General features: G+C 45.4%; 52 protein-coding genes and 2 tRNA genes (1 of these 54 running past the window's edge). 31 read left to right on the plus strand and 23 right to left on the minus strand.

The window, feature by feature from the left end; translation table 11 throughout:
• The 3 genes from ACJJJB_RS11090 to ACJJJB_RS11100 form a co-directional block, all read left to right on the plus strand.
• Positions 1-1,565, plus strand: the 3' portion of a protein-coding gene (locus ACJJJB_RS11090) for a TonB-dependent receptor plug domain-containing protein (RefSeq protein WP_444946518.1). The gene continues 544 nt to the left of window position 1, outside the view; 1,565 of the gene's 2,109 nt are visible here — the last part of the coding sequence; its start codon lies beyond the left edge, outside the window; it ends in the stop codon at positions 1,563-1,565.
• Positions 1,565-2,068 (plus strand): TlpA family protein disulfide reductase, encoded by a 504-nt coding sequence (locus ACJJJB_RS11095; RefSeq protein ID WP_445366248.1) that lies wholly within the window; start codon positions 1,565-1,567, stop codon positions 2,066-2,068. Before ACJJJB_RS11090 ends, ACJJJB_RS11095 begins: the two co-directional genes overlap by 1 nt.
• A gap of 203 nt (positions 2,069-2,271) precedes the next feature.
• A complete protein-coding gene (locus ACJJJB_RS11100; protein ID WP_444946516.1) occupies positions 2,272-3,669 on the plus strand; it encodes an amidase family protein in 1,398 nt (465 codons plus the stop codon).
• A gap of 133 nt (positions 3,670-3,802) precedes the next feature.
• Here ACJJJB_RS11100 and ACJJJB_RS11105 read toward each other — a convergent pair whose 3' ends face one another.
• A complete protein-coding gene (locus tag ACJJJB_RS11105; RefSeq protein ID WP_444946515.1) occupies positions 3,803-4,954 on the minus strand; it encodes a methyltransferase in 1,152 nt (383 codons plus the stop codon).
• An 82-nt stretch (positions 4,955-5,036) separates the two neighbouring features.
• On the minus strand, positions 5,037-5,630 hold the full coding sequence (locus ACJJJB_RS11110) for a TetR/AcrR family transcriptional regulator (RefSeq protein WP_444946514.1): 594 nt from the start codon (positions 5,628-5,630) through the stop codon (positions 5,037-5,039).
• A gap of 848 nt (positions 5,631-6,478) precedes the next feature.
• On the opposite strand from ACJJJB_RS11110, the gene csrA reads away from it, so the two are divergent.
• Complete coding sequence (gene csrA / locus ACJJJB_RS11115; protein ID WP_444901282.1) at positions 6,479-6,667, plus strand: carbon storage regulator CsrA; 189 nt, start codon at positions 6,479-6,481, stop codon at positions 6,665-6,667.
• A 291-nt stretch (positions 6,668-6,958) separates the two neighbouring features.
• Here csrA and ACJJJB_RS11120 read toward each other — a convergent pair whose 3' ends face one another.
• Together ACJJJB_RS11120 and ACJJJB_RS11125 are read right to left on the minus strand one after the other, a co-directional pair.
• Positions 6,959-8,932 carry an alpha/beta hydrolase family protein gene (locus ACJJJB_RS11120; protein WP_020413234.1) on the minus strand — a complete coding sequence of 658 codons (1,974 nt, stop codon included), beginning with the start codon at positions 8,930-8,932 and terminating at the stop codon, positions 6,959-6,961.
• Positions 8,929-9,591, minus strand: a complete 663-nt coding sequence (locus ACJJJB_RS11125) for a hypothetical protein (protein WP_444946513.1) — start codon at positions 9,589-9,591, stop codon at positions 8,929-8,931. The genes ACJJJB_RS11120 and ACJJJB_RS11125 overlap by 4 nt, the downstream gene beginning before the upstream one ends.
• A 112-nt stretch (positions 9,592-9,703) precedes the next feature.
• Here ACJJJB_RS11125 and ACJJJB_RS11130 point away from each other — a divergent pair, with 112 nt between their 5' ends.
• Positions 9,704-11,446 (plus strand): WD40/YVTN/BNR-like repeat-containing protein, encoded by a 1,743-nt coding sequence (locus tag ACJJJB_RS11130; RefSeq protein WP_445366249.1) that lies wholly within the window; start codon positions 9,704-9,706, stop codon positions 11,444-11,446.
• Between the two features lie 500 nt (positions 11,447-11,946).
• Here the strand turns inward: ACJJJB_RS11130 and ACJJJB_RS11135 are convergent, their stop codons facing one another.
• The 3 genes from ACJJJB_RS11135 to ACJJJB_RS11145 form a co-directional block, all read right to left on the minus strand.
• Positions 11,947-12,822: an SDR family oxidoreductase gene (locus tag ACJJJB_RS11135; RefSeq protein ID WP_444946511.1), complete on the minus strand. Its 876-nt coding sequence runs from the start codon at positions 12,820-12,822 to the stop codon at positions 11,947-11,949.
• Between the two features lie 455 nt (positions 12,823-13,277).
• Positions 13,278-14,105 carry an SDR family oxidoreductase gene (locus ACJJJB_RS11140; protein ID WP_282953075.1) on the minus strand — a complete coding sequence of 276 codons (828 nt, stop codon included), beginning with the start codon at positions 14,103-14,105 and terminating at the stop codon, positions 13,278-13,280.
• A gap of 170 nt (positions 14,106-14,275) precedes the next feature.
• Positions 14,276-15,118, minus strand: coding sequence for a type 1 glutamine amidotransferase domain-containing protein (locus ACJJJB_RS11145; RefSeq protein ID WP_282953074.1), 843 nt, complete (start codon positions 15,116-15,118; stop codon positions 14,276-14,278).
• Positions 15,119-15,244: 126 nt separating this feature from the next.
• Here ACJJJB_RS11145 and ACJJJB_RS11150 point away from each other — a divergent pair, with 126 nt between their 5' ends.
• The 4 genes from ACJJJB_RS11150 (at position 15,245) to ACJJJB_RS11165 (ending at position 22,072) form a co-directional block, all read left to right on the plus strand.
• Positions 15,245-16,156 carry a LysR family transcriptional regulator gene (locus ACJJJB_RS11150; protein ID WP_282953073.1) on the plus strand — a complete coding sequence of 304 codons (912 nt, stop codon included), beginning with the start codon at positions 15,245-15,247 and terminating at the stop codon, positions 16,154-16,156.
• 1,225 nt (positions 16,157-17,381) lie between these two features.
• Positions 17,382-17,699, plus strand: a complete 318-nt coding sequence (locus ACJJJB_RS11155) for a hypothetical protein (RefSeq protein WP_020413241.1) — start codon at positions 17,382-17,384, stop codon at positions 17,697-17,699.
• Between the two features lie 383 nt (positions 17,700-18,082).
• Positions 18,083-19,273, plus strand: a complete 1,191-nt coding sequence (locus tag ACJJJB_RS11160) for a trypsin-like peptidase domain-containing protein (protein WP_445366250.1) — start codon at positions 18,083-18,085, stop codon at positions 19,271-19,273.
• Positions 19,274-19,879: 606 nt separating this feature from the next.
• Complete coding sequence (locus ACJJJB_RS11165; protein WP_445366251.1) at positions 19,880-22,072, plus strand: hypothetical protein; 2,193 nt, start codon at positions 19,880-19,882, stop codon at positions 22,070-22,072.
• 94 nt (positions 22,073-22,166) lie between these two features.
• Here the strand turns inward: ACJJJB_RS11165 and ACJJJB_RS11170 are convergent, their stop codons facing one another.
• From ACJJJB_RS11170 to ACJJJB_RS11180, 3 genes are all read right to left on the minus strand, one after another.
• Positions 22,167-23,888, minus strand: coding sequence for a SulP family inorganic anion transporter (locus tag ACJJJB_RS11170; RefSeq protein ID WP_020413244.1), 1,722 nt, complete (start codon positions 23,886-23,888; stop codon positions 22,167-22,169).
• A gap of 139 nt (positions 23,889-24,027) precedes the next feature.
• Entirely contained in the window at positions 24,028-24,441 is a 414-nt protein-coding gene (locus ACJJJB_RS11175) for a protein tyrosine phosphatase family protein (RefSeq protein ID WP_020413245.1), read from the minus strand.
• Between the two features lie 53 nt (positions 24,442-24,494).
• Positions 24,495-25,373 (minus strand): MBL fold metallo-hydrolase, encoded by an 879-nt coding sequence (locus ACJJJB_RS11180; protein ID WP_444946508.1) that lies wholly within the window; start codon positions 25,371-25,373, stop codon positions 24,495-24,497.
• Between the two features lie 98 nt (positions 25,374-25,471).
• Here ACJJJB_RS11180 and ACJJJB_RS11185 point away from each other — a divergent pair, with 98 nt between their 5' ends.
• The 7 genes from ACJJJB_RS11185 (at position 25,472) to ACJJJB_RS11215 (ending at position 31,832) form a co-directional block, all read left to right on the plus strand.
• Positions 25,472-25,786, plus strand: coding sequence for an ArsR/SmtB family transcription factor (locus tag ACJJJB_RS11185; RefSeq protein ID WP_282953067.1), 315 nt, complete (start codon positions 25,472-25,474; stop codon positions 25,784-25,786).
• A gap of 4 nt (positions 25,787-25,790) precedes the next feature.
• The gene (locus ACJJJB_RS11190; RefSeq protein ID WP_444901277.1) at positions 25,791-26,222 is read left to right on the plus strand and encodes a YeeE/YedE family protein; all 432 of its coding nucleotides are present in this window, start codon (positions 25,791-25,793) and stop codon (positions 26,220-26,222) included.
• 8 nt (positions 26,223-26,230) lie between these two features.
• Entirely contained in the window at positions 26,231-26,668 is a 438-nt protein-coding gene (locus ACJJJB_RS11195) for a YeeE/YedE family protein (RefSeq protein WP_026305078.1), read from the plus strand.
• 75 nt (positions 26,669-26,743) lie between these two features.
• Positions 26,744-28,498: a SulP family inorganic anion transporter gene (locus ACJJJB_RS11200; RefSeq protein WP_353376686.1), complete on the plus strand. Its 1,755-nt coding sequence runs from the start codon at positions 26,744-26,746 to the stop codon at positions 28,496-28,498.
• Positions 28,499-28,572: 74 nt separating this feature from the next.
• Entirely contained in the window at positions 28,573-30,792 is a 2,220-nt protein-coding gene (locus ACJJJB_RS11205) for an ATP-dependent helicase (RefSeq protein ID WP_353376685.1), read from the plus strand.
• 207 nt (positions 30,793-30,999) lie between these two features.
• Positions 31,000-31,488, plus strand: coding sequence for a DUF1993 family protein (locus tag ACJJJB_RS11210; protein ID WP_445364922.1), 489 nt, complete (start codon positions 31,000-31,002; stop codon positions 31,486-31,488).
• A 267-nt stretch (positions 31,489-31,755) separates the two neighbouring features.
• Positions 31,756-31,832, plus strand: a tRNA-Arg gene (locus ACJJJB_RS11215).
• Between the two features lie 181 nt (positions 31,833-32,013).
• Here ACJJJB_RS11215 and ACJJJB_RS11220 read toward each other — a convergent pair.
• The 8 genes from ACJJJB_RS11220 to ACJJJB_RS11255 all read right to left on the minus strand — a co-directional run bounded on the left by ACJJJB_RS11220 (position 32,014) and on the right by ACJJJB_RS11255 (position 37,196).
• Entirely contained in the window at positions 32,014-33,087 is a 1,074-nt protein-coding gene (locus ACJJJB_RS11220; protein WP_353376683.1) for a DUF4113 domain-containing protein, read from the minus strand.
• A gap of 38 nt (positions 33,088-33,125) precedes the next feature.
• Complete coding sequence (locus ACJJJB_RS11225) at positions 33,126-34,007, minus strand: ADP-ribosylglycohydrolase family protein (protein ID WP_353376682.1); 882 nt, start codon at positions 34,005-34,007, stop codon at positions 33,126-33,128.
• 520 nt (positions 34,008-34,527) lie between these two features.
• Positions 34,528-35,052: a hypothetical protein gene (locus ACJJJB_RS11230; protein ID WP_353376681.1), complete on the minus strand. Its 525-nt coding sequence runs from the start codon at positions 35,050-35,052 to the stop codon at positions 34,528-34,530.
• A gap of 89 nt (positions 35,053-35,141) precedes the next feature.
• Complete coding sequence (locus ACJJJB_RS11235; protein WP_444919110.1) at positions 35,142-35,492, minus strand: hypothetical protein; 351 nt, start codon at positions 35,490-35,492, stop codon at positions 35,142-35,144.
• A gap of 81 nt (positions 35,493-35,573) precedes the next feature.
• Positions 35,574-35,894, minus strand: a complete 321-nt coding sequence (locus tag ACJJJB_RS11240; RefSeq protein WP_353376679.1) for an SMI1/KNR4 family protein — start codon at positions 35,892-35,894, stop codon at positions 35,574-35,576.
• Positions 35,895-35,988: 94 nt separating this feature from the next.
• Positions 35,989-36,273, minus strand: a complete 285-nt coding sequence (locus tag ACJJJB_RS11245; protein ID WP_353376678.1) for a hypothetical protein — start codon at positions 36,271-36,273, stop codon at positions 35,989-35,991.
• A gap of 96 nt (positions 36,274-36,369) precedes the next feature.
• Positions 36,370-36,738: a hypothetical protein gene (locus ACJJJB_RS11250; RefSeq protein ID WP_353376677.1), complete on the minus strand. Its 369-nt coding sequence runs from the start codon at positions 36,736-36,738 to the stop codon at positions 36,370-36,372.
• Positions 36,739-36,803: 65 nt separating this feature from the next.
• Positions 36,804-37,196, minus strand: coding sequence for a hypothetical protein (locus tag ACJJJB_RS11255; RefSeq protein ID WP_444946503.1), 393 nt, complete (start codon positions 37,194-37,196; stop codon positions 36,804-36,806).
• Between the two features lie 1,238 nt (positions 37,197-38,434).
• On the opposite strand from ACJJJB_RS11255, the gene ACJJJB_RS11260 reads away from it, so the two are divergent.
• The 6 genes from ACJJJB_RS11260 to ACJJJB_RS11285 all read left to right on the plus strand — a co-directional run bounded on the left by ACJJJB_RS11260 (position 38,435) and on the right by ACJJJB_RS11285 (position 44,178).
• The gene (locus tag ACJJJB_RS11260; RefSeq protein WP_444946502.1) at positions 38,435-39,460 is read left to right on the plus strand and encodes a serine-rich family protein; all 1,026 of its coding nucleotides are present in this window, start codon (positions 38,435-38,437) and stop codon (positions 39,458-39,460) included.
• Between the two features lie 207 nt (positions 39,461-39,667).
• Positions 39,668-39,744 (plus strand) — tRNA-Arg (locus tag ACJJJB_RS11265).
• Between the two features lie 276 nt (positions 39,745-40,020).
• Complete coding sequence (locus ACJJJB_RS11270; RefSeq protein ID WP_353376673.1) at positions 40,021-41,013, plus strand: right-handed parallel beta-helix repeat-containing protein; 993 nt, start codon at positions 40,021-40,023, stop codon at positions 41,011-41,013.
• Positions 41,014-41,115: 102 nt separating this feature from the next.
• Positions 41,116-41,544: a DUF2267 domain-containing protein gene (locus tag ACJJJB_RS11275; RefSeq protein WP_353376672.1), complete on the plus strand. Its 429-nt coding sequence runs from the start codon at positions 41,116-41,118 to the stop codon at positions 41,542-41,544.
• Between the two features lie 147 nt (positions 41,545-41,691).
• Complete coding sequence (locus tag ACJJJB_RS11280) at positions 41,692-42,684, plus strand: right-handed parallel beta-helix repeat-containing protein (RefSeq protein WP_282953055.1); 993 nt, start codon at positions 41,692-41,694, stop codon at positions 42,682-42,684.
• Positions 42,685-43,023: 339 nt separating this feature from the next.
• Positions 43,024-44,178, plus strand: coding sequence for a patatin-like phospholipase family protein (locus ACJJJB_RS11285; protein ID WP_020413271.1), 1,155 nt, complete (start codon positions 43,024-43,026; stop codon positions 44,176-44,178).
• A gap of 411 nt (positions 44,179-44,589) precedes the next feature.
• Here ACJJJB_RS11285 and ACJJJB_RS11290 read toward each other — a convergent pair whose 3' ends face one another.
• The gene (locus ACJJJB_RS11290) at positions 44,590-45,843 is read right to left on the minus strand and encodes a Y-family DNA polymerase (protein ID WP_444946501.1); all 1,254 of its coding nucleotides are present in this window, start codon (positions 45,841-45,843) and stop codon (positions 44,590-44,592) included.
• Positions 45,844-46,233, minus strand: a complete 390-nt coding sequence (locus ACJJJB_RS11295) for a LexA family protein (protein ID WP_353376669.1) — start codon at positions 46,231-46,233, stop codon at positions 45,844-45,846. It lies immediately after the preceding gene.
• 304 nt (positions 46,234-46,537) lie between these two features.
• Between ACJJJB_RS11295 and ACJJJB_RS11300 the strand changes: the two genes are divergently transcribed.
• The 6 genes from ACJJJB_RS11300 to ACJJJB_RS11325 all read left to right on the plus strand — a co-directional run bounded on the left by ACJJJB_RS11300 (position 46,538) and on the right by ACJJJB_RS11325 (position 50,444).
• Positions 46,538-47,071, plus strand: a complete 534-nt coding sequence (locus ACJJJB_RS11300; RefSeq protein WP_445364923.1) for a mechanosensitive ion channel domain-containing protein — start codon at positions 46,538-46,540, stop codon at positions 47,069-47,071.
• A 195-nt stretch (positions 47,072-47,266) separates the two neighbouring features.
• On the plus strand, positions 47,267-47,542 hold the full coding sequence (locus ACJJJB_RS11305; RefSeq protein WP_020413275.1) for a hypothetical protein: 276 nt from the start codon (positions 47,267-47,269) through the stop codon (positions 47,540-47,542).
• On the plus strand, positions 47,542-48,084 hold the full coding sequence (locus ACJJJB_RS11310) for a hypothetical protein (protein ID WP_020413276.1): 543 nt from the start codon (positions 47,542-47,544) through the stop codon (positions 48,082-48,084). Before ACJJJB_RS11305 ends, ACJJJB_RS11310 begins: the two co-directional genes overlap by 1 nt.
• Before the next feature lie 164 nt (positions 48,085-48,248).
• A complete protein-coding gene (locus ACJJJB_RS11315; RefSeq protein ID WP_445364924.1) occupies positions 48,249-49,115 on the plus strand; it encodes an AraC family transcriptional regulator in 867 nt (288 codons plus the stop codon).
• A gap of 453 nt (positions 49,116-49,568) precedes the next feature.
• Complete coding sequence (locus ACJJJB_RS11320; protein ID WP_157533484.1) at positions 49,569-49,853, plus strand: hypothetical protein; 285 nt, start codon at positions 49,569-49,571, stop codon at positions 49,851-49,853.
• 291 nt (positions 49,854-50,144) lie between these two features.
• Positions 50,145-50,444 carry a hypothetical protein gene (locus ACJJJB_RS11325; RefSeq protein ID WP_445364925.1) on the plus strand — a complete coding sequence of 100 codons (300 nt, stop codon included), beginning with the start codon at positions 50,145-50,147 and terminating at the stop codon, positions 50,442-50,444.
• A gap of 214 nt (positions 50,445-50,658) precedes the next feature.
• Here the strand turns inward: ACJJJB_RS11325 and ACJJJB_RS11330 are convergent, their stop codons facing one another.
• Positions 50,659-51,177, minus strand: a complete 519-nt coding sequence (locus ACJJJB_RS11330; RefSeq protein ID WP_445364926.1) for a MaoC/PaaZ C-terminal domain-containing protein — start codon at positions 51,175-51,177, stop codon at positions 50,659-50,661.
• Between the two features lie 577 nt (positions 51,178-51,754).
• Between ACJJJB_RS11330 and ACJJJB_RS11335 the strand changes: the two genes are divergently transcribed.
• The 3 genes from ACJJJB_RS11335 (at position 51,755) to ACJJJB_RS11345 (ending at position 54,466) form a co-directional block, all read left to right on the plus strand.
• Positions 51,755-51,961: a hypothetical protein gene (locus ACJJJB_RS11335; protein ID WP_282953049.1), complete on the plus strand. Its 207-nt coding sequence runs from the start codon at positions 51,755-51,757 to the stop codon at positions 51,959-51,961.
• Between the two features lie 452 nt (positions 51,962-52,413).
• The gene (locus ACJJJB_RS11340; protein WP_445364927.1) at positions 52,414-53,580 is read left to right on the plus strand and encodes a patatin-like phospholipase family protein; all 1,167 of its coding nucleotides are present in this window, start codon (positions 52,414-52,416) and stop codon (positions 53,578-53,580) included.
• A gap of 286 nt (positions 53,581-53,866) precedes the next feature.
• Entirely contained in the window at positions 53,867-54,466 is a 600-nt protein-coding gene (locus ACJJJB_RS11345; RefSeq protein WP_353376667.1) for a hypothetical protein, read from the plus strand.
• 118 nt (positions 54,467-54,584) lie between these two features.
• Here the strand turns inward: ACJJJB_RS11345 and ACJJJB_RS11350 are convergent, their stop codons facing one another.
• Together ACJJJB_RS11350 and ACJJJB_RS11355 are read right to left on the minus strand one after the other, a co-directional pair.
• Positions 54,585-56,078, minus strand: a complete 1,494-nt coding sequence (locus tag ACJJJB_RS11350; RefSeq protein ID WP_445364928.1) for an APC family permease — start codon at positions 56,076-56,078, stop codon at positions 54,585-54,587.
• A gap of 335 nt (positions 56,079-56,413) precedes the next feature.
• Complete coding sequence (locus tag ACJJJB_RS11355; protein ID WP_020413284.1) at positions 56,414-57,541, minus strand: hypothetical protein; 1,128 nt, start codon at positions 57,539-57,541, stop codon at positions 56,414-56,416.
• Positions 57,542-57,671: the final 130 nt, after the last annotated feature.

A 57,671-nucleotide genomic window follows, 5' to 3' on the forward strand; every position in this document is an offset into this window, starting at 1 on the left:
TTGGTTTGATGGCAGGCTATCTAAGCGATGATGAACGTACCCGTACATCGCTGGTCATCCAGGATGACAAACATCACCAGATGGACAACGATGATAACGGCGTCAGCGAAGCACCGTTACAGGAAAATACCAGTTACGTGGTGCGTCTCTCGCAAGACCTGGGCGAAAGGGACAACCTGATCCTTCGCACGGCCTACACCGACTCCAATATTTTTGGTGGCCCCCAGGGAGACAGCATTGGCTCAGTCTTGCACGGTTACGATGGTGTGGAGTCTGACCACTTATTTGTCGACGACGATGTGCGACAGCAATATATCGGTAAACCTTGGGAAACCACCGAATGGATAGCCACCACCCGCAGTGAAATTTCCGGCAGCTGGCTACACGAATTTAACGAGTCCTATAACACTTTGCTGACAGTTGCCTGGTCTGAGCATAAACAGGACTCCTTTTACGAGGGGTTCGACTACAGCGCTACCGACACGCTCAATTACTTCGACCTGCGCAACAACCTGATCCTGAACGACCAGCATATGCTGACGTTTGGTGTCGACCTTCGCGATGAATCCATGCGCTCCGACTCTGCTGCAGGGGCGGAAAGCGACAACTACATCGAAGATAGTTTCGACTACCAAACTACCGGCCTTTACCTGCAGGATACCTGGACAGTCTCACCAGATCTTGAGTTGGCACTAGCCATACGCCTGGATAATGCCAAAGCCGATTTCGTCGCCGAGCAAAAACCCGGTACTGAGATCGATGAAACTGTGGTGGCCCCGCGTATAGACCTGCGCTACCTGCACGACGATCAATGGACCTCCCGCGTAGCGCTGGGGCGAGGCTACCGAGCCCCCCTATCCTTTTTCGAAACGGATCATGGCATCCTGGATGCCGGAGATGGCTTTGCCATCGACATTGAAAGTCTGGAGAAGTCTCTATCTGCAACTTATGCGCTGAGCTTCGAAGGAGAGCGCCTTAACAGTACCCTGTCATTGGCATTTACCGAAGTAGACAACCTCGCGGCATTAAGTGAAACCGAGGACGGGGTACCGCTGCTTACCCAAATGCAGGAAAGTGCCTCTGTAGGCGCTGCCGACATTACTCTCAATTATGCGCTGAACGACAATCTATCTATTGGCGGCACTCTGGAGACCTACGATTACGACGATGTTTTCCGGGAATCCTTTGCCATTGCCCCAGTGGAGCAACGTGCGCTATTCAATCTGGATTACAAAGCCGATTACTGGATGCTATACGCTAGCGCCACCTGGATCGGATCTCGTGACCTGGCTGAATTTGGCTACGAAGGCTTTAACCAGCTGGGCGATTCCACACTTAAGAGCACAAACGCAGACGCCTATTGGACACTGGATATGAAATTGACCTTTGATGTGAGTGAAAACCTCAGTCTGTACCTGGGCGGCAACAATCTCACGGATTACACCCAGGTCGAGGAAGGGGAAACCCCGCTGTTCTGGGATGCCAGTGGTGCCTATGACGTAGCCTATATCTATGGTCCCCTGCGCGGCCGTGAATTCTACCTGGGCTTCGACTGGAACCTGTAATGCGAGCCTGGCTCTTACTCCTCACACTTCTGTTCGCGCCAACTGGCGCGACTGAAGTTCCCACTTCCCTATTCGATTTTGAATTGCGCAGCCTTGCCGGGTCTGAGCGTATCAACTTGCAGCACTTCAAAGACAAGCCAAGCCTGATGGTACTGGTAGAACCCGACTGCCCCTGGTGCTTTCGTCAGGTTCGAGCACTCAACCGGCTTACACACAAGTGTTCACAACAGTTCCAGCCACTTGCCCTGGGTATCAACGGATCGCGCAAAGCACTATTGGCTGAGTATCGAAAATTGCGCCCGGAATTTCCCATGTTCCAGGCGAATCGAAAACTCCAGCAAGTGCTGGGTGAAACTCCCGGCACCCCCTTCAGTTTTCTAATAGCACCCAATGGCAAGCCACTGCGCTGGCTCAGGGGTTATATTCCTGATGAGCAACTGCAGCCAATCCTGGAACAAAGCTTTGGTTTTACCTGTGGTAATACTTCTCAAAAAACGTCATAAATTGAATGATTTAATTTTGTCCTTGGTAAAGCACAGGGGTAGATAGAAAAACAATCGAGCTTTTTCCATTAACTGCCCAACTAGATGCGCGGCGCTGATTTTCGAGAGAAGAAATATTTCCAGTGAAAATGATGCTTACGCTAATACTCCACCGTGAATACTCTAATATCCAGGTTAACTAGTAGCCGCCAGTAAGCCAAACCATGACAACATCTCTACGCCAGCTTTCTGAGATGGTCCGTAAAAGAAAGATCACAGCGACATCCTTAATTGAAGAAGCCTGCGATAATGCGGTTGCCCACTCAGAGCTGGATGCTTTTATCTGCCTGGATAGGCAAGGCGCATTACAGAAAGCACAGCGCATTGATAACGAGCTGAAAGAAGGCAGCAATTACAGACCTCTTGCTGGTACTCCCATCGTCGTCAAAGACAATATGAATGTGAGAGGTATGCAAACGACTGCCGGCACGCCTGGTATGAACTTCCAGGCCAAGGCTTCTGCCCCAATAATTGAGAATCTAGAGAAGGCCGGAGCTATCGTCATTGGAAAAACCAATTTGCACGAACTCGCCTTCGGCGTAACCTCTAATAACGCCGCCTATGGCGCCGTCAGGAATCCTTGGGACAAATGCTGCTTTCCAGGTGGTTCATCCGGGGGAACAGCAGCAGCCATTGCCGCCGGGATCGTATCTACAGGCCTGGGCACGGATACCGCCGGTTCAATCAGGCTGCCAGCAGCCCTCACAGGAATTGTGGGCTTTCGGCCATCCACTGGCTGCCTGAGCACCGAGGGAATAGTGCCCTCTGTGCCAGCGTTTGATACCCCAGGCCCCATGGCTGCCAACGTAGAGGATACCGCCTATCTGTTTGAAATATTAACCGGGTCTGCCCCATCCCAGGCAAAGCCACTCAATCAGCTGCGCCTGGGGCTTGCCCACCCGCTATTTGATAATCTCTCACCAGGTGTATACCAAGCTTTTAAAGCTGCGTTACATTCCCTTAGCTCCGCGGGAGCCACCTTAATAGAAATCGATTTATCCTCGTTAGTGAGCGCAGTCCTTGATGTTGGGTTTCCTATCGGATTTCATCAAATGAAAACCGCTATGACCCAATTCCTGGCGAACTACCAGCCTAATACCCAACTGGCTGAGTTGGTTGCAATGATCAAAAGTAAAGATGTAAAGGCTGTCTATCAGGAGTCAGTAACGGGCCCCAAGGCACCATCAAATGCCGACTATCAGACCGCTTTAAAGAGAATGCCTGGAGTACGCGACAGCTACCTGAAAATCATCCAGCAGCACCAACTAGACGTGATTGTATTCCCAACAGCACCGATCGAGGCTCAACCCATTAGCACGTCATCTAACCAACTGGAACTAAACGGTAAAATGCTTCCGACTCTGGATACACTCATACACAACAATGCCACAGCAGCAGTCACCGGTGCTCCCGGAATAAGCATTCCTATTGGGCGAGGCAATAATGGCTTACCGGTAGGTCTGGAACTGGATGGAGTGCCCGGCGCAGACTTAACACTTCTCGCCATAGCGAAGGAAATTGAGCTTCAGATACCACCACTGGTATCGAATGGCCTGAAGTGAAATTTCAGGCCCCACCTAGCCTATTAATACTTAGTCTTTATAAATCTCTTTATAAATCTCTACAGGCAATTGGTACATACCTGCTGTCGAATAGGGGCCACATTAGAGATGTCTCAATTATTGATAGCTCACTTTAATTACTGACAGCTCGCTTTAACTCCTCTCTTTTCTTTAAAACCATCACCTTAGCAAAAGACCGCACACTGACAGTCTCAGCCAAGTAGAAAGGACTCTGAACAAACAACTTATTCCACTCACTGACCGTTCGTTCACGCCCTCGTGTTCCCATCAGCATCTGCATATCCATTGCCGCTAAATTGAGATCTGTCCCTTTCTCTGGCAGTACAGCATCAACAATAGCTAAAGTCGCATTGTGTTCACCCATCGCCCGGTGAATATTCTTCAAAAGCTCTTTAGCCCTGGTATCATTCAGCAAGTGAAAAATAGCCACACACAAATAGATGTCCTTATCACTTACTGCATTTGGAAGTGGGTCATTTAGGATATCAGCAGGATAAAAGTCTAATTGTTTCCTGACAACATCATTCAGGTGAGTATGCCAATACTCTCGCGCAGTCGATTCTACATTGCTCCTATCAACAATAACTGCCGTTAAGTGTTTGTACGAAGAAAGGATACTCGCACTTTTACTACCCTTTGCGCCGCCCAAATCAATAATTCGACCAAAATTCGCCCAGTTAAAGTCTTGCAAATATTGTAAACCGGTAAGGTGATCAACAGTATCCATTGCATCGGAAAATAGATCACTAACCTTCGGGTGATCATTCATATAATCAAACATCTCCCGCTCATACACACCTTCAAAAGGTACACTGCCCTCCTTGATATGCCCCTCAAAATTGGTAAACCATGGCCTACTGAATTCAGGTGAATTATGCATCAGGATCATACTCTTTACGCTGTTGTCAGCGTTGGTACGAAGCGCCCTTGAATTTCTATTATGGGAGAAATATTTCGATTCCCCTTCTTTAAAAACCCCCATTGCACAGAGCATTCTCATCAATCGATAGAGGTATTGTTTGTCAGCATCGCAAGCATCCGCCAACTTCTCTATTGAAATGGCTTTATCTTCAATATGATCAGCAACATTGAGGCAGGCAGCAGCGTATAAGCAACGAGATTGCCAAAATAAAGATCCTATTTGCATCAAACGAAAGGGAGGCGGGATCAGGCGGTTTGGAATATTACATAAACTGTAAACCGCATTGGAAACCCTCTGAAAGATCCAGTTAGAAACCCTATTCTTTTGCATAGACCTGGGCATAAGAACTCCTCAGAAACAAATATCCGATAAAAATAGCCATTAAAAGAAACATCTCTGTGATTACAAACAGAGACTTAAAAGGTTACATATTTTGTAAACCAGCCTTTAGGATTCGGCCATTAAAATCGGCAAGCTGCTTTAAAAACTCAGGCCCCATTTCCTGGCCCATTTGCTCCTCGAGAACTGGCTTGGCCAGCATGGGTAACATGGCAAGGCTGACAAACGCTATCCTGAGCAAATCATATTCAGTGCCAGTGTCCGAAGGTTCAGCGCCCTGAATTTCCGCCAATCTCCTGGCACCCCGCTGGCGCCCCCGCTCTAAGAGTTGGCGAATAACATTCTTTCCTGGCCCTTCATTAAGTGCCATAACCTTCAAGATTAGGGCTGGAAACCTGGGATTCTTCTGCATTGTGGCATAGTAGAGATCGAAGAAGTCACCGAAATCCCAGTCGCCATCGAGGCTCAGCTGCTCAACCGCATTAATCAGGGGGAGCAAGGTTTGACGAATCATATCTTCGTATAAGCCATCCTTACTGCCAAAGTAATACCGGATCATTGATACCGCCACGCCCGCCTTAGACGCAATCTGGCGAGTGGTTACCCGGTGGTACTCATCGTTTAAAAAGCACTCCCGTGCCGCCTCTATCAACCGATTGGCAACATCCGACTCCCGCATATTCCTTACCGTCCCCGATTCACAATCCAATGGAGGCTAACAGGGTATAGCGCCACCTTCCAGAATGACTATTGTTCAATATAAGGGGTTTGTACGAACACTGAGAGCTTTACTACATAAGAGGACTTTACAGAAAATCAGGAACAATCTGATTCCCCATATACGCCTTCCAATTGAATAACCAGTCTGTCACTAGCGTGCCCATTCATACAGACAAACCCTAAGTCATCCAGATGCTCGTAATTGATAAATCATCGGGAGCTGGTTATCACAGGAATCTATAAAGAACTCGAATTTAATCCGAAATTCTTAAGAGGAAAATCAGATTTATCCAACTGAAAAGAACAAAATATAGGCACGAAAATAGTCTTATTGGATTTTATTAAGTTTGTTTTAGTGTCAAAGCTGCGTAGAATTGGTAGATATTTATCGGTATTTAGGGCCACAACTCAACAGGCTTCTATTGCTAAATAGCTCAGAAGTAAAAGGCCCAAGATCTTTTCAAATAACCCATTTCCCTATAGGAGAACGGTAGCGTGACATAAGAGAAAGTAAAAGGCGCTGACCCAAGGTGCTACCAACACCAGGGGCCAGCTAACCAAATTGATACAGAGACTATCAAAGTGGCTACATGCATAGTACGCTAGAAACCCGCTCGTCTTCAATGAAGTGGAGTACATTCAGCAGCTTGGAGCGATTCCCCAAGCTCTGGGAGCGTATTGCCTGCCTTTTCTTTTTCTACGCCTACCGTTCCCGTGCCCCACCTCAAATTTCCTGCAAACACCGCCCTTCAAGCCTTTCCGTTACGGAATGCCTAATCATAGTATGTGTATCAGTAGGAAAAGAATATGTTGATCTTAAAGCGCCGGACTGGCGAAAACCTCAGAATTGGAACAAATGTCTCTATCACAGTATTAGAGGTTAAGGGGAATCAAGTAAAGATAGGAATACATGCCCCCAAATCCCTACCCGTGCATCGTGAAGAAATTTATAGACGCATTAAACAAGGAAAGGGAATAAGTAATAGCGGTCAGTGAAACCCTACGCCCCCAGCAAGGAAGCCCCAACCTGCTGGGTATCCCCACATTAACCTAAATAGTTAGATTACTACTAGTACTAGCAGAGAATGAAATAACTTAAAAATCAATAGAATTTAGGCAGTAAGGGGAGTTACTGCCATACCGTAGAGTACATTATATCGACAAAGGGACAGCCGTGAATTGGTCAGGTACAGAAATCACTCTTCATCGAAAGAAACTACTCTAGTCTGCTAAAAAGATATTACAGAATAATTAGGACACACCCTAGAAACCCATCAAAATGATAATTCACTTCATATTTTTTTCTATGAATTCGATAATTGAGCTAAAAACAGCTACGTGATGCTCACTATCAGCAGGGCCATGAGCCATATCTGGATAAACTTTCCACTCATAGTCTTTATTAAATTTACTCAACATCATATGCATACGATGCATATGCTCTATATCGACAACCTCATCCTTCTCGCCATGAATAATAAACACTGGGCGACTAAGTTCTTGAGCCAAGTATACTGGAGAGATATCCTTCAAGAGATCGTAATTTTTGACAGTGTCACCAACATTCTCTTGTAACCACTTAGTTTGAGCCTCTGATGTGTAAGGGGAGTTAAGATATAAGTTAACATCTGTAACACCAGCTATACTAACTGCACAGCGAAATAATTGTTGATGTTTAATAGCCATCATCAATGCTGCATAACCACCATAACTCACTCCTGCTGCACAAATTTGTGAAGACGCAATATCCTTACGAGCGCCAACCACCTTTGTAGCCTGATAAATATCCTCAAGCATCAAGTTACCCCACTGCTGAATACCGGCCTCTTCCAGTTCAGCTGAATAGCCACTCGATCCTCGATAATTCACTCTAAGAACAGCATATTTATTCGCCACAAAGAACTGCGTGTAATAATCAAAATACTGATGATCAAAAATACCCAATGGGCCACCATGTGGCATCACTATAAGAGGGTATGGCCCGTTTCCCTTCGGCATATTCAAAACATAAGGAATATCTATTCCCTCTACTTGAATCCAGTCATGAAATTGACGACTCTCAAGCCGACCATCTAAATGAGGAAACTTAGAAGCAACAAGCTGATCAGATTTCTGCCCTTGTTTTCGGATGAAATAGCGTCCAGGCTGATCGTGGGTCTCACTAAAGTAAAGCTTTACAGTATTATCGATACTTGCTCCCACCGTTGTTTCCAGCAAACTGGTCATGCCATCGTTTACTTGTATGCTTTCATCTATATATTGATACTCAAGCTTTCCATCCCTGACAACTTTTACACCAATTAATGCACCCGTTGATTCATCTATAATCAGATCAACAATATCATAGCTATCTGATCGGTAAACTACACTTTCTTCCCCAGTGGAAAAATTACACTGGTAAACAGTGCGATCTTTCTCAGCAGTTGTATCCAGACAAAAGTAAGCACCATCCTCAGGGCTAATAGACACCGGAATAAGAACACCATACTTTTCACCTGCAGATGGCTTCTCCTCTAACTCTTCTTTCGTCCAACTCTTTATTGGAGTTGAAGAAATACCATCAGCAATCCTACTTAGGTGAAGCTTCCCTTCATCGAAATACAGAGCAGATTCTGGCTGACCTGACAGGTCAAAGAACCATCGTGCGGCAAAGCCCTTAACCGAGGCTACTTCATTCTGAGCTGTAAATTGACCGCCATCTTTTCGTACAAGCTTACTCGCTTTCTGGTTAAGCAAGTTCAGTTTTGATACGTCTATCTTGTATACCTTGGAGTAAATCCCACTCTTGGCGTATAGAAAATACCCAGGCTCATCCGGTAAGGCATGAACTAACCATCCTGATGTTTTCACCTCAAATACTTTTGGCGGTAAACTTTTAGAACCTAAAACATCGAGCACCAATAAACGATAAGCAGGCTTGGTATCGAGTAAATTTTTAACACCTTTTTTTAACTCCATAAATTGCGCAACAATATATCTAGGACCGATCCAGCGAATGAATCGGATTGACGCATCCCTAGGTGTTAAGGCTTTCAGATCAATCAATGTTCTCTTAGATCCATCCACACTATTCCAAATAACCAACTTCTGGCTTTCATCACCCTGAGCTACAGAGGCTACAAACTTCCCATCAGGACTAATCTGAGCCGTCATAGTTTCAACGGGCTTAAAGTAAGTTTCAGCAGGCATCGCAACTGCCGACCCAACATTTACTATGAAACTCAACAAAGCTAATTGAATTAGCTGACAAACAATCTTCACTGCTCTACCTCCAGCGGACCCTGCCAACTATTAAAGAACACATCTTGTACTCCCGTGCCAGACACTAGAGGATATAACTCAGTTAACGATCCAAGTGATGCTTGGATTTCATTAAAATCTGTTGCTATACGATTTTTTAAATAAACTTCAATCGAATCTGATTTTCTCTGCTTACCTATGAACAAGCTGCCAATGTAATTGGTCTTTTCTGCTTCCACATGAAAACGCCAAGTACGTCGACTAGACGTATCTAGCTTGTATGGAAGATTAAAATAAGGTGCATTAATTTGAGTAATTTGGTAAAGGCCTGAGGGGATAGCCATTAAGTAATAGCCTGAGGGCTTACCCTTTAGGCTGATATGGTAACGGTTATTTTTTCGCAGCCTGGTTTTTTTTCCACTTTCTAAGTAGGTGCTTCCGTTCGAATACAATTTAAAAAATTCAATCGAAGGCGCCGTTCCACCCACATCAAGCTTCACCAGTACATATCCCTGCCTACTTCCCAAATCAGGTGGATTTTCATAAGATACCAGTGATAGAGTTCGTGCAATTACTGACTCCGATAAAAAAAGCGCAGTAAAAATGGCACTCTTTAAAAAGAGGGCCATTCGGCCTGAGTTACACTCTATCAGCCTTTTATTCTCCAGATTTTGCGTCAAGATACCGCTTCCATAAGTTCAGGTTTGCAAATGAATGATACGGCTGAGAATATTATCTTAGAGCTAGTTGCAATACAATTAGCAGGCATCGACCAAAATTATGGAGAGTAATATGCCCGGGATAAAACCCTTCAGATGTATAAAGTTTTACCCACTTATACTTTTGACCTGTATAATAATTATACAGGGCTGTGCGGGGCAGGTTAATATACTGCCTGCTCTGGAAGAGAGCGCTCCTATTAATGATCAAGAGGGTATCGTAGTCGCTCGGATCATCAATGCCTCAGGTAACCCCCTACCCTTTAATCAGCTTACAATCAACCCTGAAAACCTGAATGAGTCAAAGTCAATAAAGCCGGAGCGCCTCCTAGCCGCAAAGCCAAAATTAAATGGCACGACCGTATTTGCCTCCTATGTCAAACCTGGAAACTACTCTCTGAGTAGCATTCGAGCGTTTTACGCCAATGGTAATGGATGGTATAGCCGCTTCGTCAGTGCAAATGAAAAACTGGGAACCTTCTCCGTAAACCAGGGAGAGGTAACAGACCTCGGCACACTAATCTATTATCCGAAACCTCAAGGTGATAGGTATCTTGACCTCTTGATTCGAGCCCCAGAATCAGAGAAAGGTGAAGTGCTTACGAAATACTTCCCATTCCTTAAGTACAACCCCGAGGTACTTAATGGATGGCATGTTGATGAAAATGATGAGGAACGTGAATCAACGTATATATCTATTGCACAGAATCCTGTGACATACAATGAGCAGTATGTTTCGCCGGCCAATTCTATCTATTTTCTAGGCAAGATTGGTGTATTTATCAAGCGGACCTCTGAAGGAGAGTGGGAGCTTGATGCTGTTGACACTAATCATGAATTAACCGCCATTGCTCAAAATAAAAATGGTGACCTGGTGGTAGGGGGTAGTGAAGGAGCTCTTTTCTGGCGTCCAGCTTTTGGGGACTGGCTAGATATATCACTAGAGCACAACTCTCATGTAGAGCATTTAAGAATGCTTGATACAGGAGAAATCGAGATTTTGGTTGCTCGTGACTTTGAGCTAGATATTCTAAGAGGCGCCGTATCTGGTTCAGATGTACAATGGAGACTAATTAACCGCTATTCCACTAATTCGAGTAAAAGATGGGATCATAGATTAGAAGCTGAAATAAAAAACAAACAGGCTCACTCAAAAAAAATAGATCGCCACATATACAACACAACACTATTTGAACTCAATGGGCAGAACTATATAAATATCCGTAACCACTCAATCTACGAAAATACCATATTTGCGACAATCAATAGCGAAATTTTCATTTATAACCCCGACAATTGGATGATCGAAAGATCTGTTAATGACTTTGAATTTTCAGCAATTATTGATGCTGGTGCTGTTCAGCTAGGTATTGAAAAAGCTGGCTTTTGGTCATTGAGTGGAAAGCCAACCTATCATAAAATCGACCAAAATGGCGCTCAGAATAAAATAACAACCTATATCCGAAGCTGCCCGGATAATAAATCTCCAAAAAACTCATGTCGTAAAAAGAGCTTTACATTCCGATCCGTTCCCTGGTTCTCCAATAAAAATGATGCTATTGCTATTGTAAGCTTTGCGTTAAATAGCTTTTCTGATGGAACTCGTGATACTGAAGTCAAAATCCTAACCACCACCGATGGTGGGGAGAGCTGGGTGGCAACCGAAAATGAACCGCCGACAGACTATTGTACCTCTATAGTCCCTCAGATTGCCGACCGCCTGTTGGTATCCTGTGATGGTGCCAATGGGGACTTCTATGAGTCAACTGACTTTGGAGCCAATTGGCATCAGGTAAGACAACAGGATAATTTCTAGCAAAATATGGGTGAGCATTGGTATTTTATATGCTCACCCATATTAAGTTAAAAATAGCCTATATCGTGCATCACCCCTAAATACTATTGAATTAGTAATTTTTTATTTACACACTTCAATGGCTAGCCTGATTTGCACAAGGTTTCACTTTACCAGATGCCAAACTCCGCCCAAACTCCCACAGCAAATGATATGCTTAGCTCTAGAAAAGGAATACCGGCTGCAGGCCAATGCACTTCTATCCATAGTAATTCTGAATACCCATTGAAATCAGATTGCTTACTATTCCGCCCCTCTATCTCAGGAAATCTAATAGCGTACAGCGCCTCTTTAATAGTATTTTCCGTTCAGTACTAATGGCTGTATGAATAATTGGGCTTTTACTATCTGCGATAAAAATCCAAGGCACATTTAAGAGCATGTGAAATCTAAATATATAAAATATAAGGTACCTTTATATCTGTACAAGCACATAAGATTGCTACTACACCTTGAACAGATTAGTACTTTTTAAGCTGGAATAAATTACCCATTTCGTATGCTGAATAAATTTCCTGCATTGCTTCTTCGGTCACTTGATTGATCTTTTCGATCGTAGGGTTCAATCCAGTACCGTCCACAGTTGTTCGAAATGGCCGACTTGAAGGCTCCGTCTTCAGTAAGTTCAGAACCGCATCTGCAACTAATTGCGGACTGGGGGCATCCTCTGATTCATGGCCCTTCTCAGTACCGGCCCACATTTGCTCAGGGGCATCTGCATATTCACCATAACTCGCAGCCACTTCTTTATCACTTGCTCTTAACAGGTTTGAGCCAAAACCGGTTCCAAATCCGCCTGGTTGAACAATCAAAGATTGAATACCAAATTGCGCCAGCTCTACGCGATAATTCTCTGCCATTCCTTCTACCGCATGTTTGGTGGCATTATAAGAACCAAGAAAAGGTAATACGAACTTGCCTAAAATGCTTGATATTTGAATGAGAGTTCCACTGCGGCGTTGTTTCATCTGCGGCAACACTGCACGTATTAAACGCTGAACGCCAAAAACATTGATATCAAAAACCTTTTTAAAGTCCTCGATGGTAAAGCTCTCCTGCCACCCGAGCGTACCGACTCCCGCGTTATTAATTAATATATCAATTGGACCGACTTCTTTAGTTGCTTGAGCAATACCATTGGCGACGCTCTCATCATCGGTTACATCAATATCGACGACAACGATACCTTTAGCAATAAGCTCATTGGCTACAGAAGCATTGCGGCCACTTGGATCTCGCATGGTGCCGATTACTTTATAGCCATTATTTGCAAGTGTATTGGCAATGAGATAACCGAAACCACTATTTGAACCAGTAATAAGCGCTGTTTGAGTCATGATTGTCTCCTTAAATTTTTCATCACATCAGCTGCCGCAAAGATTAAAACTTGTACGCGCATCAATGGAATTAATTTTATGTATATAGTACTGAACAAAAACAATAGCTAAAAAACCAGTACGCAAAAGGCTTTATAAGCCACCCCTATTGATCAGATATTCAATCAGGGAGTTTTTAAAAAAATAAGAAAAAAGGACTTCAGCACAAAGAGCCGGATTGGTTATCTATCAGCTCTTTTGTCTAGTTTTTAGTAAGCAAATAGACAGACATATCGTGCCGAATAAGAGAAACATACGAAATTTTTGAAAAACCAGCCTAAGGAATGAAAACCTTAAAAGCAGTTATCTAGTACCATACAGGTATAGGACTTAAACAATTACAAAATTGAATTAAATCCTACCTGCATTCCATTTAGATAATTCTGATTATATTTCCTACTAGGAAAATAGTATTCTCACTGTTTACCCATCTCCGCCTCAAATGCCTCGCGGTAATCGGGATGCCAACGAGAGAGTGGTGGGCGATTGTTAATGATATCCCCCATAGCCCATCTCATACGTTTAACATCAGTTTCACGATCTACGTCATTATCTGGGCAAAGAATGTAAAAATCACCACGCTCGACGCTCTCCAACATAAAACTAACCACTTGATCTGCAGTCCATGCGCCATCAGGTTTACTAGAGCTACCAGTCATACCCGTGTAAGTGAAACCGGGAATTAATAAGTGGGATGAGACCTGACTTCCAGGTGTATTTCGAATAGAGTGCTGTAACGCCTCCGCAGTGGCTTTTACCGCAGCTTTACTGACGTTGTAAGCCGGATTTCCTGGTGGAGTGGTAATTCCCTGCTTAGATCCGGTTGTAACGATAACCGATGGGCTGCTTTGACTTATCATTTCGGGAGCAAATGCATGAATACAATGAATGACCCCCCAAAGGTTGGTATTGATGATCTTATTCCAACCATCTAAGTTCTCCCAGCTTCCATTTTTAACAGCAGTGCCTGCATTGTTAAAAAGAAAATCAATACGGCCGTATTCTTTTTTAACTTTATCTTTGAGTGCCAGTACCGAGCTAAAATCACTTACATCGGTTTCTACTATTAAAGTGTCACTTGGTAAAACGCGCTTGGCTTCTTCCAATTTTTCTTTGTTAACATCAGCTAAACAAATCTTCATCCCTATTTTTGATAGGGCCTTTGCGGCTGCAAAACCTATTCCACTGGCACCACCAGTAATAACTGCGACATTATTCGGCTGAAAGATAGTAGATGTGCTCATAGGGATTCCTGGATTATCGTCAACGGTACTCAAAGGTATAAAATAGAGTTTGTAAAATACGGCATTTATACCGCCCCTTCAGGCATAGGCTATTTACCGAAATCATTCTTTATAGCCTTGAGATTCTTATTGAAGCTTTGCCTGAAGAAGCCTGTTACTAAAATAGACTACTATTTCATCAATTTTAGAAGTTCTTGAGCAACAGCAATGGAGGATTTGTTGTTCTGGCCTGTTACCAGTTCACGATCAACAACTACATGCGGCTGCCAATCTTCTTTGCTACGGGAATAATTACCGCCCGCATTGGTGAGTGCATTTTGAGGCCAGTAGAACAGCTCATCACCACCCAGGTAGTATTGAGTAGCCACAGCTTCTTCTGAGTTACTAAAAGAGGTCATTTTGTAGCCGTCATACACCCACCCTTTGGCAGCTTTAGCTTTCTTACCGGCTTTCATTTGGGCTTCAAATTCAGAGCTGTTAGGCAATGCGGACAGCAGCGCAACTGGGCCGTGACACACTAAACCGGTAGGCTTGGACTCGGCGTTAAAATGTCGTAAGAAGCTACCCAGTTGATCATTGGATACCAAGTCACCTAAAGGTGCATGACCTCCCGGCACAAACAGCGCATCAAAATTCTCTATCCCGATTTGCTCTATACGCGCAAAGCTGACTACTGGACTGTGATCTTTGTCAGTCAGCATAAGCTGGTTGAATAAAGCTCTATGGGCATTGTAGTTTTCTTGACTGGTATCCAAGAAATGGTCAGGCGCATCCGAAACCGGATCCAGTGTCGGCGCCAGCCCCATCGGGGTGGCAAATGTTATTGTGTGACCAGCTTCCATCATCAATTTGACCGGTTCCATAAGCTCATTCAAATAGAAGCCCGTTTTGTAGTCACTGCCACCCTTCAGCTTCATTTTCGATACGTCTGACATCACAACCAGAACGTTGTCTGCCATCGCCAGTGGGCTCACCAGCAATGCTGCCATCGCAAGCAGTTTCTTCAAGCTCATAATCACTTCCTCGAAATTGGGGTTGAAACAATTGAAGTGGCGGCAGAATAGGACCTTAGGGTTTATTACTGAAATTAATTAATTTAATATAGCTATGAACATAACTAATAGCCGAGACCGGTTAGAATGAGCAATATTTCGGACATTGAGCTAAGCCAACTTAGGCTCCTGCAGATTATTTTTGAGACCCGAAATCTAACCCGAGCAGGCGAGCGTGCAGGGCTAACGCAATCTGCGGTAAGCCATACGCTGAAGAAACTCCGCCATAGCTTTAATGACTCACTGGTCATAAGACAGGGTAATCAACTGGTGCTGACTCCAAGAGCTGAGTCCCTACAAACACCGCTAAATCGCTGGTTAAATGACTTTGAGCGGAATATTTTAAATCAAGAAGAATTCAACCCTGCAAGTACCCAGCACACTTTTTATATCGCAACGAGCGACCTGGTGGAGCAGAGTATCGCTCCCCCTCTAATAGCATCACTTCAAAAAGACGCCCCGAGAATCCAGATTATTTTTATAAAGTTAGATAAGCACAGGATCGCCAACCAAATTGAGAGCGGTGAAGCGGATCTCTCTATCAGTGTTATGGAATCAAATCATCCAAGCCTGGTGGTAAAAACTTTGTATAAAGATGATTTCGTCTCCGCGGTACGAGATGAGCATCCATTTTTGAGAGACAAAAAAAATATTCATAATTTTTGTCGATATCCGCATATTATGGCAGGCACAGGGAGAGATAATCGCGGAACGGTTGACAAGGCACTAGAAGAAATTGGCTTGTCCAGAAATGTTCAATTTAAAGTAGCAAATTTTTCCAGTGCGCCCTACATTGTAGAATGTAGTGATGGAATCCTCACCGCGCCAAGAAAATTTATCCAGTCTATTGCCGGAAAATTCAATATTGTGCATTTTACTCCACCGGTCAGCCTTCCCCAATACTCTATGAAAGCCTATTGGAGCTTAAAAAATAAGGATGATCCGGCAAATAAATGGCTAAGGGAAAAGATTGCGAAAGTTGCTCGTATTGAGTACTAGTTTTAAATGAGTTTGGTTTGAACTACTTTATTAAATACATCAGGTATCGAAATTTATCACGTATGGCTACAATCAGTGAAACCTCTAAAATATTTATTTATAAATTAATATCGTTATCAAGAGCCCGCCGAGAACCTTTTGGCGGCCCCCACCTTACGCACACATCATCTTTCTCCAGGGTACCTTTCAGAACATCACACCTGATTTTAGGGGTCCTTATTTGCTGTCTACACTTCTCTAATGACATATCCGGATAGGAACCTCGACAGTATTCAGCAAGTAACTCACTTGCTTTTTCCGGTCTAGTAAAATAGGTGATACTGATTATCAGTAACACTACTACCACCACAATTTTCATTAATTTGACCTTGTGCATAGATTCGGAGCACCCACAAAACTCGTAGCTATAAGCGTCATAAATATTGACACAGCATAGACTGCAAAATCAAATGCTGCACAAATATACACATTTATATAATTAATGCCTTTGCCTCGTAGCGCTCAGATCTCTTTGAGCACGATACCCTATTATCATTGCACCTCTCGCTATGCAAAATGGGAATTCCTGTGTGATACAGATATGGAATTTAGCATTGACGATGAGTATCGTCGCGAGTAAATTGAGTCCAGGATACATAATCCGACTTCAATTACCCAAAACCACGAGGTTCGAACCCCAAGTATACCTTTCAGTTTTTCACTGCCGATTAGCCCTAAATTGATAATAAATATCTGCCGATACTGTACTGGTACCAATAACCTTATTAGTACCTATCTCCAATTTTTAGGTGTCCTGAATTCACCGCCAACAAATTACGCTAAAAATATACACCACTTATCCCTCTATTAATTCAACTCACCTTAAAACTAACGACCAGATTCAAATTATACAAATAGAAACTCAACACCATTAATCATCTAAAAACTACTATCACCAATAAAACGGCAAATTACATCAAATTACAAAAACCACAAAACGTACACTCCGCAAAAAATAGCATTAAACCTATTGACGCATTGATATTTACAAATATACCATCAGTGGCGCTACCAATACTGAAATAAAAATTAATTTCCTTACGTTGAGTTGTGCAGATAACTTCACACCCAACTCAATAAGCTCACACAGGCTTTCCTGTTGTAGAGGCAAAAGGATATCAAGGTATTTGGTACAATTTATCTTGAAGGACACTCACACAAAACCTTGGCTAGGAGCCACTTAAAAATGAAAAAATTCCTATTATTGGGTCTTGCAGCTTTAGCTGCGAATGTTCAAGCTGATGCTGTAGTTGGTCCAGTAGCTAGAATCTATGTTCATGACAACATCGTCAACTTCCGATTAAAAGATGATGCCTGTAAATTAGAGAGTACCGTAGGAAATACCTATTGGCGTTTCAGCTTGGACTCTCAACCGGAAACGGCGAAAGCTTGGTATGCCATGCTATTAAATGCGGCCACTACTGGAAAGAGCGTTAAGCTTGGGGTTCCATCATGTGACCCGGAAAACCATCAGTATATTAGATATGTGTACCAGGACTATTAGGGAGCACCTTAATTTTGGTACCACCAACTGCCAGAACAGCTTTAGTAAGTAACCAAGATGCTTCTGGAACTTTAGGGTTTGGTGAGGAATGCTTCACCAAACTCTTGCTGAATATTGAAATCAGCAGAACCATTGTGAAGCATCAATCACTAAATTAGATTGGTGCAAACCACAAAATTCTATCCAAAAGTTGCCTTTCATATTGGCGCATTTACAGAAAAGGGGAAGGTATCCTTGATTATAGGATATGCATTGCCAATAGTTACCTGGAATCTTCCGGCACAATGCCCGGGTTAAATTGTAAATATATCTACTCAGTGGAACCAATGTTGGGCGGCGACTAGCTTCGCATTTGCGAATACATAAACGATAGGGAAGCAATAATGAATATAAATGCAATACTAGGGATAGTCTCTTTCGGTGCGCTGGTCACCGCGGGATCATTCTCATTTGCCGAAGACAGCCATTCATCAATGATGAATGAAATCCCCCCTCCTCCAGATGCAGTTATCACTGAATCTATTTGTGGACCCACTACTGACTGGCAAGATGTTGAGAGCTATAACGGAACGCTTGGGCCAACCATAGACTTCGTTAACACGCATCAAGGTGCTGTCGGACATATTCGATGGAACAATAACCTTAATGCGCTATATAACAACCCAGGAAATGTCAATGACGTTAGGTGGTGTACGGGTACATTACTAACCAACAATTTGTTTTTAACCGCCGGGCACTGTTTCGACCAGCAAACCAATGACGGGCGCGGATGGGATGCTCCTATTGACAATACCACAGGGCGGACAATTACATCCGCACAACATGCTACAAATATGCATGTTGAATTTAATTATCAATATGATGCAAATGGCACATTGAGATCCATAGTATCGTTTGACATTGTTGACTTGGTAGAATATAGACACGGTGGTTTAGACTATGCAGTAGTCCAGCTAGCAGGCAACCCTAACTCTCAATTTCCATCTGCCTCGTTATCTGCCGACATTCCAAATCTGAATGACCAATTAACAATTATCCAACATCCCGCAGGAATTCCAAAGGTAGTTGACGCCGGCCAATATGACGGCGTAGAGTCGAGTGGCGGCTTGGTCGGCTATATGCGCTACGCAAACTTGGACACAACAGGAGGGAGCTCCGGCTCCGGCGTGTTAGATGATTCCGGTCACCTGATTGGTGTACATACCAATGCAGGTTGTACGTCAACGGGCGGTGCCAATCACGGCGTTTTAAATTCCGATATTGAATTGGTCTCTACAGAGGTAGCTATTCGTATTGATAACGATAATGATGGCTTGTCCAATTGGCATGAGCGTCAAATCGGTACGAATGTAAACCTGACTGATACAGACGGTGATGGAATTGATGATAAATGGGAATATGACAATGGCCTTAATCCATTATCTGTAAATGACGCATGGTATGATCCAGATAATGATGGATATACCAACCTTCAGGAGTATGAAGAGGGTACTGATCCAAATGATCCATCATCCAATCCGCAAACCAAATTTGCAGCTATTTTAATACCAATAGTCAGTTTTCTATTAAATTAAAAAAAGAGCCTGCCAATGCCAGTAATTAGCCCACTGGCATTGGTGAGCAAAAGCTGTCTAGCAAAAAATCCAAAACTTGCTGTCAGTTATGAAGTGTAATACCCAAACCTTGTAAGACACTTGAATCATAAATCATTGAAGCATTTGACAAATAAATTTGTGGGCATCAAGCACACATCGTCTATTCATAAACAGGCAGATTTTACCTGACATACATATATTCCTTTTGCCAATCGCAATCGAAGTTACTCTAACATGAACTAAGATACCGACCTTTTCCACTGTGAGACCTCGTCAAAAAATTAGTCGCACTTATTGATAAAAATTAGACACTGGCATTGATCCATAGGTACTCTTACTCTCCTATTCAGTCTTCGACAAAACTTCTAGTGATTCCATTTAAAACTTCTCCAACTGGTCAAGAAGAGGGCCTATACCAGATTTCCTTTCAATATAGTGACCCAGTAGAAGATATATTAAGTACTGCACAGAAAAGTAAATAAAGGGAACTAGAATGGTCCCCCAATTTTGCCTTTTCAACATTGTGAAGTGGTCCACAAGTTCCCACATTGCATTCGATTTAAATAATGTATCTTTGAGCAGACTATGGATAAGCTATTTAGCAAGAAAATTTTGGCACTGACACTTACTGTCGTATTGGCTTCATGCGGTGGCGGTGGGGGCTCCTCTTCGGATTCCGATCCATCCCCATCCACAGGGGGAGATGGTAGTGGCCAGGGCTCCGGAGGTAGCACAGGTGGCAGTGGTACGGGCGGCAGCGGATCAGGTAGCACTACACCACTTCCAGACAATGAACCCGGCACAGTGACTGTTGGCGATATTGAAACTGCAGACTTGGGATTTGCCCGAATTACTTCTCGGGATATCACCCTACCGAATGGCCAACCCAATGCTCAAGAGGTTCACGGGCTCCCACACTATATTGCCAGGACAGACAGCACCCAGGACGACACCCTAAAGTCGGTCCCCATGCGAACTTACACGGCTGCCTGCGCAACTGACACTGATAAACCTCGGATATTTGTTTCCAAGACCCTAAGCGAGGGTAGTGGAGATGATGAAGTCACTTATGGCACTGTTTATGAGCTGCAATATAACCCAGAGACTTCAAGCTTCGATCAAACCGGTAACACAACGTTGCTAAAACAATGCTACGAGTCGCATGGAATTGCGGCCAGCTCAGATTGCTCCCGGGTTGCGGTCTTGTGCAACACTGAATACCAGGCAAACAAGCGTTATGAGGTTCAGGGTGACTTGGTAGAGCAATACGGCAGCGATTGGATGAAAATGGAGGACAATATCAGCCCTATTGATGCCCGTATTGAAAGGGACATCGGCCTGATGATATCAACCAATCATAGTCAGTACATCGGCTACTTTACTGATCATCCAACCCTAACATTTGAGGACTTCCTCCCCGGGCTTAAAGCCAGTTTCCCTGAGACCGATTTTGGTGATTCTCCATCCTTTAAGACAATTAAAGGAAATGAGATGCAAGAGGAGATGGCTTATATCGTCGATCAGCTCTCTGAAGCCGACTATAACGCGATGGTCGAGTACATTCGTGAGAGAGGCTATAAATATAACGACCAGATCTGGCTAATGGAGTGGGACAATCAACCGCTCAGTGAAAAGCCCGCAGCCTATGTTGTAAACAAGATGCACGGTGGTGGCCATGCCGGAGCCCAGGAGCTTATCTATGTGGATAATGATAGCCAAGGCCGTACCAGCTATGCGTTCTCCGTGACAGCGCGAGTTTTTGACGGCAGCTATGGCGGCTCCCACTATTCTGCAGGAATGACCGTCATTGATCGGGATAACTGGTCCCTAAACATGAGTGGCAGCAATAATAGGGGTTGGTATTGGCTTTGTGGCTATGGCCATGTATTAAATATCCGGGCTTTCTATAACCCAGACAATGAAAAATATGGAGCAATTTGTACCAGCGATGGCGGCAAATATAATCAGTCTCGCGGGTTAAACACTATTGCTATCAAAATGGAGGATACTTCCTCAACCAGTAGATTTGAAGGAAATTACAATTACCTGGTCCCGTCCGACAATGCATTCTTCTCCAATGGAGGTGGGCACACGGTAGTTCCGGTTGATGAAGATACAAATCTATCGCTTATCGTCTCCCCCAAGTATATCGATGACGAGGAAATGAATAGCTTCCTTCAAAGCAAATACGGCATTGATACAAGTAGTGGAGGCCCCTTTGATGAGCAATGTTCAGATAGTACAAATTGCTTCTTCTCATATATGTCAAGCAGCGCCAACCCAACCATCTCCAGACAGGGCCTACGCGGAGGCGATGCCTTGGACGCCTCTTCTTTAACCCGTATTGGCATCGCCAAAGTCGATGGTAACGGCAGTATCGAGGGGCAAGGCTTCAAATGGCTGGTAGAGGAGCCCGACTGTCAAATCAGTGACCCTCAACTTATCAATTTGAAAAATGGTCGCTACCTGTTTGGCTACGCACAATTTCAGTGTATCTCCGACAACCTGTCATATAACCGAAGTTCAGCTAAGAATGGCGCAATGCGTATGCTGGTCCCTAAAGCCTATTATGTTATGGAGATTGACGCAGACCTGAATGTGTTAGAAGGGCCAGTAAAACTGACTAAATATGGTTGGGGTGGCCTAGATGAACCCATTTTCCTTGGTAACGGTAAAGTAGCCTGGTCATACATCAAGAACCCTACCTATGACAACTACGGTGGCGGCAAGCAAAATGTTTGGCAAGCGATGATTTACCACTCAAACAGCATTAATTAATTCAGCCATAGAGAAATCACTAATAACTTAAAAATGGAGAGCCTCGCTCTCCATTTTTAATAAAAACATTTAAGTGGATTACGAATAGTTAAGGTTAATATTCTACAACAGAAGAAAATGCTTGGTACTGACTCAAGAATACATCTCCAGATAACTTCTGCAGAAAACTACTCCTCTCCAGGCAATCCATCACTGGCCCCTTAACTTCCGACAGATGCAGTTGAATGTCTCTATCCAGTAGATTGCCATTGATAGACTCCAATACCTCCAAGGCACTCCAATCTATTTCATTCACCGCACTACACATCAATATCACATGCTTCACTTGAGGATTACTGGCGAGGCCTGCATAGATACGCTCTTCTAAAACGCCAATATTAGAGAAGATCAACCGCCCATCTACACGGAAGCTAAGAATCTCAGGAACAGTTTTTACCTGATGCCTATGAATATTGCGGAAGTGTTCCGTACCCTCCACCAGTCCAACTTCCGCAATATGCGGCTTGGAGGCTCGATAAATAAATAGCAGCAGCGAAGCACCTACCCCGCAGGCAACGCCGGGCTCTACTCCAAACAGCAGCGTAACGGCGATGGTCAGGGTTACTGCTAGAAAGTCCGCCTTAGCAAAATGCCAGGTTTTACGCAGGATAGAAAAATCCACCAGCGAGAGAACTGCAACAATAATCGTAGCAGCCAGAGTGGTTTTGGGGAGATAGTAAAGAAACGGAGTTAAGAAGAGTGCGGCCAGGGCAATACCCACCGCGGTAAAGATGCTGGCGAATTGCGTTTGCGCACCGGCTGCGTCATTCACCACAGAGCGGGAGAAGCCTCCACTCACAGGAAATCCGCCAGAGAGACCAGCCCCCACATTGGCCATACCCAGGGCAACCAATTCCTGATTGGTATCAATTCTCTGCCTGCGCTTAGCCGCTAGGGTTTTGGCAACAGATACAGACTCTACATAGCCAATAATGGCGATCATTAATGCCGGCACCAGTAAAGTCTCAAGTAACGGCAACGATATTTTGGGCACGGTCAGCGATGGTAAACCTGCAGGAATAAGGCCCACCAAGGCTACTTGCCGCACTTCAAAGTCCATCCAAAATGACAAACCAATCGTTGCCAACACCCCCAATACTGGAGCAGCTTTAGATAGGAGTTCGGCAGTGCCCGATGATAAACCAAAGGTTTTCAGCAGTGTTGCCCCATAAGCTCGAGCCCAATATAGAAACAGCACGACTCCCAAGCCGGTTATTAAAGCCAGGTTATTAACTGCACTTAAATTTTCCCATAGGGAGACAAGCAATTCGGGCGCAGTATCACCACTGGCAGATATACCCAGCAGATGCCGCAACTGGCTAAGTGCTATCAATAAGGCAGAGGCAGTGATAAAACCAGATATCACTGGGTGGGAGAGAAAGTTAGCGAGCATGCCAAGACGCAAAGCACCCAGTACTGCGAGGATAGCCCCAGATAAAAGCGCAAGAGCGGCAGCGGCACTCAGGTAGTCCACAGCACCTGACGCTGTAACTTCTCCTAATGCGGCAGCACTCATCAGGGAAACCACAGCAACCGGCCCCACCGACAGAGTATTGCTAGTGCCAAAAACACCGTAGACGATAAGGGGCACCATACTGGCATAAAGCCCTACTTCAGCTGGCAGACCGGCGAGTAGAGCGTAAGCAAGAGACTGTGGAATCAACAGTACTGTAACAATTGCTGCAGCCAAAAGATCCCGAATGAGGGTGTCCCGATCATAAAAAGTAAGGGTGTTGAGAATAGGAAACCATCTGGAAAACTGCTGCTTGGCCATCATTTACTGCTCACATTTTTCTCTATCCACGGCCCCCTTATACGCAGGACTCAAGAAAGATTAGAGACGGCACCAGGTTGTACCGCCATAGAGAATAGTTAATCACCAGCAGCCAGAATTGACTGCTGAAAAATATATGAGATTAAGGTTCGATTGTGACCAGTACTGCACTAATATCAAAACCCGCCCCTTGAGCCTGGGAGTGCAGTTGCTTTTTATCTGCACCCATCAGGATTTTGGCCCCCGCCCAAACCTGGCTGGAGCGGTTTCCGGTTCGGCAAAATGCATGCACTTTACTTCCCTCTTGCAGCACATTGCGAAAGGCCTCGCAGTGCTCTCGCATCATACGCCCACGGGTAAAGGGAATTGCCACAAACTTAATTCCAGCTTCTTCCGCTGCAAGCTTCATATCGGCATAGCTGGGATGCGCTTCACTCTCCCCTTCCGGGCAGTTACAAACCACAACCTGTATACCATTCTGCGCCAAGGGTGCCAAAGCGTCACAGGTAATATGTTCGGAAACGCTGACCTGGTCATCCAGTTTTTTAATGTTCATGTTCGCCTCAAAATTGATTTAATCCAATCCTCTGGGGACACTTTAACAAATAGCTAAAGCTGATTTAGCGGAACCTTTAAATAGACAGTACCATTGGATTCTGCCGGAGGCATTTGTCCCGCGCGGATATTTACCTGCACAGAGGGGATAATCAGCTTCGGCATATTCAGGCTGGCATCGCGCTTTTTGCGAATTTCTACAAACTCTTCTTCGCTGACACCATCGCGCAAGTGGATATTTTCCCGGCGCTGAATCCCTACGCTGGTTTCAAACTGGTAATCCCGCTTGCCTTTAGGTGGATAGTCATGGCACATAAACATGCGGGTTTCTTCTGGCAGGGACAATATCTTGCGTGCAGACTGATATAACTGTGTGGCATCACCGCCGGGAAAATCGCAGCGGGCGCTGCCCACATCCGGCATAAACAGGGTATCTCCCACAAACAGGGCGTCCCCGATTAACCAAACCATATCTGCCGGGGTATGCCCAGGGCTGTACATCACTCGCGCTTCCAGCGCTCCCACCTTAAAGGTGTCATCATCTTTAAAGAGATGATCAAACTGGCTGCCGTCTGCGAGGAACTCCCGTTCCAGGTTAAAGACATCGCGAAAGATTTTCTGCACCTGGCAAATCTGGTCACCGATAGCGATACGCCCACCCAGCTGCTCCCGCAGAAAGGGGGCCGCTGAAAGGTGATCCGCATGGGCGTGGGTTTCCAATATCCATTCCAGGGTCAGCTGCTTGTCGCGAATAAACGACACTATCTCTTCTGCCCCCTGGCTACCGGTTCGCCCGGAGGCAACATCAAAGTTGAGCACAGCATCCACCACTGCGGCGGAGCCCCCCTCCTTGTCGTATACCACATAGCTCCAGGTTTCTGTGTCCCGATCAAGGAACGGCTTTACCTGAGCGACTTGCTTCTCTTGGTGCATTTCATGCCCTCCAGCACTCACTATGCTATCAATATACATTCTGATAATATATAAAACAATATATTGTTATTTTGTAAATTGTTCACAGGCTCAGCGCTATGCCAGACCCCAATAATCTCGACTTCGACAAGATGCGCGAATCCGCCGGCCAGGCTGCGGCCATGCTGCGTTCGCTGGCCAATCAGGACCGCCTGATCCTGCTCTGCCAGCTGAGCCAGGAAGAACTAAATGTAGGCGAACTTGAAGAAAGGCTGGGAATTCGCCAACCCAGCCTGTCCCAACAGCTGGGTATTTTGCGCCGCGAAGGGCTGGTGGCCACCCGCCGCGAGGGCAAACACGTGTATTACCGGGTAGCTGACCAGCGAGTTCTCACCCTACTGCAAACCCTATACCAACTTTATTGCGCGGAGTAGACCCATGACTATCGATTGGACGGCCTTTACCCCCACTACCGCTTTCGCTGGCGGTGCACTCATTGGGCTCGCAAGCGCCCTTTTACTGCTTTTCAATGGTCGCATTGCCGGTATTTCTGGAATTATTGGCGGCCTATTGGAAAGGGGGACAGGTATTGGTTGGCGTTTGGCATTTATTGCCGGGATGCTAATCGCCCCCCTCTCCTGGCAACTTTTTTCTGCCCTACCCCCAATAAAAATTGATGCGGGTTACTCAACCCTGATTGTCGCCGGACTGTTAGTGGGGTTTGGCACCCGCTATGGCTCCGGCTGCACCAGCGGCCACGGTGTTTGCGGGCTGTCCCGCCTGTCTCTTCGCTCACTGGTTGCCACGCTGGTGTTTATGGGTGCGGGCTTTGCCACCGTATATGTTTTGCGCCACTTACTGGCAGCCTGATGGAGGGAATGACAGTGAAATCCAGAATAATCGCACTAATGGCCGGATTGACTTTTGGACTGGGCCTGATGCTCTCAGGCATGGCAAACCCGGAGAAAGTACTGGGATTCTTAGACCTGGCCGGTGCCTGGGACCCATCCCTGGCGCTGGTGATGATCGGTGCAATTACCGTTGGGCTGCCAGCCTTTCAGCTAGTAAAGGGACGCAGCCGTTCTCTCCTTAAAGAGCCCCTGCAGCTACCTACCAGTGCCGATATTGATCGCCCCCTGATAATCGGCGGCCTGCTGTTTGGCGTGGGCTGGGGGTTGGCGGGCTTTTGCCCTGGCCCAGCGATTGTGGCCACAGGTGCCGGCCAGGAAAAGGCCCTGGTTTTTACGCTGGCAATGCTCACCGGCATGGGTATTTTCCAGTTCGGCGCCCGTAAAACTGTCGCAGCCCAGAGCTAACCCCGCGCTTTAACCACTAGCGCGGCACAAGCCAACTATCTTGTTGAAGCAGGCCAATCTTCAGCAGGCAAGGGAATGCGAGCTCACCACCTTATCCCACCCTGGTTAAAGCGCTACCAGCCCAAGTGGCTGGTAGGCGATGCCGTGGGCGCGCTCCTGGCCAGCATGATGCTGATACCCCAGGCACTGGCCTATGCAGCACTTGCCGGCCTGCCGCCTTACCTGGGCCTTTATGCTGGGCTACTCCCCCTGGTTGGCTACGCAATATTTGGCTCAAGCTCTGTACTGTCCGTCGGTCCGGTAGCCGTTCTGGCTCTGATGACTGCCTCAGCCCTCACCCCCATCGCCACCCCAGGTAGCGAGGAATATATAAACGGCGCCATCCTCCTGGCCCTGCTGAGCGGGATCATTTTGCTAATAATGGGATTACTGGGCCTTGGCAGCCTGTCCAATTTATTGAGCCTGCCGGTGGTGGATGGCTTTGTCTCCGGCGCAGCAATATTGATTATGGTGGGGCAGATTGCACCGCTGCTGGGTATTCAGGGTGAGGGGCACACCGCTCTGGAGATTCTGGTAAGCACTCTCAGTAATTCCCCTATGACAGATCCGGAAGCCGCCTTGCTGGGAATTGTGGCCCTGGCCAGCCTGATTGCAGCGCGCCTGGGATTGCCATTTCTGTTGCGCAAAATGGGGGCCAGCCCACCGCGGGCAAAACTGCTCTCGCGACTGGCACCTATGCTGATCGTCCTGATATCGGTCCTGCTCACCACCATCTTTCATTGGGAAAAAGAGCTGCCGGTGGTTGGCGTGATTCCCGCGGGCTTACCGGCCCTAAAGGTGCCCTCTTTTAATCTGGGCATGGTTTACGAGCTACTGTTGCCGGCATTGATTATTGCCCTGCTCGGTTTTGTCGAGAGCCTCTCAGTAGCCCACAGTATCGCCCTGCGCCGGGGAGAAAAACTCAACCCCAACGCCGAGTTGCGCGGCCTGGGCACTTCGAATCTTTTCAGCGCTTTTTCCGGGGGCTTTGCAGTAACCGGCAGTTTTGCACGTACTGCCGTTAATGATGAAGCCGGCGCGAAAACCCCGCTCAGCGGGATTATTGCAGCGATAGTGATCGCACTGGTATTGCTGTATGCCACCAAGGTTTTTACCGAACTGCCGATCTGCGTACTGGCCGCCACAATAATAGTGGCTGCGGCAAACCTGATAGATGTCCGCGCAATGGCCCACCACTGGCGCTACGACCGCACCGACGGCCTTGCCATGGGCGGTACTTTCTTGGGGGTACTCTTGTTTGGGGTGGAGGCCGGGATTGGCCTGGGTGTAGGACTCTCTTTCGCTACCCTGATCTGGCGCACAAGCCGGCCTCATATTGCCGTGGTGGGACGGGTACCCGGCACTGAGCAGTTTCGCAATGTGCTACGCCACACAGTGAAAACCCTGCCGGATATCCTCTTCCTGCGCATCGATGAGAACCTGTTCTTCAGCAATATCAGTGCAGTCGAAGAGCGTCTGTTGGTGGAGGTCAAGCGCCACCCCAACCTGCACGACCTGGTGCTGATTCTCTCTTCGGTCAACCGTATTGACAGCACTGCCATCGAGCGTCTGCAACAAATCAATCGCGACCTGCAGGAGCGTAATATCTGCCTGCACCTGGCAGAAGTGAAAGGGCCAGTACTGGACCGACTGGGGCGCTCCAAGCTATTGCAGGAGTTGAGCGGCAGGGTGTTCCTGTCCTCTTATATTGCTGAATTGGCCCTGCGCCACCATAAGATCGATGACGACAATCAAGCTGCCAGGCCCAACCCTCCCGCTGATCCTGCCTGAACCGAAATCCCCCATAAACTTGTAAGCGCCGGCCCTACACTGGCAAAATATCCAGTATTTGGGCGAAGCACACGATGGGCGGCAATACTCTCACCACTGAGCAACAGGCAATTGCAGATCACGCCGGTGGTCATGCCAAAATTATTGCCGTTGCCGGCTCTGGCAAAACCACTGCCCTGCTGCACTATGTGAAAAACCGTCTGGATGCCGGTATTTCTCCTGAGCGACTGCTGGTATTGATGTATAACCGTAGTGCGCGGGAAGATTTCGATCGCCGTATGCGGCACCTTGCGGATGGACCTATTCCCTCGGTACACACTTTCCATAGTATGGGCTACCGCTTATACCAACGCATGATCGCCAATGATCATATTGCTGCGGCCAATCTCACCCCTCTCCCCCAATCCACTGTTCAACTGCAGATCTGGAAGGCGATTGAGGAATGTGCCCCCACCCACGAGCTGGAGGAAATCCGTGCGCGTAAGCAATCGGAGATCGAAGCTGCAGAATTTTTTATTGACTACACCAAGACCATTCTATCCGGGGACCTCAGCGCATTTCAGGAGCTGAAACTCGGCGATGAGTACATGTATTTCCTGCAGGTGTTTCGTACCTTCGAGACCTGGCGCCGTAGCCAAAATGCTGTTACTTACGCCGACCTGATTTACGATCCCGCCATGCTGCTCAGCCTCGATGAGCAGATGGCCGAACAATACGGTAGCTATTACGAAGATATCCTGGTGGATGAGTACCAGGATATCAACGAAATACAGCACTTTTTATTGCGCGTACTCTACGGAAAATCCGGCAACGTAATTGCCATTGGCGACCCGGACCAGACTATTTATGAATGGCGCGGCTCCAAGCCAGATTTCCTGCTCACATTTTTTGATGGCGATTTTCCGCCCTCAAATATTTATCACCTGAGCCGCACCTTCCGTTACGGCCACCAGCTATCCCTGGCGGCCAATCACTTTATCGAAAATAATCGCGACCGCGCCGATATATTCTGTGTTTCCGCAGATGAAGACCGGCATACAGAAATCGAACTGGTAAGAACCGATAAAGAAGGCCGCTGGCTGGTAGAGCATTTGCGCCGCTGCCAAAAGCATGGGCAGCCACTCAATGATATCGCCGTGCTAGTTCGCCTCTGGTCTATTGCGGCCCCCATTGAACTGGCATTGTTGGCCAACAATATTCCGTACAAATCTGCCAGCCGCAATACGGTGCTATCACGCCGCGAATTAAGGCCACTTTTTTGGAGTTTGAATATTGCCTCAGGCCGATTTGCCGAGCTGCCCGTCAAACGGCGTCAACAGGGGCTTTACGAGTGGCTAACTGCGCCCCATGTGCGTATTCCTCGCAAAGTACTGGAGCCCATTTGCTCCTCCCTCGCCGCCCTGGATAAGGGCTGGGGCAAGCAGCTGGTTCACCTGCTGCCGGAAGACCTGAGCAAGCCACAAACCAAACGCCTGCGCCAGCGCGCAGATCTGCTAACCCAAATTGAAAACTGGCGTGGCCATGCCGGTGAGCTGCTGCGAAGGCATATCGGCGAACTGGAACTCCTCAGCGGAATTGCTGACGACGCCTTCACCCGCCAGCAGGGAGAAGAGCGGCAGCAAACCATCCTCGCCTTCTGCCAATATTTGGACACACTCAAACAGCCGCCCATAGAAGCCCTTGCCCACCTTCAGGAGCTGCAGCGACAACACCGCGAAGGAGAGCAAACTGAGGCAGATGCCATCCAGATAACAACCATGCATCAGGCCAAGGGACTGGAGTGGGATCAGGTAATTATTCCCACTCTCACCCAGCACAATATGCCCTACCAGCCCCAACGGGATTTCAGCACCCCCGCCTCCCTGGAGAGTGAGCGCCGCCTGATGTATGTCGCCATAACCCGGGCAAAGTCAAAACTATTTCTGCTGGCACCGACAGAGGCAGCCAATAAAAAAGACCCCGAAGCCTCCCAGCCTTCACTGTTTATCAGTGAAATGCAACTTCCCCTGAGCAAGTTGATGGCGGATTCACTGCGTCAACGCCCTGAACAGATAGATACTGATATCCCTGTCTCCCGCCAGGCCCTCCACTACCTGGAAGCCTGTGATTACAACCCCAATATCAGCGCCCCACGTGCGCCCATACGCAAACCGGAACCCGGCGAGGGCCTACGCCACCGCAAACTCGGCCATGGGCGGGTGCTGAAATGGGAAGACCAGCGAATTGAAATACTGTTTAGTGACGGCAAACCGCGGCGCTTTGACTGGGAGACTTTGGCTCAGTATTTAATGTAGTAAATGCGATAAAGAAAAATCTTTATATCTGGGGCTGGGATATAGTTTTGCATCGATACTTAATGGTTTGGCGGTGAAATGCCTATCACTGGTGAAAACCCATCAGTATCTTATTCAGATAACGAAAATGGATTTTTTTGGCATCGGTGCCAGTTACGCATTTACTGAGCGTGAACTACTTCCGGACCAATTAACAGACAGATTTCTATGCAACCTCCCATTAAAAGCCTTCTTTGTCATCACCTCTCCCAGTTACTTTTAATTACTAATAAAATTCCACAATCATTGTTCGGCAAGCAGCTTTCCCCGGATATGTTTTCCATGGGGGACAATGCAAAAATTGCAGCCAATTTTGCTTTGCGCGGATACTGCCCATTGGTTGACCGGAAAGTTGTTTCATTCGATAAGAAAGGGGTTATAAAAGAGGATATTCAAGATACTATCGAGAGAACACTGGAGCACCTGGAAACCTTACCCAAAGTAACGCAACTTGATACCAGCAGGATAATCACTGACAAAGCCGGTTTTATTGAAGTGCAGCTGCCCCAAATTGAGTTTATCTACCAATACATACTGCCAAACCTCCTATTCCATATCAGCCTGGTCTATGGGACCGCACGCGCCCATGGTGTTGCACTCAGTAAAGGGGACTTTGATGGTTACCATAGCTATCCGGCTGGCTTCAGCTTTGTCTGAACTGAGGACACGCCTCCCGGCCTAGCACAACACCCCACCACTGAATCCACCCTACCCTCTATACAGAAATACCGGTATTGACATGATCCGACCTACCCTTCTGAGCCAGACTCATTTCCTTGAAGTTGTGGCCGCTATCTCCCACCCAGCCTCCAACATCCCTCGGATACCGGGCTTATAGAAGGTAAGGCAATGATTTATAACGACTTTTCTGTAAAAAAGTAGTTGACTTCGGCGAACACCCTCTATACTATCCGCACCCGTAACGCGCTCGTAGCTCAGCTGGATAGAGTACCTGGCTACGAACCAGGCGGTCGGAGGTTCGAATCCTCCCGAGCGCGCCATACAAATCAAAGGCTTACGTCTCACGGCGTAAGCCTTTTTTTGTTGTGGTGCAAATTAAATAGGATAATCACTCAAAAACTGTACATTTAGACAGCCCCTTCCGACTTACAACCGAAGCCTTAACGGCCCCCACAAGTCAAGCTATGCCCCCAAAAATAAGGGACAACAACCTCAGTTAAATCAAGTCACCACTCTCGGCAAATCCCCCCACCGAGTGGTATAGGCAGGCGATGTAAAAGCCTGTCGCATCTTCCACTTCTTCTGGATGCCCTCGGCCCCTAAAAATAAAGTCCCACGACCATACTTTTTATTGATCCGATCCATCGCCTGCATGGTCACCCCTGCTTTGATCGATTGCCCTGGAGTGAATAAATCACCCTGCCCTAGCGCACGCGGGATAATCTCGGCAAGCCCCACTCCTGCTTTCATAAAGCGGCAGCCGGGGCGGTATAAATCGGCAATGGCTTCTCTCACCAGCCGCACGATTATTCGCGTATCATCGGTGGGGTATGGAGTCTGCACAACGGTGCTGCGACTGTAGTGGTTGGGCTCATGGGGCGAGATATGCAGAAATACATGAATCGACTTTACGAGCGATTTTTGCGCTCGCAGTTTCTCCGCTGCCCTGCTCGCATATAAGCTGGCAGCCTGCAGTATCGGCTGTAAGTCTGTGAGTTTTTCACCAAAGGAGCGGGTGCAATAGATCTGTTTCTTAGCTGGGGGCTCTTCCTCCAAGCCAAGGCAGGGAACCCCATTCAACTCCTCTATCGTTCGCTCAATGTTCACATTGATATGACGGCGCAATATTTTCGGGTTGGCCTGCGCCAGGTCATGGGCTGTCTGTATGCCAAAATCGGCCAGGCGCCTGGTGAGGCGCCGGCCTATGCCCCAGACATCATTGACGGCGGTACGGCGCTGCATCCACTGCCACTTCCCTGGCGTATCAAGTGCGCAGACGCCTTCACATTTAGGGATCTTCTTTGCTGCACGGTTAGCTAGCTTGGCCAGGGTTTTACTGGGCGCAATACCCACACCCACAGGCATACGGATATCCCGCCAGAGTGTGCAGCGGATCTTGCGGCCATAATCCAGCCACTCCTCATGCAGCCCGTGAAGGTCCATAAACATTTCATCAATGCTGTATACCTCCACATTGGGGCTAAACTCTCGTAGGGTTGTCATTACCCGGTGGGAGATATCGCCATACAACGGATAATTACTAGAGAAGATCGCCACCCTATGCACGCGCAACAAGTGCTCAATCTTAAAGAATGGCTCAAGGTCGCCGATGCCTAATAGCTTCGCTTCTTTTTGGCGTCTTCGTTCATAGCTTTGTTAGCATCCCCGAATTCACTTAGCTGGCGACCTATTTCCTCGAGGTACACTTTCCCATACTTCCCACTTTCCAGCTCCTCGATCAAGAAACTCGGCAATCCAGTACAATACTCTTTACTACGGCTCGCAATACCCAAGCCAACGGCAGCAACCGTATCAACATCCCCGCTGAAAGCAACGCTATTTACAAGAACGTCTTTAAGAGATTCGGAGGTTCTCAAAACCGTTAGTAGCGCATGGACCGTTTCCTCAGCACAGCACGCCACTGGAGCAGACCAATTTTCTCGCCAATTATATTTGGTATGTTGTGACACAAACTCCGTCAAATTTTCCTTTGCTCCCAAGTTATAAACGGCGTAGTGTGATGCCAAAGCGACCGCCTGCGAAGATTTACGGCCAATTTCTGTATCGTGAGTGAGTGACGCTTGCAGCTCAGCCATTTCTAACAGTTTAGTAATATTGTCGACATACCCCAACGGTGCTGATCTCATAGCCGCACCATTTCTAGTGCTTTGTGGTTTCATTTTTCTAAGAAATTCTTCACCACTACTAATTGAGTGCAAAAATGAGTAAAAACCTTTTGAATATCCTAAGCGCTCATCACGCTTGAAGCATTCAACGAACTTATTAGCCAAATTCTCTTTTGTCCAAGCTTCGTCGCTAATAATCAATTCTGCTATCGCGAGCGACATTTGAGTATCATCTGTATAGCAACCAGGAGCAATCCCTAGTTCATGCTCACAGTACTGAGATAAGTTATTGTATGCTTCAACTTTTTCTCTAGGGGAAAATTCAAACCCTGCTCCATAAGCATCGCCTATTCCGATTTCTAACAACATTTAAATCTCTCCCCATTAACCCAGTATCGACTATTGATTGCTAACGCCGCTATATACGGCAAATTTTTTGGTGATTGATTTGTGCTAGCGTAAGCGTCCAGCACAAATTCGATCGCAGGAAAGTTTGTCCAGCCCAACAACGTTGGGCGTGTAGATAGCTTTGTTACAAGGCACTACAGTGATCTACGCAAGTTTGAAATAAATTGAGATATGGCTGCAGCTAGAAATGCCCAGAAGCATAAGAATAGCTTGCCGCTCCCTCCGTCTAAATAAGTTGAGAATACCACGTACGGGGAATGATTAGTTTTTACAGCGATGAAGAGCATGATTGATCCAAAAACCAATGTACTAACAAGGTAAATCCAAAAAGCCATTACCGGCTCACTACTATCTTTATAGTTCTGAATTAGCCACATAATGGTTCCTGCAAATAGAGCCACCCAAATCAATTGTATATTCCTTGCTAGGGCTTGTAACGCTCAAAGCAGCCGCGCATTTATGCGTCGGCTGCCTTTGCTTGTTAACCCCAATTGTCTGCTAGTATCCACGCAGCTTTGAACTCGCAGGTACTTGCATTAAAAGTGAATTCACAGCCTTCGTCAGTAAGGTCGTTAAGAACCCCTTTTACAATCGGGCCAGACTGCCCGGTAAAGCTAATACCATCAGCCGATACTCGCTCACCGGACCAATGTAGATTAGACCCTTTGAACAAGGTGAGACAAAGGCCGTCTGTAGCTACCAAGAATCCAGTTTCTTCGTTGTAGATAATATTATCAATACCATCCCATTCTGTGGCTGAAACAATCTCTCTAGAATTGGGATCGACAAAGTAGCCTTGCCCACCTGCAACAACAAGAAACAATTTCTCTCCTGGAACCCGAAGAACGGTATTAAAGGAACTCCAGCCTGATTGACTGAAAACCCCAACCCATTCTAGATACTCTTCATCGAAGAATTTAACCCACACAGTATTTCCAGACTTTGAGAAATTATGCTCTTCAAAATCTCCTGATAATGGTGGTCGATCTAGTATCTCTGCTTCCATGAAAATAGCTCAATGCGTGGATAGGGTTAACGCCCATATTTGCGGCTGGTTGGAGCGCAGCAGAAAACCAGTCCGACAACATGCAATTGTTAAGGCTTTTTCTGCCATAACGGAGATAACTTAGCTCCCCAGTGGTCTACGGCAACAAGCTGTTCATTTTCATCAAAATAGAACACTATCTGATTTTGAAGCCGGATCTGTGTCTCGTAATTTTTATCCATAGACTTTGAATCTTCAAAATTGATGTCAGGTAGATCACTTTCTAATATAGCGGCTACTGATTCCTTGGTGCTGTTTTGGCTAATAAACTTCCCTAGGATGCGGACATCGGCACTCAATTTAGGTACCGCCTCTATCGTATAACTTTTATCAACAAACCAATTAATCAAGTACAAATTCAAAACAACGGATAGCACCAAGGCTGTAGCAAGAGTTCTCATTTCGTATTTCTTCCCGTCTGCATATGCCTTAACGCCCGCATCATTTGCCGCAGCGCAGCGGAGGTCAAATGCATGCGTTTGTTATGCACTTTGCGCAATATGTGTTTCAAATTCAGACCACGATGAGGCAAGTTTAACAGCGGCTCCCGGCTCCATACCAATTAGCGGCAATATAAATATTTGGCCAGACTCATCGAAAACAAAAACCTCACCACCACCATCACATGCAAAGGCAATGAATCCTGGAGCTGCTTGAACTATGCCTATGTCCTTATTCATTTTCTCAATTGTATCTAGTGGCTCCAACTCAAAATACTCACCAAGTTCATAATCCGTCTCACCCCACAGCTGATCAGATGACTTTAAAAACTCTATGTATTCTTGAGGTAACGTAACATTCATTTTATTTGGATGCCTGATCTAACCTTTTGCATAACGCTTTGCGAAGGGGTGAAATGCGCAGCATTTTGTCCCACTTACGCAACTTGTTATGTGTTTACTCATACTTTTGCCAGTGCGCTTCGATTTTCTTATACTGCTCAGGAAGATTTTCTTTTGCCTCAGCAATAGAACCGTAATCTGAATCTTGTTCTTTTTCCCAGCTGGAATCGCAGCTGAATCGGTAAATAACATCAGATTCATCGTACTGGCAAATTGCTAGCCCAAATATTTCGGACGCAATTTCCCCAGACTCGTAACGAAGCTCGCCAAATGGCTTGTCACCTGACCAAGCCCATTCCAGAACCTGAGCACCATCGATTTCTTTTGGCGGTTTACTCATACTTCACGCGACACATAACGCCCCGTACAGGGGCAGACAAATAAGCGTAGCGTTTTGGCTGTCCCAGCGACCAACGGGAGCGATTGCTGCGGCTTGTTACATACTGACACTGACTGCAATTTTGGGATCACAGATTCCTTCCCCATAATAAGCAACAATTTCAACCCTTTCCCAGTTTCCAGAGATATCAAACTCTCCTTCAGCCTTCCCTCCTTGAACAGTGAATTTCATCGGGATCGAAGCACCAGGATTTTTATTGCCTGCATCAAGGAAAATAACCACTTCCTTTATTTTAAAGCCCTTGTATTGGCTTACGGCATAGAACTTATGGCCAAGGCCTCCATATAACTCCCATGAATGTAGAGTTTCTTTACTTCCATGAATGGGATCTGGACACCTTACAGAACCAAGCGCTATCTGCGTAAAAGCTAGAAAAATAATAAATAGCAATAACTTCATAGACATGTAACGCTCAAAGCAGCGGCGCGCGTCAGCGCGTCCAGCCCGCAGGGCGATGCTGCCTTTGCTTGTTATGAGCTTGGTGCAATTGGGAAACCCTCTGGCTGTGCTTCAAATTCAGATTGTGGCCTTTTATCTTTTTCTCTAGTAGCAAAGACTTGGCCACTTTTATTGATTTGCAAATATACAGTGCCGTCGAAGTATTCACCATCTTCGCCCCCATACGTAATCAAATTTCGGCCGTATTTCCATTCTCCGATTTCGGAACTGACAACCAAACTGCTTGAGGTAAATACAATAACTTTTACTTCGCCAGGGGAAATATGAGTGATACTTCCCCCGCTATTTAAAGATATTGATACACCAGTATTGTTATAGATATCTATCTCTGCGATTCGAGGGCAACCACTCAACACTATTGCGAGTAGTGTCATTAGCGCTGAAAGTTTTATTCGTCTTGCCATGCTAGTGCTCATAACGCCGCCAACACGGGCCGAAATGTAGCAGCGAAGCTGCGGAATGTAGGTCCAACCAGCTCTGCTGGCAGATCGTGCTTGGCTTTGTTATGTTTTTTCATACTAATGTAGCAAAAATACACCTGATAATGAGAACAGCATAAACATAGCAAGCCAAAATAGAAAAGGCTCACCGTCTTTGGTTACTACATCAGAGCTCCAGTTAATGGTGAGGAAATTCTCTCGGCCGAGCTTGATGCATTTAATACAGTAGAACGGAAGATATATGCCCGCCAAGCGAAATATAAACTCTGCCCCATCATCTGTGCCACTCTCTCCACCAATATAGAAACCTACAGGAATCATAAGTAAGCAGAAGCAAGCGACTATATTATGTAATTTCTCGATATTCATTCTTGTGAAACATAACAGTTTATTAATGAGCCAGTGGCTCACTATCTATTTGGCCACTATTTCTAGGAGGGAGCCTCCAAGCTCCGCAAAAAAGCTTTTATTTACAGCAGGTTACAAACTATTGTCTAAATAGTAACCAGAGATAGTGAGCCATTAGCTCAAGTCGTCTGGTTCGACCTCCCACTCTTGAACACATTTTACCCACAATTAAATCAATAAGTTAGGGGGGAATTTCTGTAGATGTAAGCCATGGCTCTATAATTCGGGCTTTCGCACCGGCAATACGCCCACTTCAATACTGAACACCACAGCCAGTATCACCCACTCGGTATCGCCATAGCCGCAAAAGAACTATGCACAGCCAGGCGGTCGAAGGTTCGAATCCTCCCGAGCGCGCCATACACGAAAGCCCGCACCGAAAGGTTCGGGCTTTTTTGTTATCTGCCCTTAAGAGCCCTCGCCGACGCCCTCTCCCAAGCTGCACAAAACGTAAACTTTTGTCCTAGTGATTTGGCACTTACCTCCCATGGCAACCTTGCCCCATATCAACAACACTTTCCCTGCACCGATTGACCTCATCAGGATGTCGCGATAAGGATGGCTGCAACGGGATTACCCGTAAGATAATTGACAGAGTAATCGTGGATTACGGCCATTTGCAGTCTATTCGTGCCGGCGCCCAACCTGCTTGGTGAGAAGTCCCGAAACACCCAGCCTCAGTTCTGAAATTATCCTCACACAGAGTCCTTCACCTGCCCAAATTACTAGCCAAACACGCGCCCTGCTGATACCTGTCAAATTACTGTTGCCACTTACACCCAAAGGATCGCCTTATGAATCCACAGCTTTTAGTCACAGCATTTGCACTTGTTATTGCCAGTGTCCATGTGTTAGCAGACAACAATACGTCTATTGTTGAACAGATCGGTACAGGCAACATGGCCATGGCTGATCAAGCTGACCTCAGTACTCACAGCAGCACCATTTCACAAATACAAAATGGTAGTAATAATTTCTCAGACGCAACTCAATTTGGAACCACTTTAAATAGCACTATCAGTCACACACAAATAGGCAGCGGAAATAGCTCTCTCAATTTGGAACAGGAGAATGCCGTATCCTCCAATATGACTATTTTGCAGAGTGGCGATGGAAACATACTGTCAAATTTTCAGATTAATACCACCGGAACTACGGTGTCACAAACACTCTTCGGGGCCAATAATGGCACAAGCGCCACCCAAATTAATTCATCTAATGATACAGCCATTTCTTTGCAGCAGGGTGACTCCAACAATACAGCGCTCACCCAAATAGACAGTACTAATAACTTTATGAGTATGACCCAGGACGGCAGCAACAATAACGGGGTATCGATACAGATTCAAAGCTCCTTTGGTACCGTACTGATTTTACAAATCGGGGATCAAAATGAGAGTGGAATATCTCACAGTCTAAGCACTTCTGACTTTGCCAGCTCCACGCAATTTGGCACAGGGAATATGATAAGCCTTGGCCAAGGTGGAGGCAGCAACAATTTTGCTACTGTTGACCAGATTGGCGAGCAGAATTCAGTACAGGCTAATCAATTCAGTAGCTCCTTAAGTCAATTAAATATTAACCAGCAAGGTATGCTAAATACGCAAAATATTTTTCAGGCAGGTTCGCTAATTCGCTCATGGACCACCCAGAGTGGTATGGAAAATTCTGTTGTATCTAATCAGGGTGGTATGAGCCATACTTTAACCTCCCTGCAAAGCGGAAGCCTGAACAGCCTTACAGCCAACCAAAATGGTGTCTCACAACTTGCTAACGTGACCCAGCTGGGAGCAAACAATAGCGGTACGATCAATCAGTAATCACCAAACAACCTGGCAAGTCTCGCATGAGCTTCAGGAAGCCCTACAGGGGGGCTTCCTGCCTACCCTTCTTAGATAAGCTCCTTACAGTTTCCAAAGAAGACCGCATAAACAGGCCTCCAGGTCACTAAATGTCAAAATATGCATCTAGAATGAAGAAAATGCTTGACTCTATCTTTGCCTATCTATATTGTGCGCCTCCTCGACGCGCTCGTAGCTCAGCTGGATAGAGTACCTGGCTACGAACCAGGCGGTCGGAGGTTCGAATCCTCCCGAGCGCGCCATATTGAAAAGGCTTACGCTACTTGCGTAGGCCTTTTTTATTTCTTGCTTGTTAAATGTCCAGCGCTTCCGCTCCCGAGCGACGAAGTAATATCCACCATTAATATTCTTGGCTTAACACCAATCTAAACTACTGCTTTTAAAAGCCCCATCTACATTTCTGATATAACCTCACCATTAACTCTTCCAAAAAAGTCTAACCTACCAAAGCACGTATCAGGCGATCCTCTTTTATAGTGACATCCGGAAAATCATAACCATCTGAAAGGGAACTCAACATGAAGATCAACATACTTAACCTGCCGAGAGAAATTCTAACTTTTTCATTAATTCTCTTAGCATCATTTAGCTCATCACAAGTATTTGCAGTAGAGTGCGGCGCCACCATTATAAAACCAAGAGTTCTCACACAGGACCTCAACTGCGAGCTAACTGCAGAGAACCCTGTAGCCTTAACTGTAATTGGGCCCTTCGGCAGCCTTACATTAGAAGATGCTGAAATTTCCTGTTCGATTCAGATTCCATTTGAGATGCAGTCTTTTGGCATAGTTCTGAAGGGGGCAAGTGCTAGTGTATCAGGAGGAAAGATCTCCGGCTGCGAGAATGGGATTTCTGCTGAAGACCACGGAACTCACTCTATTTCCAACATTGAAATTATTGATTTTGACCGGGATGGTATTCGCTTAGCCAGCGGAACCAATACTGTGACAAATGTAATGCTTACAGGGCTTGCAGGCTCCACCAATGCAGATGGCATTATGATAGCGGGAAGTAACAATAATATTAATAACTGCATGATTAGCGGTAGTGGAGATGAGGGTATAGAAGTAGGTGGAAACTACAATAGTGTTACCTTCTGCCATATCTCTGGATTTAATGAAGAGGGTATTGAAATAATTGGGGACTATTCCAATATCGCCCAAAATGTTATCGAACACAACCTTGAAAATGGCATCAGGGTAAATGGCGATTTCGCCACAGTCGGGCAAAATGTTGTTAGGTCTAATGCCGAAATCGGAATTGAGATTGATAACACTGTGGGTAGCAGGATTACCCAGAATACCGTAATCGAAAATGGCTCTAATCTCTCAGAGGGGTTTGGTGGAATTGTGGTTACTGATGAGGCAGCAGCCGGAAATCAAATCATTGGGAATATTGTTTTTGACAATGAGCCATATGACTTGTCTGACCTCTTTGACCCAGACTGCACCGGAACCAACATTTGGGAAGGAAATCGGTTTGGAAGCGCCAATCCAGGCTGCTTGAATTAACGGCGTCACCGCTTGATTCTTACCGGGAAAAGGGATTCAATTCCTTTTTCCCGGTACAACCCTCATATTAAGTTAACGATTCATACTTCTGGGTATAAGAATTTGCCTGTTCCTGCAGAATATCAGCGCTCCCGAGATAAATTTTATGAATATCTTATCGATGCACGAAATCAAGCCAACTTATGGAGCACTCATGTTACTTTCACAATGACCCAGGGTGTCTTTCAGGTGTTCCGTCGCCGCCTTTCCCTGGAGGATGCCATCAGGTTCTCCCAAGCACTCCCCCCATGCCTGCGAGCCCTTTTTGTTGAACAATGGGATGTCACAGAAAAGCAAAAGCCATTTGAAGATTTACAAACTATGACACAGGAAGTCAGGAACCTTCGCCCGGATCATAACTTTTCTACCGACAACGCAATCAAGGACGTTGCCTGGGCATTGAGAAAACATGTTGATGAAACAGTCTTTGATCGAGTACTGGATACTTTGCCCCCAGAGGCAAAAGCATTTTGGTCGATCGACAATAGATAAAATACCTTCCGCTAATATAACTATTCCAAATAACCCAAACTTCATACACCTTACCAAAGGTCAATATACTGCTACTCACGCAAATAGGTCACTAATGGCTATGCTTTAAATATTTAAATCACTTGCCCTTTTGGAAAGGAGTTCCAGATGAAAGGTTATGGCTTCAACTTAGGAAACGCCATAAAAAGTGTCGCGGTACTCATTGCTGGATCGCTATTTTCCCTCCACGTATTCGCGGTTAGCTGTGGCGACACTATAACTTCGCCAACTACATTAACAGGTAATCTAAATTGCGAACTCAGCCAGGCAACTCCAGTTGCACTTACCGTGCAGGGCCCTGCCGGCATTCTTAATATGAATGGGTTCGCAATTAACTGCTCCACACTAGATCCCGTCGCCACAGAGTTTACAGCTGTCGAATTACAAGGTACCGCTGCAAGAGTCAGCAATGGCACACTTAATAATTGCCTCAATGGCGTCGTAGCCATGGGCGATGGCTTCCATCAGATCAGCAATATGACGATGACAGATGTTATTAGGAATGGAGTCCTATTATTTAGCGACGGTAATATTTTGCTTGACACTTCCATCACCGGAGTCGCCGGTTCCACTGTTTCAGATGGTGTAGAGGTGTTGGGAAATGACAATATAGTCTCCGGGTGCACCATCTTAGGCGATGGTGACGAAGGCGTTGAAATACTTGGCCTGCGCAATACGCTGACATTTAGTTATGTGGCGGGGTTTAGTGAAGACGGTTTAGAGCTGGACGGAGATCATATCATTGTTGCGCAAAATACCTTTGAAAATAATGGTCAAACCGGAGTAATCATCAATGGTAACTTTGCCACAGTTACCCAAAATACTGTGACCGGTAATGGCCAGATTGGTATTAATATCAGCGGCGGGAATGGTGGTAAAATTAGCACGAACTTCGTAACAAACAACGGCTCTAATGCCTCCCCCAACTATGGTGGTATCGTCCTGACTGACCCAAATAGCTCCAACTACCAGATTCTTGGCAACATTTTATCTGGCAATCAGCAATTTGACCTGATTGATCTGTTTGATCCAAACTGCACCGGAAGTAATCGTTGGCTGGGAAATCAGTTTGAATCCGCCAACCCCATGTGTCTACGCTAAAGACTGAATCCTCTTCGTTTGTTATAGTGGGGAAAGTCCGCTTTCCCCTTTTCTTTGCTCTCTCTAACCTCTTACAAACTACCGCTCCCCGGCTATTTAGCGCCATTCTTACCAATACCCACATTATCACTATCCACTTTTAGAGCGTAAAGAATAACCTCCGCACTCCACATAAAATACTTAACTGCTACCGCACAGCTGGCTTATATTTATCATCTATCATTGTTTAGCGTCACTACTCGAGAATACTATTTAAGCACTGGTAGGAACCCGATGAAATGACTCTGAATTGCAACCTCCACGGCTGGAGCTTTTATCCTTAGCTGCAATGAAAAAATCATGGCCAAAAAAGTACTCATCAGTCTATTAATTTTAGTCGCCCTCTATATCACGATTGCATATATCTACAATACCCGATTCACTCAGACGGCTATATTTGAAAGAACCTCCGTGACTGAAGAGTTCATAAAAAGCACGGCAGATATCGAAAAAAAAGACACTATCAATATTCTCATTATTGAAGGTGGCGGAGTTCGCGGCCTCATTCCACTTTATATAATCCAGTACTTGGAGTCCCGCCTTGGTAAACCTGTTAGTGAGCTATTCGATGTTTTTAGCGGGGTTTCTACCGGAGCGGCAATTGCCACCGGGGTTAATGTTCCATTTAAATCTCTCCTTGAATACCGTGGCGGAGACCTGTCAGCCACTGAATACATGATAAAGGTCTATCGGGAGGATACCGATTATGTATTTTCCTCTCCGTGGTATCATAAGATACTCACTGCAGGAGGACTTTTTTCCCCTTCTTTTCTCGGGGACCGTTTACACGAGACCTTGGCGAAGCACTACTCAAAACACCTTCCATTTACTGATTTAAAAAACTACGTCATTATTCCCGCCCTGGATGTACACAGTGGAAAAATCCACCTTTTTAAAAACCGAGGAACTTCTGTCACCGACCTACCAACCAATACCACTTACCAATTGGTTACAGCTTCTGTCAGTGCAGAGACGGCCTTCCCACCAGTAATTTTCAGGGCTCCGGATGGGGAGACAAAACACCGTTTTTTCGCCGATGCGGGTATGGCTATCAACAACCCAACCAGCCTGATTTTGTTGGATATCATTAACGAATTCCCCGGGAAAAATTACTATTTACTGATCCTGGGTGCTGGCAATCCACCTCTTGCGGGGGCGAAAATCAGTTATGACCAAATAAAAAACTGGGGGCGTTTACGCTGGCTGAGAGATGCCTTCTCTAATATTCAATTGTCCATGGATCACCAGCAGGTTTTTACACTGGAAATTGCCAAGTCTCTCTCATCCAAGGGGCGCATCGAATATGATTTTCTGGATATAGATATTGCAGAACCTTTTGTAGGCATCTTTGACGCCGGCTCCAAAGGGCACCTGAGAGCCTATGCCGACCAGCTAATTGAAGAAAATCGCCCGGCTTTAGAGAGAATTATTAAGCATTTGGAACAGCAAAATTAGTGCACCGGTCTCGTAATACCTTTCTGCTATCGTTCTTCCAGATGCTAAAGGCAGGGTTAAACTAAAGATTGAGTTAGCGGCACGAGCTTAGCGTTAATTCTACCTGCTGCCGTCTTCTACTCGCTGTCAACCTTAATCATGAAGGCGTTAATATTTTGTACTAATGGAATTGGAAGCTTTCCCTCGGGCCTTTTCCAACAATAGGGTTAGTGCAAACTTTATCACCGCATTAACTTGCCCAGCATGATTTCTGCCAAACAATTGGCAAACCATAAGGTCCTCAGACCCGCCTTCTGTTTTCACTGAAACGCCCCACTAAATACCACCCCCACAGCAATCAAGAACTGCAATATGAATGGAACACCCGATATACATACCGCAAATACAGACCTTAATGCTGCTGCCTGCCCTTTAAATATTAACTACCGGCAGAGCTTCGAAACGCGTTGTGTAGGCCGGTGAGCGATAGGCCTGCCGCATCTTCCACTGCTTTTGCATACCCTCAGCACCTAAAAACAAAGTGCCACTGCCAAAGCGCTGATTAACCCGGTCCAGTGTCTGCATCATCATACCAGCACGGGCCGGCTGCCCGATGGCGAATAGATCACCCTGCCCCAAAGTCTTGGGTACCAACTCAACCAGCCCCACCCCAGCTTTCATAAAACGGTGTCCCGGACGATAGAGTTCCCTTATGGCCCCCTTCGCCAAACTGGCAATTAAGCGGGTGTCATCCGTAGGGTAAGGACATCGCACCACGGTGCTGCGGCTGTAGTAGTTGGGCTCATGCGGGGATGTATGCAGAAACAGGTGAATCGCTGTTACCAGGTATTCCTGCGCACGCAATTTCTCTGCCGCCCGACTCGCATAGAGTGTAATAGCCTGTAACAGGGGCGGCAGCTCGGTGAGCTTTTCCCCAAATGAGCGGGTGCAATAAATCTGCTTCTTGGGCGCGGGCTGCTCTTCCAGGCTGAAACAGGGAGAGCCATTCAACTCCTCGATAGTTCGCTCAATATTAATATTGGTACGCCTGCGTAAAATTTTGGGGTTGGCCTGCCCCAGGTCATAGGCAGTTACAATGCCAAATTCCCCTAACCGTTTGGCCAAGCGCCGACCAACTCCCCACACCTTGTCAACTGGTATGCGTCTCTGCAGCCATTGCCAACGTTGCGGGCCATCCAAGACACAGACCCCATCGCATTTGGGAATCTTCTTCGCCGCTCTGTTCGCCAACTTGGCCAGGGTTTTGCTGGGGGCAATTCCAACTCCCACCGGCATACGTACATCCCGCCACAGGGTTCGACGTATTCCCTGCCCGTACTCGACCCAGTCCTCCCGCAGGCCCTGCAGATTGAGGAACATCTCATCAATACTGTACACCTCCACCTCTGGGCTAAAGTCCCGCAGGGTTGTCATGACTCTGTGAGAGATATCACCATAGAGAGGGTAGTTACTGGAAAAAATGGCAACATCATGATGCCGCAGCAAATGTTCAATCTTGAAGAAAGGTTCCAAATCACCGATACCCAGCAATTTGGCCTCTTTGGAACGCGCTACCACAAAGCCATCGTTATTTGATAACACCACCACTGGCCTACCCCGCAGGTCCGGCCGAAAAATCTGTTCACAGCTGGCGTAGCAACTGTTGCAATCCACCAATGCCAGCATTCAGCAAGATCGATGGTAGCGAATGGATGCCTTTACCACCCCTTCCACAACGAGCTCCTGCCCCTCCCTGATAGGTATCGGAGGGTAGCGATCATTGGCGGAGAGCAGGCGCCCCCGGTAGCGGTCCAGGACCTTGCAGGCGAGCTGTCCATCCAGGGCAACTACCACAACATCCCCCTGAGCCGGCTCCAGTGAGCGGTCTACTATCAGGAGATCCCGGTCAAAGATGCCCAGGCCCTGCATTGAGTCCCCATTGGCACGCGCCATAAAAGTGGCAGCGGGCCGGGTAATAAGGTGTTGGTCGAGGCTTAGTGAATCCTCCCTGTGGTCATCCGCGGGAGAGGGGAAGCCTGCTGCAACACCATGGCTGTATAAAGGGGTCAGTTTCATTAGGGAACACCAATACTGTATATAAATACAGTTTAGAGGCTGAAAAGTGACACCGGCAAGAGAATTAAGTGACCACAGGGCCGGGAAGTGCTCACTAACATCCAATGGTGGCCAAGGAGAGGTAGAGTCTGACACCAAAGGCCAGCCCACCAGTTACCCTCAAGCCGCTTGGCAGCGTGACACTCTGGGACTATGATCCGGCCCCATAGGCAAAACCCAGATAACAGGGCCTGTTATTACTCGATCAATAGCCCACTGGAACCCCTCGATAAGCCTGCCCCAGCACAAAGAGAGAGACACAAATATGAATTTATTGGTCGCTGCACTGATTGTGGCTTCTTATTTTATCTGCATGAGATTGAGCTCTTCCGCCATCAAAAAGTTAGGCGGCGCCAAGGCAGTGAAACCCTACCGCCTGAAATACATCTCCAAAACTGTGGGCATTGCGCTACTGGGATTTCACTTGGCACTGCTGATCAGTGCTTTGGGATTTGAATATACCCAGGTTTCCATCTTCCTCTCTTCGGTATTTGCTGTAATTGGCGTGGCGCTCTTTGCCCAGTGGTCAATTCTGAGCAATATCACCGCCAGCCTGATTATTTTCTTCGATTTTCCTTATCGTGTGGGTGACAAAATCCAGGTAATGGATAAGGACGACGACATTTCCGGGATTATTGAGGAAATCACGCTCTTCCATGTATTAATCAGGAGAAGGGAAGAGTTGATCACCTATCCGAACACATTAATACTCCAGAAAGGCGTAATAAAAAATCCCGAAAAGAGTAAGGCTGAGGATAACAAAGAGCCAGCGGAGTCACGCCCGGCAGAAGTACAGTAATACCCAGGTCCCCGCTTTTTACCATACCCAGCTCAATAACAGAGGGCCGAGACGTAGCTCCCCCGGCTCTCCCATATCCCAGTAATTTGCACACGAGTCCCCATTATCGGCAACAGTGGTTCGTATCAAGTTGATTCAATAGTCTCAATAGTTAAAAATGCGCATGAATCTGTAAAATTGGCTTTAAGGGACTACATGACCGATACCCTCAAGGATATACTCCACTTTATCCAAGAAATGGGCCTGAAAAATGGTCTGTTTGTCGTATTTTTCATCTTTGCACATTATTTACTTTTCTGGATGTACAGCGGGCGACTGAAAGATCGTCAAGTTGAAATTGATCGACTAGCGGCAGATAATAGGGAGTATCGAGACAGGTTCCTGAAGCTGATGGATAATGCCTTCTCCTATTCCCCGCCCACCAGAAAAGTGGCACCGAGAAAGCCAATTAATGAAAAGGAGTTTGAGTAGTGCTCTACATATTGTTAGCCCTTGCTCTTTTCTTCATTTCAATCCAGATATATCGGCTTTGGGAAATGAGAAAACACGACCAGCACTTGTTCGAGTTTTGTCAGTTGCGGAGAGATACCATTACGTATCTCTCTAACTCCTATGAGAGTCTCTCCAGAACAGATTATATCGCCCTCAGAAAAATTAACGATGCCCTGAGTACTATCATTGCGGAGTACAAGGAGCATAGAACCGTTGTATTCAACTTCCGTTTATTTGTGGAGTACCTGGATGAGCTGAAGGCTTTCGAAAAAAAGGCTGAAAAGATCTCTACCAGCAACAAAGAAATACAGAACCTGCTAAACAGAATACATTGTTCTATCTTCAAGGCATTCCTGGCATTCACGCCCTATCTCAAATCAGAGCTCGCCCTCTCACTGGTTATGAAGTTGAGCTCACTCGGGGTTAAAGCCGGAGTAAATTCCCTCAAGGGTTATCTCAGTAGCCTCAAAGAGGCAAAAATGATGGTCAACACCTTTAAGCGATCATCCACCCCCTGCTAACTGGCATCCGCTAGTACTCAAATGGGGGCTAAGCCCCCACCACTTTCCCATTTACCCCCATTCAAGTTAGACAAACCAACCCTCAACTCTAGTCAGCAAGATTGATCAAGCCTTAGTAACCCTGTCGTTATAGTATTCCATTACCAAAGGGGAGGAAGGCAAGTATGGCCAGTTATCGGGAACAATTTCTGCAAGTACTAGCTTATATCGAAGCCAACCTTGATACCGAGCTGGATATCGACCAGCTATGCGGGCTCACCCAGTTATCCAGGTATCACTTTCATCGCCAATGCTCAGCATATTTTGGCATGCCCTTAATGGCCGTTGTCAGGCTGTTAAGGCTTAAGCGTAGCGCTTACCAGCTGGCTTATCGCACAGACAGAAGGATTCTGGATATAGCTTTGGAAAATGGCTATGACAGCCATGAAGCTTTCTCTCGGGCATTCAAAAAGCACTTTGGTCAGAGCCCATCAAAGTTCCGGCTGTCACCAAACTGGGACCATTGGCTTTCCCGCTACCAGCCTATTCTGACATTGAGAACACAGATAATGAGAAGCCAGGACAAAATCCAAGTGACCATCATAGACTTTCCCGAAACTTTGGTAGCGGCCCTGGAGCACAAGGGGCCACCAAATCTACTTAGCACAACCATTAGAAAATTTATTGAGTGGAGGAAATCACAGGGGCTAACACCGGCTACAAGCAGGACATTCAATCTTCTCTATAATGATCCGGCAACAACAGAACCGGGTGAGTACCAGTATGATGTCTGCTGTTCAGTATCATATCCAGTGAAGAAGGATAACCATGGCATCAAGAGCAAGACTATTCCCGCTGGTAAGTGTGCGGTTATCAGGCATATCGGCAGTGATGACACAATAGGTATCACCGTAAGCTATCTATATTCAGACTGGCTGGAAGTGTCTAATTTCACACTGCGAAACTTCCCGATTTTTCTGGAGAGGGTGAAATTCTTTCCAGAGGTGAAAGAGAGTGAAATGATTACGGATATTTTTTTGCCAATAGAATAAGCGCACCCTCAATCACTAGGCGCAAACTGACTTCGGCCTACACCTTTTTCCCATAGTAAGGGAAACTCAGCCAGCGAAATGCAAAACTCTTTGAGGCTCGCTCACCCCGGAGAGTGACCAAGGTAAAATTACCAATCTTTCCTCAAACAGCCTCTATCAACTGGCAACAGCTGCAGCTAGTGCTGAAACTGTATTTCCTTCAATAGTGTTTTAAACAGCAGGCAGGGATACTCTTTAACGATACTAAGCCGACATAGGGATAAGTGAATAGCCAGTCTCCTAACAGAACAATCACGTTATGTAATATGTTTACCAGGATACTTATAGAAACAGGCATACAAAATACGTGCTAATCACAAAATAATCTTAGAGTTTTTTGTCCCCTGGTCAGATAAACATTATCTTTAGCGTGTTAGTCCACCCAGAGTGGACATAGCAGGGGCTAACACAGTTATGAAGAGAGTGCTTCCGATTCTACTTACAGGGTTCGCTATTACACTGGCACCCCAAGTCACCCGGGGCGAAACTCTTTACGAACGTGAGATCGTCAGTCGCTGTCAGCATACCTGTAGAGATATCTACCGCAAGTGCATTCGTGATAATGAAAGACCACAAAATATCTGTGTTGAAAATCAAAGCCACTGCGATGTTATCTGCCGTGAAGGCAACAGGGTAGATTTCTATTATGATAAATTTGATTCAAAATATCGATCTGGATACGACAATTACGATTACTAACTTCCACAAGGTAAAATTCCCCCTAGATAGTTAGCACTCAATTATCGTTTTACAAACCTCTATTTATTAAACCTCAATAAAACTCTGCGCAAACAACAGACTTCTAAGTTCACGCTGATTCATCCTGCAATATCAGACTACGTAAAACAAGATAGGCTCGATGTAATAAGACGTATTAGAAACGACTTGCAAGCATGATACCCTAAGTGAGTTGTTACTAGGAAATTTTTTCCAGGAACCCTATTAAATATGCGCCGTACCAATTAGAAACAACCAAATGGATAAAATTCTATGAATAAAAATGCTTCCTCAGCATCAATATCAAATAGTGATACTCTTGATGGTACTAAAACCAACAAGGCCGGGGCTACTCTAGTTCTATTTCTATTACTTTCTATAGCACTCGCCTTTACCGCAGCCTTTCTCGGCCAATTCTTGCGCACAGGAAACATTGCCGCTGGCATAGGGGGAGGCTTAGCGCCAATTATCATGGGGCTTATAGTTGTTGTTTTTTTCAAATTGGGAAGCCCTTCAGAAACTCACGATCTCGCTGCAAGATACTCCTGTGGAGCCAGATTGTGCTTATATTAGGCAGTATTTCAAACTTGCTATCCTATTTTTCCCGTGGGTATTGATCACTCAATGACTAAACTTAAAACTGTCAAAAATAGATAATTAAGTATTTAGTGTCAGGGTGCTCATATAGGCCCACCTTAAGTAGGCACTTCAGTTCATCGGCGCTAACTGCAGTAAAATCACATTTTTTATGTAACAATATTTTATACAACCTTACAATCAAAGGCTGCTAAAGAATAGCATAATCCGGTGTGTGCCCTCTTCTGTAAACCAGCACAGTTCTTAAGAACGTCATAAATATATCACCATTCTGCTTGATACCTCTAGTCTCAACGGTAACTATACCTTGAGCGGGCCGCGACTTCGATTCACGCTTAGAGATAATTTCACTTTCAGCATAAATAGTATCCCCTTCAAAGACTGGTTTTAACAACTTTACTTTATCCCATTCCAAATTGGCCACAACCTTTTTACTAATCGTATTAACAGTCATGCCAGTTATGATTGCCAAGGTTAAAGTACTATCTACCAGTGGCAATTTCCACTCTGTACGCTCAGCATAGTGCGCATCAAAGTGCAACTGAGCAGTATTCATAGTAAGTAGTGTCATCCAGACATTGTCAGCTCGTGTCAAGGTTCTACCAGGGCGATGCTCTATCACCAGTCCAACTTCGAAGTCTTCAAAATAGAAGCCAAAATCCTCTCGAAATCGGTTTTCTTCAATTTCTTTATATGGTTTAAAATTCACGATATTCTCCTGTAATTCTTCCCCTTAAAAAATCTCCAAGGTTCCTACTTCACGCACACCTCATAAAAAATGGCATAAAATCACACACACCAAAAATAATCTAACAACTTAGATTAATCATCTGGCACACAACCAATCTATTCACACACCACGCACTGCACGATTTCACCCTAAACAGATACTTTAATCCCGCTCAGGAGAATAGCTAAGGCTATAAACTCTTGTTGCTTTAAATTAATCAAGGAAAGCACCTTTTCAATCTATTGGCAGAAAAATCATTACAAAGTGCCCCCGGCTATTTCTTGAAACCACCCTACACCCACACTCATAAGCCACTGAAAAATACAAACGTAAAATAACGACAATACGTAACTTACCAGACAAACTGAGCCAGAAACTAACTAATTGTGCACCAAAGTTCCACCATGTAAGAAGATGTGATAACCAGAAGTAGAACAGCAACAACGTGGACATATAGAATTGACTCGCTTACTAAAAAGTAAGCAGTATCTTTTGTTGAATCTGCCTGGTCAGCATCATCGATCAGTACTTTTAAATATATAAATGGGTAATCAATATGGAAGTTGAACTTAGCACTAAAGACGGGACTTTAGACCCCCAAAATCCAAACCCTGCTCCAGTAGAAGCCAAGTACACACCTGACAACCCTCCCACTGGATGGAGCTACATTAATTACAAGAATCAACCGGGCGGAGGATTCCAATGCCCTAACTGCAATAGGGTTGAAGACGGTGCAGATGTAGATGGGCATAGCTGCAACTGAGTGGAAGTTATTTAGGGCAAAATACTATTTTTGCCCTAAATATACATTAATATTTCACATGCCAGCTATAGAACTAAAGCGATTATATTTGAGACCACTTATTAATATAAGACCTCAGACAGTGAGGCTAAAACGAATAATTCAATAGCCCTTTAGCTCCAATACATTCAGATAAAATATAAGCCAAAAATCACCTCGATAGATAGAAACACGAGAAGCAACAAGAAAAAGGATAAAATATAAATCTTCCCCACCATAAAAAAAACAAATAATTTCCCAGTGAAACAGCCACAAGCCCTCCCCAATTAAATATCTTTACGACTGCCTGGTAATCGATATATAAAATGTAAAAAATATTTATATATTCACAGTCACCAAAAGGTATTTTTAATGCAAAACTAATACGCCACTTAGTACTCTTCTTAATAAAGAGGGTACAGGTTGAATTTGGCATGAGGACCAGATACTTACTACTTACTATTACTTTGTTAGCTTTTGCTTTCATTGGGACTGTTTATTTCTACAACAATCAACTTGCTGAAAGCATCAAGTTTAATGCGACTCCTGTTTCTGATGAACCAATAGTCAGCAACAAGGGGCTTGAAGACAAAGATACTATCAAAATCCTTATCATCGATGGTGGTGGTATTCGCGGTCTTATCCCTCTTTATGTCCTTCAATATATTGAGGAAAAATTAGGTAAGCCTACCAGTGAAATTTTTGATGTGTTTAGTGGGGTATCAACCGGTGCCATCATCGCAACCGGGTTAAATATGCCTCATCAGAAAGACTACATGTTCAAGGATGAAGAAGCAGAGCTTCATTCAAAAAGTGAGAAAATTATTGATATCTATAAAAGCGAAAGCGAATATTTGTTCTCTTCGCCATGGTATCACAAAATCTTAACAGTAAATGGCTTTTTATCTCCTAGATTTCTGGGAGATCGACTACATGAAGTCATGCAAAAGCACTATAGTAGCGAACTGAATTTTAGAGAACTAAATAATTACGTCATTATTCCATCACTCGATATCCATACCGGTAAGCTACATCTATTTAAGAACCGCGGCGAAGATAGTAGCGAATTGCCGACAGACACTCTTTACCAACTGGTAACAGCTGCCGCCGCCGCAGAGACCCTTTTTCCGCCCGTAGACTTTATGAGCCACAATGATGATGTTAAACATCGTTATTATTCAGATGCAGGAATATCAGCAAACAACCCTGCAAGCATTATTCTGCGTGAAATCATCAAAGAGTTCCCTGGAAAAAAATACTATGTACTTGTTTTAGGCGCAGGTACTTCTCCACTAGAAACTATGGAGAAAAATTACCGAGAACTCAAAAATTGGGGAAGATTGAATTGGATGCAGGATGCCATATCCAATGTACAGAGATCAATGGATGACCAACAAATATACACACTTGACATAGCAAAATCACTTGCTCCTGAAGGCCAAATAGAATTCAACTATTTGAATGTTGAAATTATTGACCCCTTTGTAGATCCATTCGATTACAAATCAATTGACAAGTTGAAAATATTATCAGAAAGACTTATTAACGATAATAAAGAAGAAATTTGCCACGTTCTCAAGCATCTTGGTGGGGAGACATAACAATACCTAGCTCCCTACTTCAAGATCTATTTCCCGGCGCAAGGGCTTGCCAGCAGACTTTGATTACCGTTCAGTTATCCCGTTAAGCAAACTTTAACCTATAAAACTCTGCGACCAACACCAAAGGCTCCCGCACTAGGGGTTGGACATTAACTATCCAGCAAATAGTCATTCTTCAAAGGTGTAATCTGCTGATATTGATCAAGGCTCTCACGTAATTTATCGTTATATTGGTACAGACTGAATGGTCATATATTGAATAAATTTCCAATAAGGAGTCTATGCTATGGCAGTTCGATTGGGAGATGGCTATGCGGCTTATCGTTTCAGGCCGGAGTGTACTTGGGTAACCGGCACCAATGCAGGAGAATTAAGATCTGACGGTTATGGCTCCTGTGTAGGACTGGTACTTTATAGTGGCGCTCCCAGAAAGATTGGGGTAGTCGCTCACTTCTCTGGTTCAATGCAAGCTCCACAGGTAAGGGATGATACCTTTGAGATAATGGCAGCGGTGTGCCCTATTGCACCGGGAAGAAAGTGGAGAGGATGGGTGTTTGGCGGCGTATCTCTAAATGGCAACTCTTCGCACCAAACAATGAGTGGGAACGGATCCAGCCTAAGACATACTCAAGCCCTGATTGATGTGGTACGTGGAGTACTGGATTTTAATCGAATGTTTGATGTTAATTTTAATATCTCTAACCTGGAAAAATTTAATTTTAATAGTCAGGGAGTCTTTACCGAAATGTCCCTACGCCAAGGTGATACCTATGTTGGACACCAAGGTGTGAAGCTGGATCTCGCGACCGGAAGAGTTACCTGGGATGATCGTAATCACGGGTCAGGTAAGTCAAAAAGTAAAGAGATGGTGAATTCTATGTTTTGATCATTAAGGTTAGACCTGACTGGTGGTACCACTTACCTGCCAGGTCTAACTCACTCGGCTTAGAGGATCATATTTAGCCTTAAGGATGTTGTATTTCAGATCCGGCCTAACTCTACTCTTATCCCCCCTCTCCCCTACCGTAACCCTTACAGAGCTCGACATAAGAGCGAGATGATATTACTAAATAAAAAACTCCTGATACCATCAGTACCAGCCAAATACTTGATAAAAAATATAGAGTCCATAAATAGGCTAAGAATGGTAACGTGAAAAGCGCTAACTTCCGTACACCCGTACCCGTAATATGTAATGATGCATAAATAGATATCAAAATAGTTAGAGAAGCGCAAACCAGAAGCAGCGATGAAGACTTCATGGTCAACATTATCAGGCTCAGTAGAACAAAAACTATAAGTCCAAACCACCGCATTTCAGGTTCTAGTGCTCCCATGCTAATAGGCGCAGCCATATAGCCAACGACATGATACCCAGTAACAACCACCATAAGTGCTGCCCAGCTATCCGTATTAGCTAGAACAACAGCTGCTAATACCCAGTTGACTAGCATGGACCGTCTGGAAATATTATGTATTGGATCTAACACCGCGAGCCAACGAGGCATTTGCCCAACTGTAGCCATCGCGAATAAAATTCTTGATGATGCACCAAGATAAGTATACCCAGAGGCAGAGGGGCTAGTTACGCTGTCAGCGAGTAACACTAACGCTAGAAAATGCAGACCAAGAAGGGTAGCAAGATCTAGAAGTGGAGAGGTAAAGTTCAATCCCCGCCAACCACCAGTCTCAACCAGCAGGTCATGCGGAATCGCCTCCATAAAAGCAAATTGTAACGCAAGATAAACCAGGGTGATAATCACTACTGACAATGTTATAGCCAGTGGAATATTACGTCTTGGCTTCCTAATTTCACTGGCAAATGCAACACTAATTTGAAACCCATTGTATGAATAAATAAGTCCAGCGCCAATGATGGCAGAAAATGCACTACGAAAATCAAACTGCTGATTGTAAGAAAGGGAGAAATTTGAGCTGGTTTGATTGCTGGTAAAAACCACAATGAGAAGCACAGTAAGCGCAAATAATGGAGTAAAAATCTTCAGTACAGTAACTACATTATTAATTTTAGTAAGCCAACGAATACCGTAAAAGTTAATTAACAGATAAACAGCTAAAATACTGAGTGCAAGTACCTTCCCCCATATAGTAAGAGTATGATTTTGTATTAGTATCGCAGAACCGATAGCAGATGATAGATACTGTGTTGTAGCCTGTGCTTCTGTAGCCACAACCATCAAGATACCAAACCAGTTCGCAAAAGCAAAAGGCATACCAAAGATGCTATTGTGCGAAAGGGCACTAGCTTGGGCCAAGGCTCCACGCACTGGGTAAGTCGCCACAATACGAGCAAGGCAAAGCCCTACCATCAAGACCAACAGAGCAGCAAGTATCCATGCCGCAAAAGCCCAATTACCTGCATATTTCGCCGTTAATTGAGCACTAAACAACCACCCTGATCCTATCATACAGGTGGCACTGAGTAATGTTGCGCTAAAAAGCGAAACTTTTTTCTTGCCACGCTTGGTATGATGCATATCGCTGATTTGTGTAAAATAATGGAATAAGAACAGTTTACAGTTTCACTATGCAATGACAAATGCACAGACTAACCTTTTCAGTACCAGCAAAAATAAGCAGGTCTTTATCTGTCATCAAAAGCATTTTAAGGGCGTATATATCATCTAAATTCACTCAAGGTTAAACCTTATCCCTACCTTTCAGCTAACACGTTCCATACACAATTAGTTAAACGGTAGAGCTTCAGAGGGAATAGCTTCTCGCTCCTATTGCCATCACAACTTAATCAAAATTAATCCTCAAAGTAAGCAACATCTATAGCGCGTCCCCATATATAAAAACTTTTTAAGATCTATGAGTCTGAAATATTATATTTTTTCTTCACACACTCCCGAAAGGTTCCAAAGTTAAAGGGACCAGGAACAAAGACTGGCTTGCATATAACAGAATTTCCCTTAACCCAGTAAGGTGTTCCTGCAACAATTTTGGTATCAATAGTGGCTTGAAAAATTGGTGCACCAACTACACCAACCGCTTCAGGGGAGGGGTTTTTCGGAAGTGAATTAAAGAACACATCAGCCTCTCCATCCCTGATTGCTTCATAACATTCCTTTATATCAAGCTGTCGTTTAGTGACAACCACATTCTCTGGAAAATACTGATTTGCTGTTTGAGTTGAAAGGTTTCCAGTACAAATTCTTATACTTGGATTAGACTGCAAATCGTCAATGGAACTAACTACATAGGGAGAGCCAACAGGTATATGAATAAACTGGCCAGAACTAATAATGGTGCATGTTGACCGACGCCCCTTCAGCCTGCGCAGATTTTCAGACTCACCACCTTTTGCATTAAACTGACCTATAATATCAACGATGATACCTGGGTTATTAACGAATTCGAACATCTCGTAGACTTCACTAAACGGGCTAAGGTTTGTACCAAAGATCCCATCCTGTAAGGCAGAAGTTGTATTGAAAGGAAATGGAATTTCAATAGAATTTACCTCTATCTGCTCCACACTGTAATGCTTGGCAATTTCTCTGAGTATTTCTACAAAAATATCGTCAAGTATGCTTGAGCCATACATACCATTATCAAACCAATCAGAAGTACTAGCTCCAGAACTAATAAACCAGGGCATTCCAGCTATATACCCACGGCGTATTTGACCTGAAGACAATATCTTGGCAAATCGTCCCCTGGGCTTGGCGGGAAAGGGAGTGATCTCTGGGTTTGGAAGGCAGTCAGCTTGATTTACAATGTAATCTGTTGCATCAATTACTCCTGGAATCGGCTCAGCAAAGTCTTGGATTATTTTTCGATATTTACCGCTATTAATAATTCTTACCCAAGCAGCGTCAAATGCGTCAACTAACTGATCGTCGCCATCTACTTTTCTACTAGAGCCGGCTTGAACCTGGCTAACAAATAAAAGAGATGCTAATAAAAATATTTTCAGGAAAATATGGTTGTTCATAGTGCGGCCTATTGGTGATAGATAATCGATTTCTGCAATTGCTGCACATTATTTAGCTCACCATCCCAAAAAGTGCTAACCAAGGGTGCAAAATACTCAGGTAAGTACACCTTTTACACTCTCTGTGACT

Source organism: Microbulbifer variabilis (assembly GCF_052468405.1).

What these genes read in the sequence shown, in the direction of transcription:
- ACJJJB_RS11095 (WP_445366248.1), top strand. Translation starts at nt 1,565, where the DNA reads ATGCGAGCCTGGCTCTTACTCCTCACACTTCTGTTCGCGCCAACTGGC.
- ACJJJB_RS11100 (WP_444946516.1), top strand. Translation starts at nt 2,272, where the DNA reads ATGACAACATCTCTACGCCAGCTTTCTGAGATGGTCCGTAAAAGAAAG.
- ACJJJB_RS11105 (WP_444946515.1), bottom strand. Translation starts at nt 4,954, where the DNA reads ATGCCCAGGTCTATGCAAAAGAATAGGGTTTCTAACTGGATCTTTCAG.
- ACJJJB_RS11110 (WP_444946514.1), bottom strand. Translation starts at nt 5,630, where the DNA reads ATGCGGGAGTCGGATGTTGCCAATCGGTTGATAGAGGCGGCACGGGAG.
- csrA (WP_444901282.1), top strand. Translation starts at nt 6,479, where the DNA reads ATGTTGATCTTAAAGCGCCGGACTGGCGAAAACCTCAGAATTGGAACA.
- ACJJJB_RS11130 (WP_445366249.1), top strand. Translation starts at nt 9,704, where the DNA reads ATGCCCGGGATAAAACCCTTCAGATGTATAAAGTTTTACCCACTTATA.
- ACJJJB_RS11135 (WP_444946511.1), bottom strand. Translation starts at nt 12,822, where the DNA reads ATGACTCAAACAGCGCTTATTACTGGTTCAAATAGTGGTTTCGGTTAT.
- ACJJJB_RS11140 (WP_282953075.1), bottom strand. Translation starts at nt 14,105, where the DNA reads ATGAGCACATCTACTATCTTTCAGCCGAATAATGTCGCAGTTATTACT.
- ACJJJB_RS11145 (WP_282953074.1), bottom strand. Translation starts at nt 15,118, where the DNA reads ATGAGCTTGAAGAAACTGCTTGCGATGGCAGCATTGCTGGTGAGCCCA.
- ACJJJB_RS11150 (WP_282953073.1), top strand. Translation starts at nt 15,245, where the DNA reads ATGAGCAATATTTCGGACATTGAGCTAAGCCAACTTAGGCTCCTGCAG.
- ACJJJB_RS11155 (WP_020413241.1), top strand. Translation starts at nt 17,382, where the DNA reads ATGAAAAAATTCCTATTATTGGGTCTTGCAGCTTTAGCTGCGAATGTT.
- ACJJJB_RS11160 (WP_445366250.1), top strand. Translation starts at nt 18,083, where the DNA reads ATGAATATAAATGCAATACTAGGGATAGTCTCTTTCGGTGCGCTGGTC.
- ACJJJB_RS11165 (WP_445366251.1), top strand. Translation starts at nt 19,880, where the DNA reads ATGGATAAGCTATTTAGCAAGAAAATTTTGGCACTGACACTTACTGTC.
- ACJJJB_RS11170 (WP_020413244.1), bottom strand. Translation starts at nt 23,888, where the DNA reads ATGATGGCCAAGCAGCAGTTTTCCAGATGGTTTCCTATTCTCAACACC.
- ACJJJB_RS11175 (WP_020413245.1), bottom strand. Translation starts at nt 24,441, where the DNA reads ATGAACATTAAAAAACTGGATGACCAGGTCAGCGTTTCCGAACATATT.
- ACJJJB_RS11180 (WP_444946508.1), bottom strand. Translation starts at nt 25,373, where the DNA reads ATGCACCAAGAGAAGCAAGTCGCTCAGGTAAAGCCGTTCCTTGATCGG.
- ACJJJB_RS11185 (WP_282953067.1), top strand. Translation starts at nt 25,472, where the DNA reads ATGCCAGACCCCAATAATCTCGACTTCGACAAGATGCGCGAATCCGCC.
- ACJJJB_RS11190 (WP_444901277.1), top strand. Translation starts at nt 25,791, where the DNA reads ATGACTATCGATTGGACGGCCTTTACCCCCACTACCGCTTTCGCTGGC.
- ACJJJB_RS11195 (WP_026305078.1), top strand. Translation starts at nt 26,231, where the DNA reads ATGACAGTGAAATCCAGAATAATCGCACTAATGGCCGGATTGACTTTT.
- ACJJJB_RS11200 (WP_353376686.1), top strand. Translation starts at nt 26,744, where the DNA reads ATGCGAGCTCACCACCTTATCCCACCCTGGTTAAAGCGCTACCAGCCC.
- ACJJJB_RS11205 (WP_353376685.1), top strand. Translation starts at nt 28,573, where the DNA reads ATGGGCGGCAATACTCTCACCACTGAGCAACAGGCAATTGCAGATCAC.
- ACJJJB_RS11210 (WP_445364922.1), top strand. Translation starts at nt 31,000, where the DNA reads ATGCAACCTCCCATTAAAAGCCTTCTTTGTCATCACCTCTCCCAGTTA.
- ACJJJB_RS11225 (WP_353376682.1), bottom strand. Translation starts at nt 34,007, where the DNA reads ATGTTGTTAGAAATCGGAATAGGCGATGCTTATGGAGCAGGGTTTGAA.
- ACJJJB_RS11230 (WP_353376681.1), bottom strand. Translation starts at nt 35,052, where the DNA reads ATGGAAGCAGAGATACTAGATCGACCACCATTATCAGGAGATTTTGAA.
- ACJJJB_RS11235 (WP_444919110.1), bottom strand. Translation starts at nt 35,492, where the DNA reads ATGAGAACTCTTGCTACAGCCTTGGTGCTATCCGTTGTTTTGAATTTG.
- ACJJJB_RS11240 (WP_353376679.1), bottom strand. Translation starts at nt 35,894, where the DNA reads ATGAATGTTACGTTACCTCAAGAATACATAGAGTTTTTAAAGTCATCT.
- ACJJJB_RS11245 (WP_353376678.1), bottom strand. Translation starts at nt 36,273, where the DNA reads ATGAGTAAACCGCCAAAAGAAATCGATGGTGCTCAGGTTCTGGAATGG.
- ACJJJB_RS11250 (WP_353376677.1), bottom strand. Translation starts at nt 36,738, where the DNA reads ATGTCTATGAAGTTATTGCTATTTATTATTTTTCTAGCTTTTACGCAG.
- ACJJJB_RS11255 (WP_444946503.1), bottom strand. Translation starts at nt 37,196, where the DNA reads ATGGCAAGACGAATAAAACTTTCAGCGCTAATGACACTACTCGCAATA.
- ACJJJB_RS11260 (WP_444946502.1), top strand. Translation starts at nt 38,435, where the DNA reads ATGAATCCACAGCTTTTAGTCACAGCATTTGCACTTGTTATTGCCAGT.
- ACJJJB_RS11270 (WP_353376673.1), top strand. Translation starts at nt 40,021, where the DNA reads ATGAAGATCAACATACTTAACCTGCCGAGAGAAATTCTAACTTTTTCA.
- ACJJJB_RS11280 (WP_282953055.1), top strand. Translation starts at nt 41,692, where the DNA reads ATGAAAGGTTATGGCTTCAACTTAGGAAACGCCATAAAAAGTGTCGCG.
- ACJJJB_RS11285 (WP_020413271.1), top strand. Translation starts at nt 43,024, where the DNA reads ATGGCCAAAAAAGTACTCATCAGTCTATTAATTTTAGTCGCCCTCTAT.
- ACJJJB_RS11290 (WP_444946501.1), bottom strand. Translation starts at nt 45,843, where the DNA reads ATGCTGGCATTGGTGGATTGCAACAGTTGCTACGCCAGCTGTGAACAG.
- ACJJJB_RS11295 (WP_353376669.1), bottom strand. Translation starts at nt 46,233, where the DNA reads ATGAAACTGACCCCTTTATACAGCCATGGTGTTGCAGCAGGCTTCCCC.
- ACJJJB_RS11300 (WP_445364923.1), top strand. Translation starts at nt 46,538, where the DNA reads ATGAATTTATTGGTCGCTGCACTGATTGTGGCTTCTTATTTTATCTGC.
- ACJJJB_RS11305 (WP_020413275.1), top strand. Translation starts at nt 47,267, where the DNA reads ATGACCGATACCCTCAAGGATATACTCCACTTTATCCAAGAAATGGGC.
- ACJJJB_RS11315 (WP_445364924.1), top strand. Translation starts at nt 48,249, where the DNA reads ATGGCCAGTTATCGGGAACAATTTCTGCAAGTACTAGCTTATATCGAA.
- ACJJJB_RS11320 (WP_157533484.1), top strand. Translation starts at nt 49,569, where the DNA reads ATGAAGAGAGTGCTTCCGATTCTACTTACAGGGTTCGCTATTACACTG.
- ACJJJB_RS11325 (WP_445364925.1), top strand. Translation starts at nt 50,145, where the DNA reads ATGAATAAAAATGCTTCCTCAGCATCAATATCAAATAGTGATACTCTT.
- ACJJJB_RS11335 (WP_282953049.1), top strand. Translation starts at nt 51,755, where the DNA reads ATGGAAGTTGAACTTAGCACTAAAGACGGGACTTTAGACCCCCAAAAT.
- ACJJJB_RS11340 (WP_445364927.1), top strand. Translation starts at nt 52,414, where the DNA reads ATGAGGACCAGATACTTACTACTTACTATTACTTTGTTAGCTTTTGCT.
- ACJJJB_RS11345 (WP_353376667.1), top strand. Translation starts at nt 53,867, where the DNA reads ATGGCAGTTCGATTGGGAGATGGCTATGCGGCTTATCGTTTCAGGCCG.
- ACJJJB_RS11350 (WP_445364928.1), bottom strand. Translation starts at nt 56,078, where the DNA reads ATGCATCATACCAAGCGTGGCAAGAAAAAAGTTTCGCTTTTTAGCGCA.
- ACJJJB_RS11355 (WP_020413284.1), bottom strand. Translation starts at nt 57,541, where the DNA reads ATGAACAACCATATTTTCCTGAAAATATTTTTATTAGCATCTCTTTTA.